Source organism: Phormidesmis priestleyi BC1401, from assembly GCF_001650195.1.
GTDB classification, from domain to species: domain Bacteria; phylum Cyanobacteriota; class Cyanobacteriia; order Leptolyngbyales; family Leptolyngbyaceae; genus Phormidesmis_A; species Phormidesmis_A priestleyi_B.
The window spans coordinates 57,672-111,968 of sequence record NZ_LXYR01000003.1; the positions used below are offsets into that span (position 1 = coordinate 57,672).

General features: G+C 50.2%; 70 protein-coding genes and 1 other RNA gene (2 of these 71 running past the window's edge). 53 read left to right on the forward strand and 18 right to left on the reverse strand.

Going from position 1 to position 54,297, the window contains the following annotated elements:
* The 37 genes from A8707_RS02645 to A8707_RS02820 all read left to right on the forward strand — a co-directional run.
* Positions 1–267, forward strand: the end of a protein-coding gene (locus A8707_RS02645) for a DICT sensory domain-containing protein (RefSeq protein ID WP_068814855.1). Its footprint begins 1,746 nt before the window's first position; the window shows 267 of its 2,013 coding nt (coding positions 1,747–2,013); its start codon lies beyond the left edge, outside the window; its stop codon occupies positions 265–267.
* A 490-nt stretch (positions 268–757) separates the two neighbouring features.
* Complete coding sequence (gene rplC / locus A8707_RS02650; RefSeq protein WP_068814856.1) at positions 758–1,405, forward strand: 50S ribosomal protein L3; 648 nt, start codon at positions 758–760, stop codon at positions 1,403–1,405.
* A gap of 17 nt (positions 1,406–1,422) precedes the next feature.
* Positions 1,423–2,055 (forward strand): 50S ribosomal protein L4, encoded by a 633-nt coding sequence (gene rplD / locus A8707_RS02655; protein WP_068814857.1) that lies wholly within the window; start codon positions 1,423–1,425, stop codon positions 2,053–2,055.
* Positions 2,048–2,350, forward strand: a complete 303-nt coding sequence (locus tag A8707_RS02660; RefSeq protein WP_068814859.1) for a 50S ribosomal protein L23 — start codon at positions 2,048–2,050, stop codon at positions 2,348–2,350. The genes rplD and A8707_RS02660 overlap by 8 nt, the downstream gene beginning before the upstream one ends.
* Before the next feature lie 22 nt (positions 2,351–2,372).
* Entirely contained in the window at positions 2,373–3,236 is an 864-nt protein-coding gene (rplB, locus tag A8707_RS02665) for a 50S ribosomal protein L2 (protein ID WP_068814861.1), read from the forward strand.
* 23 nt (positions 3,237–3,259) lie between these two features.
* Complete coding sequence (gene rpsS, locus A8707_RS02670) at positions 3,260–3,538, forward strand: 30S ribosomal protein S19 (protein ID WP_068814863.1); 279 nt, start codon at positions 3,260–3,262, stop codon at positions 3,536–3,538.
* A 78-nt stretch (positions 3,539–3,616) separates the two neighbouring features.
* The gene (gene rplV, locus A8707_RS02675) at positions 3,617–3,973 is read left to right on the forward strand and encodes a 50S ribosomal protein L22 (RefSeq protein ID WP_068814865.1); all 357 of its coding nucleotides are present in this window, start codon (positions 3,617–3,619) and stop codon (positions 3,971–3,973) included.
* 46 nt (positions 3,974–4,019) lie between these two features.
* Positions 4,020–4,772: a 30S ribosomal protein S3 gene (rpsC, locus tag A8707_RS02680; RefSeq protein ID WP_068814867.1), complete on the forward strand. Its 753-nt coding sequence runs from the start codon at positions 4,020–4,022 to the stop codon at positions 4,770–4,772.
* Between the two features lie 64 nt (positions 4,773–4,836).
* On the forward strand, positions 4,837–5,265 hold the full coding sequence (rplP, locus tag A8707_RS02685; protein WP_068814869.1) for a 50S ribosomal protein L16: 429 nt from the start codon (positions 4,837–4,839) through the stop codon (positions 5,263–5,265).
* 3 nt (positions 5,266–5,268) lie between these two features.
* Positions 5,269–5,481: a 50S ribosomal protein L29 gene (gene rpmC / locus A8707_RS02690; RefSeq protein WP_068814871.1), complete on the forward strand. Its 213-nt coding sequence runs from the start codon at positions 5,269–5,271 to the stop codon at positions 5,479–5,481.
* 70 nt (positions 5,482–5,551) lie between these two features.
* Positions 5,552–5,803, forward strand: coding sequence for a 30S ribosomal protein S17 (gene rpsQ / locus A8707_RS02695; protein ID WP_068814874.1), 252 nt, complete (start codon positions 5,552–5,554; stop codon positions 5,801–5,803).
* A 17-nt stretch (positions 5,804–5,820) separates the two neighbouring features.
* Positions 5,821–6,189 carry a 50S ribosomal protein L14 gene (gene rplN, locus A8707_RS02700; RefSeq protein ID WP_068814878.1) on the forward strand — a complete coding sequence of 123 codons (369 nt, stop codon included), beginning with the start codon at positions 5,821–5,823 and terminating at the stop codon, positions 6,187–6,189.
* Entirely contained in the window at positions 6,189–6,536 is a 348-nt protein-coding gene (gene rplX, locus A8707_RS02705) for a 50S ribosomal protein L24 (protein WP_068814880.1), read from the forward strand. The genes rplN and rplX overlap by 1 nt, the downstream gene beginning before the upstream one ends.
* Before the next feature lie 70 nt (positions 6,537–6,606).
* Complete coding sequence (gene rplE / locus A8707_RS02710; protein WP_068814882.1) at positions 6,607–7,152, forward strand: 50S ribosomal protein L5; 546 nt, start codon at positions 6,607–6,609, stop codon at positions 7,150–7,152.
* Between the two features lie 23 nt (positions 7,153–7,175).
* Positions 7,176–7,577: a 30S ribosomal protein S8 gene (rpsH, locus tag A8707_RS02715; protein WP_068814884.1), complete on the forward strand. Its 402-nt coding sequence runs from the start codon at positions 7,176–7,178 to the stop codon at positions 7,575–7,577.
* A 70-nt stretch (positions 7,578–7,647) separates the two neighbouring features.
* Positions 7,648–8,196 carry a 50S ribosomal protein L6 gene (gene rplF, locus A8707_RS02720; protein ID WP_068814886.1) on the forward strand — a complete coding sequence of 183 codons (549 nt, stop codon included), beginning with the start codon at positions 7,648–7,650 and terminating at the stop codon, positions 8,194–8,196.
* 3 nt (positions 8,197–8,199) lie between these two features.
* A complete protein-coding gene (gene rplR / locus A8707_RS02725; RefSeq protein WP_068814888.1) occupies positions 8,200–8,562 on the forward strand; it encodes a 50S ribosomal protein L18 in 363 nt (120 codons plus the stop codon).
* A gap of 10 nt (positions 8,563–8,572) precedes the next feature.
* Positions 8,573–9,097, forward strand: a complete 525-nt coding sequence (gene rpsE / locus A8707_RS02730; protein ID WP_068814890.1) for a 30S ribosomal protein S5 — start codon at positions 8,573–8,575, stop codon at positions 9,095–9,097.
* A gap of 70 nt (positions 9,098–9,167) precedes the next feature.
* Positions 9,168–9,644, forward strand: coding sequence for a 50S ribosomal protein L15 (gene rplO / locus A8707_RS02735; protein ID WP_068814892.1), 477 nt, complete (start codon positions 9,168–9,170; stop codon positions 9,642–9,644).
* Positions 9,645–9,785: 141 nt separating this feature from the next.
* Positions 9,786–11,090 carry a preprotein translocase subunit SecY gene (secY, locus tag A8707_RS02740; protein ID WP_068814893.1) on the forward strand — a complete coding sequence of 435 codons (1,305 nt, stop codon included), beginning with the start codon at positions 9,786–9,788 and terminating at the stop codon, positions 11,088–11,090.
* The gene (locus A8707_RS02745) at positions 11,090–11,638 is read left to right on the forward strand and encodes an adenylate kinase (protein ID WP_068814895.1); all 549 of its coding nucleotides are present in this window, start codon (positions 11,090–11,092) and stop codon (positions 11,636–11,638) included. Before secY ends, A8707_RS02745 begins: the two co-directional genes overlap by 1 nt.
* Positions 11,639–11,827: 189 nt before the next feature.
* Positions 11,828–12,055 carry a translation initiation factor IF-1 gene (gene infA / locus A8707_RS02750; protein ID WP_068814897.1) on the forward strand — a complete coding sequence of 76 codons (228 nt, stop codon included), beginning with the start codon at positions 11,828–11,830 and terminating at the stop codon, positions 12,053–12,055.
* Positions 12,056–12,160: 105 nt separating this feature from the next.
* On the forward strand, positions 12,161–12,274 hold the full coding sequence (gene rpmJ / locus A8707_RS26675) for a 50S ribosomal protein L36 (protein ID WP_073069333.1): 114 nt from the start codon (positions 12,161–12,163) through the stop codon (positions 12,272–12,274).
* Between the two features lie 96 nt (positions 12,275–12,370).
* On the forward strand, positions 12,371–12,754 hold the full coding sequence (rpsM, locus tag A8707_RS02755; protein WP_068814898.1) for a 30S ribosomal protein S13: 384 nt from the start codon (positions 12,371–12,373) through the stop codon (positions 12,752–12,754).
* A gap of 101 nt (positions 12,755–12,855) precedes the next feature.
* A complete protein-coding gene (rpsK, locus tag A8707_RS02760; protein ID WP_068814900.1) occupies positions 12,856–13,251 on the forward strand; it encodes a 30S ribosomal protein S11 in 396 nt (131 codons plus the stop codon).
* A gap of 126 nt (positions 13,252–13,377) precedes the next feature.
* The gene (locus tag A8707_RS02765; protein WP_197484591.1) at positions 13,378–14,322 is read left to right on the forward strand and encodes a DNA-directed RNA polymerase subunit alpha; all 945 of its coding nucleotides are present in this window, start codon (positions 13,378–13,380) and stop codon (positions 14,320–14,322) included.
* A 114-nt stretch (positions 14,323–14,436) separates the two neighbouring features.
* Entirely contained in the window at positions 14,437–14,787 is a 351-nt protein-coding gene (rplQ, locus tag A8707_RS02770; RefSeq protein WP_068814904.1) for a 50S ribosomal protein L17, read from the forward strand.
* A gap of 11 nt (positions 14,788–14,798) precedes the next feature.
* The gene (truA, locus tag A8707_RS02775; protein WP_068814906.1) at positions 14,799–15,677 is read left to right on the forward strand and encodes a tRNA pseudouridine(38-40) synthase TruA; all 879 of its coding nucleotides are present in this window, start codon (positions 14,799–14,801) and stop codon (positions 15,675–15,677) included.
* Positions 15,678–15,737: 60 nt separating this feature from the next.
* On the forward strand, positions 15,738–16,193 hold the full coding sequence (gene rplM, locus A8707_RS02780) for a 50S ribosomal protein L13 (RefSeq protein ID WP_068814907.1): 456 nt from the start codon (positions 15,738–15,740) through the stop codon (positions 16,191–16,193).
* Complete coding sequence (gene rpsI / locus A8707_RS02785; RefSeq protein WP_068814909.1) at positions 16,193–16,600, forward strand: 30S ribosomal protein S9; 408 nt, start codon at positions 16,193–16,195, stop codon at positions 16,598–16,600. Before rplM ends, rpsI begins: the two co-directional genes overlap by 1 nt.
* A 79-nt stretch (positions 16,601–16,679) precedes the next feature.
* Entirely contained in the window at positions 16,680–16,916 is a 237-nt protein-coding gene (gene rpmE, locus A8707_RS02790; protein ID WP_068814911.1) for a 50S ribosomal protein L31, read from the forward strand.
* A gap of 107 nt (positions 16,917–17,023) precedes the next feature.
* Entirely contained in the window at positions 17,024–18,136 is a 1,113-nt protein-coding gene (gene prfA / locus A8707_RS02795) for a peptide chain release factor 1 (RefSeq protein WP_068814913.1), read from the forward strand.
* Positions 18,137–18,307: 171 nt separating this feature from the next.
* Entirely contained in the window at positions 18,308–18,940 is a 633-nt protein-coding gene (gene yqeK, locus A8707_RS02800; RefSeq protein ID WP_068814915.1) for a bis(5'-nucleosyl)-tetraphosphatase (symmetrical) YqeK, read from the forward strand.
* Positions 18,941–19,041: 101 nt separating this feature from the next.
* Positions 19,042–19,464, forward strand: a complete 423-nt coding sequence (rsfS, locus tag A8707_RS02805) for a ribosome silencing factor (protein ID WP_068814920.1) — start codon at positions 19,042–19,044, stop codon at positions 19,462–19,464.
* 119 nt (positions 19,465–19,583) lie between these two features.
* Positions 19,584–20,078 carry a CGLD27 family protein gene (locus A8707_RS02810; RefSeq protein ID WP_068814922.1) on the forward strand — a complete coding sequence of 165 codons (495 nt, stop codon included), beginning with the start codon at positions 19,584–19,586 and terminating at the stop codon, positions 20,076–20,078.
* 42 nt (positions 20,079–20,120) lie between these two features.
* Positions 20,121–21,077 carry an asparaginase gene (locus tag A8707_RS02815; protein ID WP_068814924.1) on the forward strand — a complete coding sequence of 319 codons (957 nt, stop codon included), beginning with the start codon at positions 20,121–20,123 and terminating at the stop codon, positions 21,075–21,077.
* A gap of 129 nt (positions 21,078–21,206) precedes the next feature.
* Positions 21,207–23,114 carry an ABC transporter ATP-binding protein gene (locus A8707_RS02820; protein WP_068814925.1) on the forward strand — a complete coding sequence of 636 codons (1,908 nt, stop codon included), beginning with the start codon at positions 21,207–21,209 and terminating at the stop codon, positions 23,112–23,114.
* A gap of 29 nt (positions 23,115–23,143) precedes the next feature.
* On the opposite strand, the gene A8707_RS02825 is transcribed toward A8707_RS02820, so the two are convergent.
* On the reverse strand, positions 23,144–23,407 hold the full coding sequence (locus A8707_RS02825) for an AbrB/MazE/SpoVT family DNA-binding domain-containing protein (RefSeq protein ID WP_068814927.1): 264 nt from the start codon (positions 23,405–23,407) through the stop codon (positions 23,144–23,146).
* A gap of 328 nt (positions 23,408–23,735) precedes the next feature.
* On the opposite strand from A8707_RS02825, the gene A8707_RS02830 reads away from it, so the two are divergent.
* Entirely contained in the window at positions 23,736–24,725 is a 990-nt protein-coding gene (locus tag A8707_RS02830) for a hypothetical protein (RefSeq protein WP_068814928.1), read from the forward strand.
* 191 nt (positions 24,726–24,916) lie between these two features.
* Here the strand turns inward: A8707_RS02830 and A8707_RS02835 are convergent, their stop codons facing one another.
* Together A8707_RS02835 and recQ are read right to left on the reverse strand one after the other, a co-directional pair.
* Positions 24,917–27,529 (reverse strand): DUF3352 domain-containing protein, encoded by a 2,613-nt coding sequence (locus tag A8707_RS02835; RefSeq protein WP_068814929.1) that lies wholly within the window; start codon positions 27,527–27,529, stop codon positions 24,917–24,919.
* 124 nt (positions 27,530–27,653) lie between these two features.
* Complete coding sequence (gene recQ, locus A8707_RS02840) at positions 27,654–29,906, reverse strand: DNA helicase RecQ (RefSeq protein ID WP_068814931.1); 2,253 nt, start codon at positions 29,904–29,906, stop codon at positions 27,654–27,656.
* Positions 29,907–30,107: 201 nt separating this feature from the next.
* On the opposite strand from recQ, the gene A8707_RS02845 reads away from it, so the two are divergent.
* The 4 genes from A8707_RS02845 to A8707_RS02860 all read left to right on the forward strand — a co-directional run bounded on the left by A8707_RS02845 (position 30,108) and on the right by A8707_RS02860 (position 32,711).
* Positions 30,108–30,695: a Uma2 family endonuclease gene (locus A8707_RS02845; RefSeq protein WP_068814933.1), complete on the forward strand. Its 588-nt coding sequence runs from the start codon at positions 30,108–30,110 to the stop codon at positions 30,693–30,695.
* Positions 30,696–30,748: 53 nt separating this feature from the next.
* A complete protein-coding gene (locus A8707_RS02850; RefSeq protein ID WP_068814935.1) occupies positions 30,749–30,997 on the forward strand; it encodes a hypothetical protein in 249 nt (82 codons plus the stop codon).
* A complete protein-coding gene (locus A8707_RS02855) occupies positions 30,990–31,325 on the forward strand; it encodes a type II toxin-antitoxin system PemK/MazF family toxin (RefSeq protein WP_068814937.1) in 336 nt (111 codons plus the stop codon). Before A8707_RS02850 ends, A8707_RS02855 begins: the two co-directional genes overlap by 8 nt.
* A 159-nt stretch (positions 31,326–31,484) precedes the next feature.
* Positions 31,485–32,711, forward strand: a complete 1,227-nt coding sequence (locus tag A8707_RS02860; RefSeq protein WP_068814939.1) for a lipid-A-disaccharide synthase-related protein — start codon at positions 31,485–31,487, stop codon at positions 32,709–32,711.
* Here A8707_RS02860 and A8707_RS02865 read toward each other — a convergent pair.
* Positions 32,698–33,435 carry a 2-phosphosulfolactate phosphatase family protein gene (locus A8707_RS02865; RefSeq protein WP_068815096.1) on the reverse strand — a complete coding sequence of 246 codons (738 nt, stop codon included), beginning with the start codon at positions 33,433–33,435 and terminating at the stop codon, positions 32,698–32,700. The two genes, A8707_RS02860 and A8707_RS02865, sit on opposite strands and share 14 nt — an antisense overlap.
* 305 nt (positions 33,436–33,740) lie before the next feature.
* Between A8707_RS02865 and A8707_RS02870 the strand changes: the two genes are divergently transcribed.
* The gene (locus tag A8707_RS02870; protein ID WP_197484592.1) at positions 33,741–34,676 is read left to right on the forward strand and encodes a phosphoribulokinase; all 936 of its coding nucleotides are present in this window, start codon (positions 33,741–33,743) and stop codon (positions 34,674–34,676) included.
* A 203-nt stretch (positions 34,677–34,879) separates the two neighbouring features.
* Here the strand turns inward: A8707_RS02870 and dcd are convergent, their stop codons facing one another.
* The 3 genes from dcd to A8707_RS02885 all read right to left on the reverse strand — a co-directional run bounded on the left by dcd (position 34,880) and on the right by A8707_RS02885 (position 37,065).
* Positions 34,880–35,461, reverse strand: a complete 582-nt coding sequence (gene dcd / locus A8707_RS02875; protein ID WP_068814941.1) for a dCTP deaminase — start codon at positions 35,459–35,461, stop codon at positions 34,880–34,882.
* A 9-nt stretch (positions 35,462–35,470) separates the two neighbouring features.
* Positions 35,471–36,007 carry a P-loop NTPase family protein gene (locus A8707_RS02880; protein ID WP_068814942.1) on the reverse strand — a complete coding sequence of 179 codons (537 nt, stop codon included), beginning with the start codon at positions 36,005–36,007 and terminating at the stop codon, positions 35,471–35,473.
* 257 nt (positions 36,008–36,264) lie between these two features.
* The gene (locus A8707_RS02885; protein ID WP_068814943.1) at positions 36,265–37,065 is read right to left on the reverse strand and encodes an MlaE family lipid ABC transporter permease subunit; all 801 of its coding nucleotides are present in this window, start codon (positions 37,063–37,065) and stop codon (positions 36,265–36,267) included.
* 100 nt (positions 37,066–37,165) lie between these two features.
* Here A8707_RS02885 and corA point away from each other — a divergent pair, with 100 nt between their 5' ends.
* Positions 37,166–38,326 carry a magnesium/cobalt transporter CorA gene (corA, locus tag A8707_RS02890; protein WP_068814945.1) on the forward strand — a complete coding sequence of 387 codons (1,161 nt, stop codon included), beginning with the start codon at positions 37,166–37,168 and terminating at the stop codon, positions 38,324–38,326.
* 161 nt (positions 38,327–38,487) lie between these two features.
* On the opposite strand, the gene A8707_RS02895 is transcribed toward corA, so the two are convergent.
* From A8707_RS02895 to A8707_RS02905, 3 genes are all read right to left on the reverse strand, one after another.
* Entirely contained in the window at positions 38,488–38,859 is a 372-nt protein-coding gene (locus tag A8707_RS02895; protein WP_068814947.1) for a phasin family protein, read from the reverse strand.
* A gap of 86 nt (positions 38,860–38,945) precedes the next feature.
* Positions 38,946–39,042, reverse strand: an RNA gene (ffs, locus tag A8707_RS02900) — signal recognition particle sRNA small type.
* Positions 39,043–39,122: 80 nt separating this feature from the next.
* Entirely contained in the window at positions 39,123–39,422 is a 300-nt protein-coding gene (locus tag A8707_RS02905; RefSeq protein ID WP_331711663.1) for a YciI family protein, read from the reverse strand.
* 97 nt (positions 39,423–39,519) lie between these two features.
* On the opposite strand from A8707_RS02905, the gene A8707_RS02910 reads away from it, so the two are divergent.
* Entirely contained in the window at positions 39,520–40,071 is a 552-nt protein-coding gene (locus A8707_RS02910) for a 2'-5' RNA ligase family protein (RefSeq protein ID WP_068814949.1), read from the forward strand.
* On the opposite strand, the gene A8707_RS02915 is transcribed toward A8707_RS02910, so the two are convergent.
* A complete protein-coding gene (locus tag A8707_RS02915; protein ID WP_068814951.1) occupies positions 40,058–40,828 on the reverse strand; it encodes a hypothetical protein in 771 nt (256 codons plus the stop codon). The two genes, A8707_RS02910 and A8707_RS02915, sit on opposite strands and share 14 nt — an antisense overlap.
* Before the next feature lie 89 nt (positions 40,829–40,917).
* Complete coding sequence (locus A8707_RS02920; RefSeq protein ID WP_068814953.1) at positions 40,918–41,133, reverse strand: hypothetical protein; 216 nt, start codon at positions 41,131–41,133, stop codon at positions 40,918–40,920.
* 177 nt (positions 41,134–41,310) lie between these two features.
* Here A8707_RS02920 and cysE point away from each other — a divergent pair, with 177 nt between their 5' ends.
* Positions 41,311–42,108 (forward strand): serine O-acetyltransferase, encoded by a 798-nt coding sequence (gene cysE / locus A8707_RS02925; protein WP_068815099.1) that lies wholly within the window; start codon positions 41,311–41,313, stop codon positions 42,106–42,108.
* 232 nt (positions 42,109–42,340) lie between these two features.
* Here cysE and A8707_RS02930 read toward each other — a convergent pair whose 3' ends face one another.
* On the reverse strand, positions 42,341–42,916 hold the full coding sequence (locus A8707_RS02930; protein WP_068814955.1) for an Npun_F5749 family FMN-dependent PPOX-type flavoprotein: 576 nt from the start codon (positions 42,914–42,916) through the stop codon (positions 42,341–42,343).
* A gap of 24 nt (positions 42,917–42,940) precedes the next feature.
* On the reverse strand, positions 42,941–43,843 hold the full coding sequence (locus A8707_RS02935; RefSeq protein ID WP_331711664.1) for a Uma2 family endonuclease: 903 nt from the start codon (positions 43,841–43,843) through the stop codon (positions 42,941–42,943).
* 257 nt (positions 43,844–44,100) lie between these two features.
* Here A8707_RS02935 and nrdJ point away from each other — a divergent pair, with 257 nt between their 5' ends.
* Complete coding sequence (nrdJ, locus tag A8707_RS02940) at positions 44,101–46,425, forward strand: ribonucleoside-triphosphate reductase, adenosylcobalamin-dependent (protein ID WP_068814958.1); 2,325 nt, start codon at positions 44,101–44,103, stop codon at positions 46,423–46,425.
* A gap of 119 nt (positions 46,426–46,544) precedes the next feature.
* Entirely contained in the window at positions 46,545–47,471 is a 927-nt protein-coding gene (locus A8707_RS02945; protein ID WP_068814959.1) for a hypothetical protein, read from the forward strand.
* A gap of 27 nt (positions 47,472–47,498) precedes the next feature.
* Here A8707_RS02945 and A8707_RS02950 read toward each other — a convergent pair whose 3' ends face one another.
* Entirely contained in the window at positions 47,499–47,849 is a 351-nt protein-coding gene (locus tag A8707_RS02950; RefSeq protein ID WP_068814960.1) for a DUF5615 family PIN-like protein, read from the reverse strand.
* On the reverse strand, positions 47,846–48,175 hold the full coding sequence (locus A8707_RS02955) for a DUF433 domain-containing protein (RefSeq protein WP_068814962.1): 330 nt from the start codon (positions 48,173–48,175) through the stop codon (positions 47,846–47,848). Before A8707_RS02955 ends, A8707_RS02950 begins: the two co-directional genes overlap by 4 nt.
* A 200-nt stretch (positions 48,176–48,375) precedes the next feature.
* Here A8707_RS02955 and A8707_RS02960 point away from each other — a divergent pair, with 200 nt between their 5' ends.
* The 3 genes from A8707_RS02960 to A8707_RS02970 are packed head-to-tail and all read left to right on the forward strand — an operon-like array spanning position 48,376 to position 49,237.
* Complete coding sequence (locus A8707_RS02960) at positions 48,376–48,630, forward strand: UPF0175 family protein (RefSeq protein ID WP_068814964.1); 255 nt, start codon at positions 48,376–48,378, stop codon at positions 48,628–48,630.
* Positions 48,620–48,901, forward strand: coding sequence for a hypothetical protein (locus tag A8707_RS02965; RefSeq protein ID WP_068814966.1), 282 nt, complete (start codon positions 48,620–48,622; stop codon positions 48,899–48,901). The genes A8707_RS02960 and A8707_RS02965 overlap by 11 nt, the downstream gene beginning before the upstream one ends.
* A gap of 39 nt (positions 48,902–48,940) precedes the next feature.
* Positions 48,941–49,237, forward strand: coding sequence for a PIN domain-containing protein (locus tag A8707_RS02970; RefSeq protein ID WP_231947908.1), 297 nt, complete (start codon positions 48,941–48,943; stop codon positions 49,235–49,237).
* 29 nt (positions 49,238–49,266) lie between these two features.
* Here A8707_RS02970 and A8707_RS02975 read toward each other — a convergent pair whose 3' ends face one another.
* A complete protein-coding gene (locus A8707_RS02975) occupies positions 49,267–50,088 on the reverse strand; it encodes a squalene/phytoene synthase family protein (RefSeq protein ID WP_068814968.1) in 822 nt (273 codons plus the stop codon).
* A gap of 146 nt (positions 50,089–50,234) precedes the next feature.
* On the opposite strand from A8707_RS02975, the gene A8707_RS02980 reads away from it, so the two are divergent.
* Together A8707_RS02980 and typA are read left to right on the forward strand one after the other, a co-directional pair.
* Positions 50,235–50,672 (forward strand): EVE domain-containing protein, encoded by a 438-nt coding sequence (locus tag A8707_RS02980; RefSeq protein WP_231947909.1) that lies wholly within the window; start codon positions 50,235–50,237, stop codon positions 50,670–50,672.
* A 386-nt stretch (positions 50,673–51,058) separates the two neighbouring features.
* Positions 51,059–52,855 carry a translational GTPase TypA gene (gene typA / locus A8707_RS02985; RefSeq protein WP_068814974.1) on the forward strand — a complete coding sequence of 599 codons (1,797 nt, stop codon included), beginning with the start codon at positions 51,059–51,061 and terminating at the stop codon, positions 52,853–52,855.
* 218 nt (positions 52,856–53,073) lie between these two features.
* Here the strand turns inward: typA and A8707_RS02990 are convergent, their stop codons facing one another.
* Positions 53,074–54,297: the 3' portion of a type IV pilus twitching motility protein PilT gene (locus A8707_RS02990; RefSeq protein WP_197484593.1), read on the reverse strand. The gene runs 54 nt beyond the window's last position; 1,224 of the gene's 1,278 nt are visible here — the last part of the coding sequence; its start codon lies off the right edge, out of view — the gene reads right to left on this strand; it ends in the stop codon at positions 53,074–53,076.

Consider the following 54,297-nt stretch of genomic DNA (forward strand, 5'->3'; position numbering starts at 1 on the left):
GACACCGGACGAGGCATCGAATTTAACCGACTCGAAACGGTGTTCGATCGCTTCTATCAAGAGGAAGGAGCCTTGCGACGCACTACGGGCGGCACCGGACTCGGACTCGCCATCTGTCGGCAAATCATTGCGGGTTGGGGTGGGCGCATCTGGGCAGAGTCAGACGGCAAAGATCGCGGCAGTCAGTTTCACTTTACGATTCCGATCGTGCAACCTAGCCCTCAAGAAAAGAAACCCGTCTCCAGTCGGCGGCGCAAAACTAATTAGAAAATAACTAGACGATCGAGACACTCCTGCCTTAGTATGTTTAATTGTCGCTAAATTTCTAATCGTGCAGTTTCCGTGAGCAAGTTATCGGATTTGAGCTATAGTGATATGCTGTAGCGCATCTCAGAAAGCTTCTTCATCTCGTGTGAATGAAATTGTTTCGAGACTTCGGGCGAAGAAGCGAAAGACTTCTTCAGGGTTTGCAAAACCCAGCTTGCGCGTCTAACCCCAGCCATTCACGGATACTGAGCAGTCCCCTGTTCAAGTCCAGGCGGGAGAAGCACAAAAGAGCAGAGCCGATTCGGTTCCTCTCAAGCCGCTTTGCACAATCGACCAAAGTGTCTAAAGAAATGCGGAATCCGCTGCCTCCTAAATTAGAGAGGTAAGATTCATCTGGTCTCAGACCGTGGAATCCGTTCCGATAACGAATCTGCGTCTAAAAATCGCGGCTTCGCTATATCCAAGTGTGTAGAAAAGGAGACCAGTTACCGTGGCTGTCGGCATTCTCGGCACAAAGCTCGGCATGACTCAAGTATTTGACGAAACAGGACTCGCCGTTCCCGTCACCGTCATTCAGGCAGGACCCTGCCCAATCACCCAAATTAAAACCCGCTCAACAGACGGCTATACCGCTGTTCAAATCGGGTTTGGTGAAACACGAGTCAAGTCATTAAGCAAACCTGAATTGGGGCACCTCGCCAAATCCAGTTCTGTTCCTCTGCGCCATCTCACTGAGATGCGCCAATATCTTCCTTCAGAAGACTACAGTGTTTATGAGCTAGGTCAAGAAATCAAAGCAGATATCTTTGAAGCAGGTCAAGTTGTCGATGTGACGGGCACCAGCATTGGTAAGGGCTTTGCGGGGTATCAGAAGCGTCACAACTTCGCACGAGGACCTATGTCTCACGGTTCTAAAAACCACCGCGCTCCCGGTTCGACGGGCGCAGGCACCACCCCTGGGCGCGTCTACCCCGGTAAGCGCATGGCGGGTCGTTTGGGCGGAACGCAAGTCACGATCAAAAAGCTGATCGTGGTGCGAGTGGATGTAGAGCGGAACTTGATTTTGATTAAAGGAGCAGTTCCCGGCAAGCCCGGTGCTCTGGTGCAAATCATGCCCGCTAAGAAAGTTGGGCGCTAGGGCAGAAGGAGGCAGAAATGGTTGATTGTGTAGTAAAAGACTGGCAGGGAGCCGACGCGGGGCAAGCCTCGATCGAGCTTAAAGTCGCCAGAGAAGAAAGTGCGGCTCATGTGGTTCACCGCGCGCTGGTTCGTCAATTGGCGAACCAGCGTCAGGGCAACGCCTCGACCAAAACTCGTGCAGAAGTGCGCGGGGGTGGACGTAAACCCTGGAGACAAAAAGGAACGGGACGCGCCCGTGCTGGGTCGATTCGGTCTCCGCTTTGGCGGGGCGGCGGCGTAATTTTTGGACCTAAACCCAGAGATTACACCATCAAAATGAATCGCAAAGAGCGGCGATTGGCACTGCGGACTGCATTCCAAAGTCGGGTCGCTGATTTGATTGTGGTTGAGGATTTTGCAGCTCAGTTGCCTCGTCCTAAAACCAGAGAAATGGTGCAGGCGCTCAGTCGTTGGGGCATTGAGCCAGATAAGAAAGTGCTGATTATTATGGCAGAGCGCAACGAGATGGTTTATCTCTCGGCTCGCAACATTGAGAAGCTCAGACTGATCTCGGCAAACAATCTCAACGTGTTTGATTTGCTGGCAGCCGACTACATTGTGGCAACCCCTGCTGCTCTTGAAAAGATCCAGGAGGTATACGGTGAGTGATTTTAGCCCCCGCAGCTTAGCGGATTTGATTCGTCGTCCGATCATTACTGAGAAGGCGACTCAGCGATTGGAACTCAACCAATACACCTTTGAGGTTCAGCCCAAGGCGACCAAGCCTGAGATTAAGGCAGCTGTCGAACTGATGTTTGAAGTCAAGGTGACGGGCGTGACGACTCAGCATCCGCCTCGTAAAGCTCGTCGCGTCGGCAAGTTTGCAGGTCACAGACCTCACTACAAGAAAGCGATCGTCACCCTCGCTGATGGGGATTCAATCACCTTGTTCCCTGAAGTTTAGAAACCCCTGAGAGTAGCAAATTATGGGCATCCGAATTTATCGACCCTTGACCCCTGGCAGCCGTCAGCGTAGCGTTTCTGACTTTAGCGAGATCACCAAGACCGAGCCAGAAAAGTCTTTAACCACGACCAAGCACCGGGATAAAGGACGCAACAACCGAGGCGTAATTACCTGTCGTCACCGGGGCGGCGGTCACAAACGTCTCTACCGCATCATCGATTTTCGTCGCGACAAGCTAAACATTCCTGCACGGGTGGCGGCGATCGAGTACGACCCCAACCGCAATGCGCGTTTAGCACTACTGTTCTACGCGGATGGCGAGAAGCGTTATATTCTTCACCCCAACACCCTGAAAGTCGGCACCGTGATTCGCTCAGGTCCCGATGCTCCGATCGAGATTGGCAACGCATTGCCCCTCGAAAAGATTCCCCTCGGTACGATCGTGCACAACGTTGAACTCGTTCCTGGCAAAGGCGGTCAGATCGTCCGGGCAGCAGGTGCAGCAGCTCAAGTTGCCGCAAAAGAAGGCGATTACGTCACGCTGAAACTGCCTTCGACGGAAGTGCGGCTGATTCGTAAAGACTGTTACGCCACGATCGGGCAAGTCGGCAACCTCGAAGCGAGAAACATCAATTTGGGTAAAGCAGGGCGCACCCGTCACAAAGGTCGTCGTCCTCAAGTGCGCGGTAGCGTCATGAACCCAGTGGATCACCCGCACGGTGGTGGAGAGGGACGAGCACCGATCGGGCGCTCTGGTCCGGTCACCCCTTGGGGTAAGCCAACCTTGGGGCGCAAAACCCGCAACAAGAAGAAACTGAGCGGCGCGTTTATTGTGCGTCGTCGTCGTAAGTCCTCGAAACGTGGACGCGGCGGACGGGAATCGTAATTTGACTTAGGGAGAAACCTAACATGGCACGTTCACTCAAAAAAGGTCCCTTTGTTGCTGACCATCTCATGAGCAAAGTCGAAGCGCTCAACGCCAGAGGTGACAAGCAAGTCATCAAAACCTGGTCACGGGCTTCGACGATTTTGCCCCAGATGATTGGACACACGATCGCCGTTCACAACGGTCGTCAGCACGTTCCCGTCTATGTCTCTGAGCAAATGGTCGGTCACAAACTCGGCGAATTTGCCCCGACTCGGACGTTCCGGGGACACGCAGGTAGCGATAAGAAAGCACGTCGATAGGAGAAAGGGCAGCGCGAGGGATGACGGATGAAAGTCTGATGCTCAGTCCCTCGCCCCTCGCCCGTCAAGGAGAAAACTATGGCTACTGATACGACTGAAGTTAAAGCGATCGCACGTTACATCCGCATGTCTCCTCACAAGGTGCGCCGAGTTCTCGACCAAATTCGAGGGCTGTCTTACCGGGAGGCACTGATTATTCTAGAATTCATGCCCTATCGCGCCTGTGAGCCTGTACTCAAAGTGCTGCGATCGGCGGCGGCAAATGCTGAACACAACGGGGGCATGGATCGGTCAGGTTTGGTGGTCAGCCAAGCGTTTGCCGATCAAGGTCCTTCGCTAAAGCGGTTTAGACCACGAGCACAGGGTCGCGCTTACCAAATTCGCAAGCCGACGTGTCACATCACGGTGGCAGTGGCTCCCGGAGTCGAATCCTAGTTCAGTTATTCCTACTTAAACTGCTTTATCTCAGAGGAACGCATTCGTGGGACAGAAAATTAATCCAACTGGGTTTCGGCTAGGGATCATCAAAGATCACCGCTCTCGGTGGTATGCCGACACCAGCCGCTACCCTGAACTGTTGAAAGAAGATTTCAAGATTCGCGAGTTTTTCGCTAAGAATCCCAAAAATCTTGACAACCTCAAAAAGCCCGGAATTTCTGAGATTCGGATTGAGCGTAAAGCTGATCAGATTGATCTCGAAATTCGCACGTCTCGCCCTGGTGTGATTGTCGGTCGCGGCGGTGCCGGGATCGAGACTCTGCGTTTGGGACTTCAAGAGGCATTGGGAAGTAGCGATCGTCAGATTCGCGTCAATGTCGTCGAAGTAGCTCGCGTCGATGCCGATGCTGCACTGATCGGTGAATATATTGCCGAACAGCTAGAGCGTCGGGTTTCATTCCGCCGCGTCGTTCGTCAAGCGATTCAACGCGCTCAACGGGCGGGCGTTGAAGGCATCAAAATTCAGGTCAGCGGTCGTCTAAACGGGGCTGAAATCGCGCGTCCTGAATGGACTCGTGAAGGTCGAGTTCCTCTGCACACGCTGAGAGCCGACATTGATTACGCTTATGTCACCGCTCAAACGATCTACGGGATTTTGGGTATCAAAATTTGGGTCTTCAAGGGTGAAATTATTCCCGGTCAAGAACTCATTGATGCCGCTCCACCTTCTAACCAACCGCGTCGTCGTCAACAGCGTCGTCGTCAACAATTTGAAGACCGATCGAACGAAGGATAAAGGATGCAGGATTAATCCTCCTGACTCCTGACTCCTGACTCCTGAATTTAATTGGTATCGAGTCATGTTAAGCCCAAGAAGAACTAAATTCCGCAAACAGCAGCGCGGTCGCATGAGAGGAATGGCTTCTCGCGGCAGCGATCTCAACTTTGGAGATTTCGGTCTACAGGCTCTAGAGCCGTCCTGGATTACCTCTCGTCAAATCGAAGCCAGTCGTCGTGCAATGACTCGCTACATTCGTCGGGGTGGCAAAATCTGGATTCGCGTCTTTCCTGACAAGCCTGTCACAATGCGCCCCGCCGAAACCCGAATGGGTTCAGGTAAAGGTGCGCCTGAGTTTTGGGTCGCAGTCGTCAAGCCAGGTCGCATCATGTTTGAGATTGCAGGCGTGACCGAAGAAATTGCTCGTGAAGCCATGCGTCTCGCGGCATTCAAACTGCCTATCAAGACGAAGTTTATTGCCCGTCAAGCCCAAACCACGGAGGAGTCTTAACCTATGCCTCTTCCTAAGATCGAAGAAGCCAGAAATCTAGGCGACCAAGAATTGGCAGATCAAATTGTTGCCGTCAAAAAGCAGCTTTTTACACTGAGAATGCAAAAAGGCACTCGCCAATTAGAAAAGCCTCACCTGTTCAAGCACACACGCCATCAGTTGTCTCAACTGCTGACTGTTGAGCGAGAGCGGCAGTTGAAAAAGACTGAAGACTAAAGGGCTGAACTCAAGATCTGGTTCTAAATTCACCTTTTTGTTTCATCCTTTTTTACCGGAGTAAATCGCAATGGCAGTCAAAGAAAGAGTTGGTGTAGTGGTCAGCGACAAGATGGACAAAACCATTGTCGTGGCGATCGAGAACCGATCCGCCCACCCTAAATACGGCAAAATTGTCGTCAACACCCAGCGCTATAAAGCGCACGATGAAGAAAACAAGTGCAAAACGGGCGATCGTGTCCGTATTCAGGAAACCCGACCTCTCAGCCGCACCAAGCGTTGGGTCGTGTCCGAAATCCTGGGTACTGCCTCTAAAGGTTAAATGCGAGGGACTTAGACGTGATTCAACAAGAAAGTTATTTGAATGTGGCGGATAACAGCGGCGCTCGAAAGCTGATGTGTATCCGAGTCATCGGCGGCGGCAATCGTCGCTATGGCGGAGTCGGTGACGTGATCATTGCCGTGGTGAAGGATGCCCTTCCCAACATGGCGGTCAAAAAATCCGATGTAGTGCGTGCGGTAATTGTGCGAACTCGACACACCATGCGGCGTGATAGTGGCATGAGCATTCGGTTTGACGACAACGCAGCCGTGCTCATAAACCAGGACGGCAACCCCAGAGGTACGCGGGTATTTGGTCCCGTTGCTCGTGAATTGCGCGACAAAAACTTTACCAAAATCGTTTCCCTCGCTCCGGAGGTTCTGTAATGGCAAGGGTTCAAAAAGAAGTCGTGCGTCACAAGATGCACGTCAAGAAAGGCGACACCGTGAAGATTATCGCGGGCAGTGACAAAGGCAAGATTGGCGAAATCCTGCAAACCCTTCCTAAGTTGAGCAAAGTCGTGGTCAAGGGCGTAAATGTTCGCACCAAACACGTCAAACCTCAGCAAGAAGGCGAATCGGGTCAAATTGTCACCCAAGAAGCCCCGATTCATAGCTCAAACGTCATGGTTTACTCCGAAAAGCAGAAAGTGGCAAGCCGCATCTGCTACACCGTTAACACCGACGGTAAGAAAGTTCGGATGCTAAAAAAGACGGGCGAGATCATTGACTAAGAGACGCACTACTCTGCGTTTCAACAATCCACTAGCCCCTGACCAAGCCCAGGGAAGAGGAACCCAAACTATGGCTCAACGATTAAAAGGCATCTATCAAGAAACGATCGTTCCGAAGCTGACGGAGCAGTTCAGTTACACGAACCTTCATCAGGTTCCGAAAGTGGCAAAAATCACGATCAACCGAGGACTCGGTGAAGCCTCACAAAATGCGAAAGCGCTGGAAGCTTCGATCAACGAGATTGCGACGATCACCGGGCAGAAACCTGTTGTGACCCGCGCCAAGAAGGCGATCGCGGGCTTCAAAATCCGCGAAGGAATGCCCGTTGGCGTGATGGTAACTCTGCGCGGCGATCGCATGTTTACCTTTCTCGATCGGTTGATCAATCTTTCGCTGCCTCGCATTCGTGACTTTAGAGGCATCAGCCCCAAGAGCTTCGACGGACGAGGCAACTACACGCTAGGTCTGAGAGAGCAGTTGATCTTCCCGGAGATCGAATATGACAGCATCGATCAGATTCGCGGGATGGACATTTCAATCATTACCACTGCAAACTCCGACGAAGAAGGTCGCGCCCTGCTTAAAGAACTGGGCATGCCATTCCGGGACAACTGATGCAGTTTCATTAAGAGGGAACTATGGCGGTTAACGACACAATTTCAGATATGCTGACTCGCATCCGAAATGCAAGCCTAGCAAGACACCAAACGACCAAAGTGCCATCGACCAAGATGACGCGCAGCATTGCCAATGTTCTTAAAGCAGAAGGCTTTATTGCTGACCATGAAGAAGCGGGAGAAGGCGTTGAGCGTCATCTCGTGCTGAGTCTCAAATATCGGGGCAAAAGTCGCAAGCCGATTATCACTGCCCTCAAGCGAGTCAGCAAACCTGGACTGCGAGTTTACGCAAACCGCAAAGAACTGCCTCGTGTATTAGGCGGCATCGGCATTGCGATCGTCTCGACATCCAGCGGCATCATGACCGATCGCGAAGCTCGGCGCACCGGAGTCGGCGGCGAAGTCCTTTGTTATGTCTGGTGAGTCTGGATATTAGTCGTTGCTGTTGACTGGCTCACAGCGAACAGCTTCTATTCAAAAAAGGTGATCAGTTATGTCTCGGATTGGTAAGCGCATTATTGATGTTCCCGCAACGGTGACGGTCACCCTTGATGGGCAACACGTTTCAGTCAAAGGTCCTAAGGGCGAACTCTCTAGAGTTTTGCCGCCCGAAGTGATCGTCGAGCAAGATGGAACGACGATCGAGGTCAAGCAGCGAGATGATTCTCGCGCAGCTCGTCAACGTCATGGTTTATGCCGCACCCTCGTTGCCAACATGGTTGAAGGGGTCTCTACCGGATTCCAGCGAAAGCTCGAAATTCAGGGTGTCGGTTATCGTGCCCAAGTTCAAGGGCGAAACCTAATTCTCAATGTGGGCTACAGCAAACCTGTAGATATTGCCCCACCCGAAGGAATTCAGGTCGCGGTTGAAGGCAACACTAACGTGACTGTCAGCGGCATCGATAAAGAAATTGTTGGAAACACTGCCGCCAAAATTCGGGCGGTACGTCCTCCTGAACCCTACAAAGGTAAGGGCATTCGATATGCTGGCGAAGTCGTCAGACGCAAGGTTGGCAAGACTGGTGGTAAAGGGAAGAAATAGATCATGAAAATGACTCGTCGAGAATCAACCCGTCGTCGTCACGCACGGGTTCGTCGCACCGTTACCGGAACCTCAGAGCGTCCTCGTCTCGCGGTGTTTCGCTCTAACCAACACATTTATGTCCAGGTGATTGACGATACCAGTCAACACACCTTAGTTTCTGCTTCGACCACTGAGCCAGAAATCAAAGGGCGGGTTGAGTCAGGTTCTAACTGCGAGGCTTCGACCGAAGTCGGCAAGTTGGTGGCTCAACGGGCGATCGCTAAGGGCATTCAAAAAGTGGTCTTCGATCGCGGGGGCAACCTCTATCACGGACGGGTAAAATCGCTAGCCGAAGCTGCCCGCGAAGCTGGTCTAGACTTCTAGGAGAAACAACATGGCAAAAGGTCGTAAGAGTAACAAGCCTCGCGAAGAGAAATCAGACTGGCAAGAGCGGGTCGTGCAAATCCGTCGGGTGACCAAGGTGGTTAAGGGCGGTAAAAAACTCAGCTTCCGCGCGATCGTCGTCGTCGGGAACGAAAAGGGTCAAGTCGGCGTGGGTGTCGGCAAAGCCAGTGATGTGATCGGCGCGGTCAAGAAAGGCGTGGCAGATGGCAAAAAGCACCTCGTTGAAGTGCCTCTAACCAAATCGAATTCCATTCCTCACCCGGCTCAAGGTGCAGGCGGTGGTGCAAAAGTAATGATGCGCCCCGCCGCTCCGGGTACCGGAGTCATCGCTGGGGGAGCGGTTCGCACCGTTCTCGAACTGGCGGGTGTCAAGAATATCTTGGCGAAGCAGCTCGGTTCTGGCAACCCGCTCAACAATGCGCGGGCTGCGGTCAGCGCGTTAGATAACCTCCGCACCTTTGCTGATGTGGCAGAAGAGCGGGGCGTTCCGATCGAAAATCTCTACGCAACTTGAGCAATGGGTGAATCGCGAGTCTTTACGGTTCACCTACTTCTTGAGTAGTCCTTACTAAGAGCAACGAATTATGAGATTAGAAGATGCTGTGCCTCAAGAAGGCTCAACCAAGCGCAAGCGCCGAATTGGTCGAGGTATTGCGGCAGGACAAGGCGCAAGCGGCGGCTTCGGGATGCGGGGTCAGAAGTCTCGATCGGGTCGTCCGACTCGCCCCGGTTTTGAGGGGGGTCAAACGCCTCTCTATCGCCGATTGCCTAAATTAAGCTATTTCACCGTCATCAATCGGAAGCATTTCACGATTTTGAACGTCGGTGATTTGGCATCTCTTCCCGCCAATACTGAAGCGAATTTGTCTTCACTGATGGACGCTGGAATTGTCACAACTGATGATGGTCCGCTCAAGATTTTGGGCGATGGCGATCTGTCGGTGAAATTGACCGTTCAAGCAACCGTGTTTACAAAAGGTGCCCGCGCTAAAATTGAGGCGGCAGGTGGAACGTGTGAAGTGCTGGCTGGAAAACCGACTTGGCATCGCGCTAAAGCGTAGATTTAGGGTCTGTGATGAGCCATCTGAACGGATATGTGAACGTCGTCCTTCGCTGTGAGAGAAGGTGATTTGCAGTCTGTGGCACCTGTCGATGGGTGATTGTGAAAAACCACTTCAAGTGTATGTAAGAGGTATCCCTTTATGGTCGTTAGTCGAGATAAAGCTCCAACCGCGCAGGAAACCTTTGTTCAGATGGCTCAAGCCGCCGGACTGCGAGGGCGTTTGCTGTTGACCATCGGCTTACTGGTTCTGGTTCGTCTGGGCATCTATATTCCACTTCCAGGCATCGATCGCGCCGCGTTTGCCGCCAATATTCAAGGCAACTCAGCCTTGAGTTTTGTTGACTTATTCGCTGGGGGCGGTTTAGGAACGTTGGGGATTTTTGCGTTAGGCATTCTTCCCTTTATTAACGCCTCGATTATTTTGCAACTGCTAACCGCCGCGATTCCAGCGCTAGAAGATTTGCAGAAGAATGAGGGCGAAGCTGGACGGCGCAAAATTTCCCAAATCACAAGATACGTGGCAGGGGGATGGGCAGTGGTTCAGAGTTTGATGCTAACGATCGGGTTACTCCGTCCGTTTGCTTCAGATCCAGGTCCGCTTTTCATTACTGAAACGGTGCTTGCCTTAACCGCAGGCTCAATGTTTGTGATGTGGGTGGGCGAGCTAATCACCGAGCGAGGGATCGGCAACGGAGCTTCTCTGCTGATTTTTCTCAACATCGTCTCGACGCTGCCTAAGTCATTGGGTAAGACCTTTGAGCTGGCGCAGAGCGGCGATCGCAACGTGGTCGGTGGAGTCGTAATTCTGCTAATTGTCTTTCTAGCAATGGTCGTTGGTATTGTCTTCGTACAAGAAGGGAGTCGCCGAATTCCGATTATTTCTGCTCGTCGTCAAGTGGGTCGTCGGACTTATTTGGAAAAAAGCAGCTATCTGCCGCTGCGTCTTAATCAAGGCGGTGTGATGCCAATTATTTTCGCCTCCACTGTTCTGACGCTTCCTGCTCTAGTCGCTCAAGCATTCCAGAATGCCTCGATCAGTCAGTTCATCAGCACCTATCTGGGTCCTACCTCCTGGCAGCACAGTGTTTTTTATCTTGTCCTGATTCTTTTCTTCAGCTACTTTTATGCGTCTTTGGTGGTTCAACCCGATGAGATGTCAAAGAACCTGAAGAAGATGGGAGCGAGTATTCCAGGCATCCGTCCCGGAAAGGCAACGACTGAGTACATTGAACGCGTCTTGAATCGGTTGACGTTTTTGGGTGCGATTTTCTTGGGCATTGTGGCGATCGTGCCGACATTTGTCGAAACTGCAACGCGAGTTCCGACCTTTCAAGGCTTTGGAGCTACGTCGCTGCTGATTTTGGTGGGTGTTGCGATCGACACCGCAAAACAGATTCAGACCTACGTGATCTCGCAACGCTATGAAGGAATGGTGAAACAATAGTGACGCGATTAATCTTTCTAGGACCACCAGGGGCAGGCAAAGGAACTCAAGCGAAAGTGTTAGCTGACTCGCATCATATTCCTCACATTTCAACGGGGGACATTCTGCGGGCAGCCGTTTCCGAGCAGACGGCTCTGGGCATCAAAGCCAAAGGCTATATGGATCGGGGTGAACTGGTTCCAGATCAACTCGTGATCGATTTGATTCGAGAGCGATTAGGACAACCTGATGCCAAACCTGGTTGGATTCTAGATGGATATCCGCGCACCGTTGTTCAAGCAGACTCGCTTGATGGACTGCTCACAGAACTCAATCAGAGTTGTGATCGAGTCGTCAATTTCGATGTTCCCGACGAGGCACTGGTTGAGCGAATGTTTAGTCGAGGTCGCAAAGATGACCACGAAGATGTAATTCGTCGCCGCCTAGAAGTTTATCGGGAGCAAACCGTACCCCTGATTGATTACTATCAGACGCGTGAGAAGCTGACCTCGATCGACGGCAACCAATCAATGGAAGATGTAGCCACATACCTCAGTCAGGTCATTTAGCCAATGATTCTGTCAGACTCTTTGAGCAGACAATTATTTGTGATACACCCTTACCACAGATTGAGATTAGCAAACTGTGTTTAGGAGGTTAAAAACAAATTTAATGATCTAAACTCAAAGAAGCGGACAAAAACCCGCTTAGGTTCTGTTGACTTCTGAAATTATTCACAGTATTGGAGGCGCTCAAGTTTGTCTAAGCAAGATCTGATCGAAATGGAAGGAACCGTCATTGATTCCTTGCCGAATGCGATGTTTCGCGTTGACCTTGATAACGGATTCAACGTTTTGGCACACATTTCAGGGAAGATTCGTCGGAACTACATCAAGATTCTTCCAGGCGATCGAGTCAAAGTTGAACTCACTCCTTATGACCTGACAAAGGGTAGAATTACCTATCGTCTGAGAAATAAGAAGTAGGGTTCACAAAAGCCGTTTAAACCCAGTCATAGAATGATATCTTTGACAACTCCTATAAAAAATTGTTAGGATACTGTGTTTGTTGTAGTGTTGCCAGGTTAGGGCATGAAAGTTCGAGCATCCGTTAAGAAGATTTGTGAAAAGTGCCGCGTCATCCGCCGTCGGGGTCGCGTCATGGTGATTTGTGAAAACCCTAAGCATAAACAGCGCCAGGGCTAGATCAAGTAGTTGGTCAGAGAGGAAGAGGGCTTCTTTGGCTGAGATTCTGTGTAATTATAAACATCCTCAAGCAGTTCAAGTTAGGGAGAGAGAAGCGTGGCACGGATTGCCGGAGTAGACCTTCCCCGCGATAAGCGCGTCGAGATTGGTCTAACTTACATTTACGGAATTGGATTGACCCGGGCAAAAGAGGTGATCGCCAAAACGGGCGTAAACCCTGATACCCGCGTCAAAGATTTGAGCGAGGCAGATGTTTCGACTCTCAGAGAAGCCGTTGAGAGTGGCTATCAGGTTGAAGGCGACTTGAGACGTGTAGAAAACATGAACATCAAGCGATTGATGGACATTGGCACCTATCGAGGTCGTCGTCATCGTTTAGGCTTGCCCGTGCGCGGACAGCGAACTCGCACCAACGCTCGGACTCGTCGCGGAGGTCGTCGTACCGTTGCAGGTAAGAAGAAGGCACCCGGTAAGAAGTAGTTAATCCCTGGCAACTGTGTAGTTGCGCTTGAGACTCGTGTTCAGGCAGGTTGCCAGCTTAGTCACACATTGATTTAGAACCTTAGATCTAGAGTTTAGACATGGCGAGACAACCAACCAGAAAGACCGGACCCCGTAAGCAAAAGAAAAATATACCGAGCGGGGTAGCATACATTTCATCTACGTTTAACAACACGATCGTCACCATCTCTGACACAGGTGGTGAGGTTGTGTCTTGGGCATCGGCTGGCTCCAGTGGATTCAAGGGCGCAAAAAAAGGAACTCCTTTCGCAGCTCAAACGGCGGCTGAGAGTGCAGCCCGTCGTGCGATGGATCAAGGGATGCGCCAATGTGAGGTCATGGTCAGCGGACCCGGAGCAGGACGTGAAACGGCAATTCGGGCGCTGCAAGGCTCTGGATTGGAAATCACCCTGATTCGTGACGTGACTCCTATTCCTCACAATGGTTGTCGCCCACCCAAGCGCCGTCGGGTATAGCTGCGCGAATTTCTGTAGTGAGTGATGAGCGCTGCAAGATGTCTTTTAGCATCAAGCAGCAAGATGTGATTTCAGAGTCAAATGAGGGTAAGTCGCCCTCAGCGAGAAGGAGAAGGAGGTCACTCCGTGGCACAGTTTCAGGTTGAATGTGTAGAGTCCACTACGGACAAAGACCAGAGCCAATACAGTAAATTTGTTCTGGAACCCCTCGTGCGTGGTCAAGGAACCACTGTCGGGAATGCTCTGCGGCGCGTGTTGCTCTCTAATCTAGAAGGAGCAGCCGTGACAGCAGTGCGGATTGCGGGTGTCAGCCATGAGTTCGCTACGATTCCAGGGGTGAGAGAAGACGTACTCGACATCATGCTGAACATGAAGAAGCTGGTTTTTAGGAGCCATTCTTCTCAGCCTCAGATTGGACGGTTGCTCGTGCAAGGTCCAGCGACCGTGACCGCAGAGCAGTTCGATTTGCCCACTGATGTCGAGCTAGTTGATCCCGATCAATACATCGCGACGTTAGCTCCTAACTCAACGTTGGAGATGGAGTTCAGAATCGAGAAAGGCAAAGGCTATCGGACGGTTGACAAAGCTCGTGAAGACGCGGCGGCGCTCGATTTTCTCCAAATTGACTCTGTTTTCATGCCTGTCCGCAAGGTGAACTACAGTGTTGAATCCAGAGCAGGTGGTTTTTTAGAGAAAGACCGTCTGATTATGGAGATTTCGACGAACGGCAGTTTGACTCCTCAGGAGGCGTTGAGTCAAGCGGCAACGATGCTTGTAGACATGTTTAACCCACTCAAAGACATCCCCTCTGAGCCAGTGGATGATGACTTTACGGGTGACGAGGGTCCTGAGAGCCAGATTCCGATCGAGGAACTTCAACTCTCGGTTCGTGCCTATAACTGTCTCAAGCGGGCGCAAATCAATTCTGTCGCTGACCTGCTCGACTATACTCAGGAAGACCTGCTCGAAATAAAGAATTTCGGTCAGAAATCTGCCGAAGAAGTGGTTGAAGCCCTTCAGCAACGCTTAGGAATTACCCTACCGATGGAGAAGTCTTCTAAGCCCAGTTAGTTCACGATTTGTGAGTAGGGACGTTCAATGTGAGCATCCCTATCTACACGATGGCGACTTTCCTCGCGGACACTGATGTCCCAACTCTTGTAACTGACCCCCTCCCTTAAAGCTATGCGGCACCGTTGTAAAGTTCCAATGCTAGGCAAACCTGCGGATCAGCGTCGAGCGCTCTTGAGAGCCTTGACCACTGAGCTGATTCGCAACGGTCGGATTAAAACGACCAAGGTTCGCGCTCAGGCTCTCCGATCGGAAGCTGAGAAAATGATTACTCTCGCCAAAGATGGCTCTCTGTCTGCTCGTCGTCAAGCGATGGGATACATTTTCGACAAGCAACTCGTTCATGCGTTGTTTGAGCAAGCGCCTCAGCGATACGCCGATCGTCAAGGTGGCTATACTCGTATTCTTCGCACTGTTCCTCGTCGCGGCGATAACGCTGCGATGGCAATCATTGAGTTAACCTGATTTCTTCTACCATGCTGGCTGCTGAATCACAATCCACTCAACGGGTTGCCCTGGTTATTCAATACCTGGGCACTCATTTTCATGGGTGGCAACGGCAGCCAAATCAACGCACGGTGCAGGAAGAGATCGAGACAGCGCTGCGATCGGTGCTTAACCGCCCTGTGGTAATCCACGCGGCAGGAAGAACCGATGCTGGAGTTCACGCAGCCGCTCAAGTGGCTCATTTTGATGCAGAAACCTTGATTCCGGCACATCGCTGGGCAGACGTTTTGAACTCGCGGTTGCCAAACGATATCTTAATTCGGGCTTCTGCGTTGGTCGATTCAACCTGGCACGCTCGATTTTCTGCCGCATGGCGACGTTACCGTTACACCTTATTTACGGAAGCGCGTCCCAACTTGTTTGTCTGCCCCTTTGCGTGGCATTACTATCACGCACCCTTGGACGAAACGCTGATTCAGGCGGCACTCGACCCAATGATGGGGCGGCATCACATGGCAGCGTTTCACCGGGCAGGTTCGACTCGTCCGCACTCTTGGGTAGACATTCAGGCGGCAGAGTGTCAGCGTCAAGGATCACTCCTGACGATCGAAGTGCAGTCCAGCGGGTTTCTCTATGGAATGATGCGGCTCTTAGTTGGCTTGCTGGTGCAGGTTGGACGAGGAGAGCGATCGCCCGATGACTTCACTCAACTCTGGACGGCACAGCGACGAGACGAAGTGAAATATGCAGCACCTCCTCAAGGCTTGTGTCTGCTGCGCGTGGGCTATCCTGAATCGCCCTTTCCGCCCGAACTTTGGTATGACACTCAACCCAAGTTTGTCTTACCCACTGCGATAACCCCAGAGAAACATTCCTCTGAGACGGCTCCTGAATATTGCTTGAGTTAGTTAAGCGATCGCCCAGTCAGGTTCTTCTAGAACCGCCTAACCCTTTACCGAAACACTGTCATGGAAAAAACCTATCTCCCCCCTCAAGCGACTCTAGAGCGTAATTGGTACGTTGTAGATGCGACCGATCAGCGACTCGGACGGCTCGCGACTGAAGTTGCGATGATTCTGCGCGGCAAGCGAAAGCCGACCTACACTCCTTCAATGGATACGGGCGATTTTGTGATCATCATCAATGCCGAAAAGATTGAAGTGACGGGCAAAAAGCGCAGTCAGAAACTCTACCGTCGTAACTCTGGTCGCCCCGGTGGTATGAAGACCGAGACTTTTGAGAAACTGCAAGCGCGCATCCCTGAGCGCATTATCGAACAAGCCGTCAAAGGAATGTTGCCGAAGAATTCGTTGGGTCGCCAACTGTTCACTAAGATGAACGTCTATGCAGGTCCCAATCATCCTCACGCGGCTCAAAAGCCTCAAGTTCTCGAAATCAACACCATCCCGAAAGGAGCTAACTAATGCAAGCCACTGAAGGTCGCGTCGTCTATCTAGGCACAGGTCGCCGTAAATCTGCGGTAGCACGGGTTCGCCTCGTTCCCGGTGAAGGTCAAATCACTGTCAACGGCAAGCCTGGGGATCTGTATCTCCAATTCAATCCAGAATATTTGTCGGCAGCCAAAGCTCCTCTCGAAACGTTGGGACTGGAAGGCGAGTATGACATTCTCGTCAACGCTCACGGAGGCGGTTTGACCGGACAAGCGGATGCCATTCGTCTGGGTGTGGCGCGTGCGCTTTGCCAACTCGACCCTGAAAATCGTAAGCCTCTCAAAACCGAAGGCTATCTGACTCGTGACCCTCGTGCTAAAGAGCGGAAGAAATACGGTCTGCGGAAAGCTCGTAAAGCTCCTCAGTTCTCGAAGCGCTAGTGGTGTTATCCACTGGGAGTTGATCGCTGATGACTCCCTGACCAAAGTGTTAAAATTAATATAGCAACGGAGACTCTCAATGCCTAAACCTGATATTCATCCCAAGTGGTATCCCGAAGCCAAAGTCTACTGCAACGGTGAAGTTGTCATGACGATCGGGTCTACAAAGCCTCAACTCACCGTGGATGTGTGGTCTGGAAATCACCCATTTTTTACGGGTACCCAGAAGATCATTGACACCGAAGGTCGTGTGGAACGCTTTATGCGGAAGTATGGCATGGTAGACGAAACCCAGACAACCGACGACAAGAAATAGGGCAGCTAGGTGATTTTGGATTCAGTTCCAAAATTAATGTCTTCCAATCTTGGCGCTCGTGCAACGGATTGGAACCTAGCTGCAAACCCTATTTTTTGTGTTGTCTTATGGCTGAAGCATATCTGTTAGCAAAGTTAAATTCGGTCGAACAAACCTTTAACGAGTTAACGCGACGACTTGGCGATCCAGACATCGCCAGAGATCCGCCTGAGTTTCAACGGGTGGCAAAAATGCGTTCTTCACTGGAAGAAGTCGTTGACACCTATGCAAACTGGCGGAAAACTCAACAGGATCTAGCAGGTGCCCGCCAAATTCTAAGAGAGGCGGGCAACGATCCTGAACTACAAGAAATGGCATCGCTTGAGGCTAGCGAACTTCAGGACAAGTCGAATACGTTAGAATCACGACTCAAAGTTCTGCTGCTTCCGAGCGATCCCAACGATGAACGAAACATCATGTTGGAGATTCGGGCGGGCACAGGTGGTGATGAAGCCAGCATCTGGGCAGGAGATCTGCTGCGGCTTTATTCTCGATATGCCGAGCGTCAAGGCTGGCGAGTCAAGCTGGTCAGCGAATCTCTAGCGGACATGGGCGGCTTTAAAGAAGTTGTGCTAGAAATTCAGGGCGATCGGGTCTACAGCAAACTCAAATTCGAGGCGGGGGTGCATCGAGTTCAACGGGTTCCTCTGACTGAAGCATCGGGGCGGGTTCACACCTCGACAGCGACCGTGGCAATCATGCCCGAAGTCGATGAAGTAGAAGTCCACATTGACCCTAAAGATATTGAATTGACCACGGCTCGATCGGGCGGTGCAGGCGGTCAGAACGTCAACAAAGTCGAGACTGCCGTTGACTTAATGCACAAGCCAACCGGGATTCGGATTTTTTGCACCGAAGAGCGATCACAGCTTCAAAACCGCGAACGAGCGATGCAAATTCTGCGGGCAAAACTCTACGAAATCAAACTGCGAGAACAGCATGAAGCCGTCACATCAATGCGGCGATCGCAGGTTGGAACGGGGTCACGATCGGAAAAGATTCGCACCTACAACTACAAAGACAATCGCATCACCGACCATCGTTTAGGTCAGAACTTCCCATTAGCATCGCTTTTAGAAGGCGATGTAGAGACGCTGATTCAAAGCTGCATTTCTCAAGACCAGCAGGAGCGACTGGAAGCGCTGGCAGCCGAGAGCGGTGAGCAAGCGTCAGTTGCCTAAGTTCAAGACTAAAGAAATGCTGTGGATCAGGCAATACAAGAAGTCAAAGCAAAGAACGGTGGCTGAGGTTTCTATCGAGCAGAATAATTAGAGATGTAATGCTCACTGAAGCGATCGAGTCTAGTACGCTAAAATGAGAACAGCAAATCCAGGAGTTTTCTGACTTCTACTGTGTCTCAATCTTTAAACCCATTAACGCCACCCAAACATCGCGATCGACGCGAGGTCATTCTGAGGTGGCTAAAAGCAAATGTCCCCGAAGCTAGGGTGCGACATATTTTGCGCGTGGAAGAGATGGCGATCGACCTGGCAAACTGCCATGAGTTAGATACAGAAAAAGCTGCCCAAGCTGGATTGATGCACGATTTAGCAAAATTTTTTAAGCCGCTGAGACTGCTGCAGATGGCAGAAAAGGAAGGGTTAACGCTTGACTCGGTAGACATCACAAACCCGCATTTGCTGCACGCCCAAGTGGGCGCGATCATGGCAAGAGATGAGTTTGGCGTTCACGACCCAGAAGTCTTGCAGGCAATTCGAGATCACACGTTGGGCAGTCCGGGGATGAGTCCTTTAAGCTGTGTCGTTTATCTGGCAGACGGGTTAGAACCCGGACGTGGCAATAGCCCTGAGTTAGAAGAATTACGGCAGCTCAGTCGGCGAGATTTAGATCAAGCCGTTTGGCGATCGGCTGATTGCTCATTGAGACATTTATTAGAGTCTCGTCATCCCATTCATCCGCGCACTGTTTTGACGCGCAACTGGTTTTTACAAAGAGTTCTCAAACGCAGTCCTAGAAAATATTAACGGTTTGGACTTTACGCCAATGCCGCCGCCCCTATAGCGATGAGTTTACGCGCTCGCAGCTCTTTCTCAACCACAATCACCCATCAGGAACTTAACGATTCATGACAGATTTCACCCAAGAGCAAATGCTTTCTGCCTTTTCTAACACTACTCAAACTGCATCCGACGATCGTAGCTACCAGCTAGCAATGCTGGCTGCTGAAGCTGCCGACGATCGTAAAGGAGAAGAAATCACTCTGATGAAAGTCGGCGAAGTGACGGTTTTGGCAGATTATTTTGTGGTGATCACGGGCTTTTCTAAAGTGCAGGTTCGGGCGATCGCGACTTCGATCGAAGACAAAATTCTTGAGAAAATGAATCGCAGACCCTTGCGTTCAGAAGGCGTGTCAGAAGGAACGTGGGTGCTCGAAGACTATGGCGATGTCATCATCCATGTTTTGATGCCCCAAGAGCGAGAGCGCTATGACCTGGAAGCCTTTTGGGGACACGCACCCCGCATGACTTATGCAGAGATAGCCCGTTAGAGAAGCGTTGAGTTTTAAGCAAACCGTCGTCACACCCCGTCTCAAGTGACCCAAAACGTAACCCTCAAAGCTCAAAACTCTTTTATACTGACGGATAGATTCAACTTCTCGGCTTGGCTATGAACTCATCCGTCGTTTGCCCAGTCCCTTTAGAACAGAGACCGATTAACGAATATCAAGACCTCAAAGAGTCCTGGTTTTTCCGGTGGGCGACCCTTAGTCTGTTTGCTTATGTCAAACCGATCGTCGTGCTCTGGGGTTTGAGCTGGTTGATTGCAGGTCCGGTTGCGGCGGTGAGTTTTTCGCCCGCTAAACACCTGACTCAATTTGCGTTATTAGCAGCAGCCGGAGCCAGCGTCATTCCTGCGCTAGCGCTGCTGCGCCTCTATTTAGGGTGGCGCTATGTCAAGACTCGTCTGCTCAACACCACCGTTTTTTATGAAGAATCGGGCTGGTATGACGGGCAAACGTGGGAAAAGCCCGCAGAGGTCTTGACTCAAGATAGACTGATTGTGAGCTATCAAGTCGAACCTATTTTGCAACGCCTTAGCCGCACGTTTCAAATGGTAGGTCTGGCGTTCTGCGTCGGCAGTGTAGCTTGGTGGTCTTTATAAATTTTTTCTACCTGGTCTCCCTCTAATGATAAAGTTCTACACATGACAAGGGGAAGAAGAACTCACGCATCAGCAGAGCTTGAAGTCAGGCTCTTGCGCGAAGGAATTGTAGAGTCTGTGCATCATGCTCAGGCGGCGATTTGTGACGATCGCGGTCGCATTCTATTAATGGCGGGGGATGCGGAAACGGCAACGTTTGCCCGTTCTGCGCTGAAACCATTTCAGGCATTGGCAGTTACGACGACTGGAACCTTGGAGCGCTATGGGTTGACCGATCGAGATCTGGCGATTATCTGTAGTTCTCACAAAGGATCGATTCATCAAGTCAGACAAGTGTTTAACATTCTTTGGAGAGCAGACATCGACCCGGGTGCGGTGCAGTGTCCTACTCCAATCGGTAAACAGAGTCCGCTGCAAGATAACTGCTCTGGCAAACACGCCGGAATGTTAGCCGTCTGTCAGCAGCGTGGGCTGCCGCTCAACACATATCTTCAAGCCAATCACCCGATTCAGCAGTTGATTTTGGCGAAGATTGCCGAGCTATTGAAGATTCCGGGCGCAGAATTTATTGTGGCAAAAGACGACTGCGGCGCGCCGACCTATTTTATGCAGCTACGGCAGATGGCTTGGCTCTATGCCCAACTTGCATCGGGCAACAGCCTAGACATGGAGCGCATTTCACGAGCAATGACGCACCACCCGATCATGGTGTCAGGCGATGGCGAATTTGACACGGAACTGATGCGCTTGACGGAAGGCGAGATTGTCAGCAAATCGGGTGCTGAAGGAATCCAATGTGTGGGACGAGTGGGCGAAGGTTTGGGGTTAGCGATCAAGGTAGCAGATGGAGCGAAGCGGGCGAAATATGCGATCGCCATTCACGTTCTCAAACAAATGGGCTGGATTACGCCCTCGGTTGCCGAAGCGCTGTCAGAAACATACCTCACGATCGGGCGCTACAAACGTCTGGATGTCGTAGGCGAACTGTCGATGCTTTAGAGCGTCATTGGTCAGGAACAAATGACAAACAAGTGATGACAGGTGACTTAGGCGCGATCGTGATCTCGCAACCCTTGTTAAGATCCACGTAATTCAGATTACAACCCGCTAACTGCGCTCTTGCCACCTATGAGTGAGATTATCCTAGACGTTCGTGACCTTCATGTGCAGTTTAAAACCGATACCCGAACGGTGAAGGCGGTTGACGGCATCTCTTTTCAGGTGAAGCGGGGGCAAACGCTGGGAATTGTCGGAGAATCGGGTTCAGGAAAATCGGTCACGTCGCTAGCAGTGATGGGGTTAGTGCCCAATCCCCCAGGTCGAGTGACAGGGGGCGAAATCTGGTTTAGAGATGCTGAGACGATCGGAGAACCTGTTGATCTGCTGCGGGTTCCGACCAAGCAGTTGCAAAACTATCGCGGCGATCGGCTGTCGATGATCTTTCAGGAGCCGATGAGTTCGCTCAACCCGGTCTATACGTGCGGGTTTCAACTGACGGAGGCAATTCGTCTACACCAAAAGATTTCTGAATCTGAGGCACAGCGCAGAGCCGTTTCACTCTTACAAGAAGTGCAACTGCTGCCATCAGACGAGGAGCTTAAACGCCGTTTTCTAGAAGAGTTTTATCCAAACGGAACGCAGCCTAGCGGAGTCGTGATCGATCGTCAGATTAATCGACAGAAATTGGCGATGCTCGATCGCTATCCTCACGAGCTTTCGGGCGGACAGATTCAGCGTGTGATGATCGCGATGGCGATTTCCTGCAACCCCACACTGCTGATTGCGGATGAGCCGACCACCGCGCTCGATGTCACCGTGCAGGCTACCATCTTGGATTTGCTGCGAGAACTGCGCGATCGACGCGGCATGGGCATGATGTTTATCACGCACGATTTGAGCTTGATTGCGGAGATTGCGGATCAGGTTGCCGTAATGTATGAAGGCAAAATCGTCGAATGTGGCTCGGTTTTAGACATCTTCTCTAATCCCCAACATCCTTACACAAAAGGATTGTTGACCTGTCGCCCTCAGCCCGATCGTCGCCTTCGCTATCTGCCCACCGTCTCAGACTTCATGGAAGTGTTTAGACTGCCAACGGGCGAAACCTTGATCGAAGCCAAACAGCAGGACGTGAATGCAGCGCTGCGAAGTGCCGAGGAAATCAGCGAGGTCGAATTTAATTTTCGCTTGCAGGAGCTTCAAAAAAAGCCGCCGATCGTCTCGGTTCAAAATCTTCAGGTTGCCTTTCCGGTGCGGGGAATCTTTGGGCAAACCAAGCGCTATGTGATGGCGGTCAACGATGTCTCGTTTGACGTGTATCCCGGTGAGACGTTGGGATTGGTGGGTGAGTCGGGCTGTGGAAAAACAACGCTGGCACGAACTCTGCTGCGGCTGATTGAAGCGAAGCAAGGAAGAGTTTTATTTGAAGGAAAAGACATTCTATCGCTGCCGTCAAAGCAGATTCGACAGTTGCGACGAGAAGCACAAATCATCTTTCAAAATCCCTATAGCTCTCTTGATCCGCGCCTCAACATTGGCGAAGCGGTAATGGAGCCGCTGCAAATTTTCGGTCGCAGTAAGGGCAAACAACATCAAGAACGAGCGGTGTATCTGTTGCAGCGAGTGGGACTCGATCCTGATTTGATGAAGCGCTATCCTCACGAGTTTTCGGGCGGTCAGAGACAGCGAGTTTGCATTGCCCGATCGCTGGCTCTCAACCCCAAATTTATCATCTGCGACGAGTCGGTTTCTGCCCTGGATGTTTCGGTTCAGGCACAAGTTCTCAATCTGCTCAAAGAACTGCAATCTGAGTTTGGACTGACCTATATCTTCATTTCTCACGATTTGAGTGTGGTGAAGTTTATGAGCGATCGCATCGTTGTGATGAATCGCGGCAAAATCGAGGAAGTCGGCACGGCTGAGAATATTTATCGCCATCCGCAGCAAGCCTACACGCGTCAATTAATTTCTGCTATTCCGGTTGGGACGCTCGATCGGATTCGCGAACGCCAACAACAACGCGAAATTTCTGCGTAGTGTTAATCAGAAAAACATCAAATCGCTTGCTACCACTCCCACTCTGCCTGATCCCAATCGGTTGTACTTGCTTCATCAAGAAGGATGTCGTCGCGTTGGGTTGCCATTGAGGAAAATGCAATGTCCCAGCCATTTCGTAACTGTAGGGCTGCGGCACGAATAATAAGCTGATCGCCTTGCACTTCGATCTCAACGTCTGAAAAAATCCCGCTTTGCTCTAGGAGGGTTTTGGGAATACAAATTCCTTGAGAGTTGCCAATTCTAACGATTCGAGTTCTAATGCTTGCGCTCATGGTGAGATCATCGCAAAAACAAATGTAATTACATTGTTGCTACAAATGAGGCGATCGACCAGCGAAGCCAGGAATTAGGCTCACGTCAATTGAGTGCAGTCATCAAAGCATGGGGAATGACGGGGCGATCGCCGACAGCCATACTAAATCTGAAAATATGCAGAAAGATTCCGTCTATCTACCTGATTTGGGATGATATGCATAAACTTTCTCTCTAAAAACAAGTTAGACGGCTCAGCTTTCGACTATACGATAGCTCAACATAAACTGTGTTGGCGTTAAGATAATTTCTAGAGCGCTCCCTGAACGGGTATACGAGTTAATTGGCATGGATAAACCGCAGCGCAATCGAATAACTGCGATCATCAAAAATCGAAATCAGCACTATTTGGATTCTGTAGCAAGCGCAGACTACTACTCAAAATTTCAGCAGAAGTTTACTAATTTAACCCGTAAAACTCGTTCACTAACACGCAAAGAGTATGGTTCTGAAAACTCCATCGCAGAAGCCTCACGACTAGGTAGGCTCATAGCAGGATTTATAGAAGATATGAGACAGAAAAAGGCACCTGTCTTTGACTTCCTTGAATACAAGGCTGTACTTAATGAGTATCTAATCAATTATTTAGAGGCAAAACGAAAGAGTAATTATGATGGAGGATGTGCGTCCTATGGAGAAACTTTATTTGTTTTGTATCTAGATCTCTTCATTACTGCAACTATCAATGAGATAGATAGAGAACTGCAAGCAAATCCTCCATTCCTCATTAATCCTAAGACTTCAGCGGTTCTAGAGATAGACGTATTTTTTGAAAATTTCAAACTAGGCTTTGAATTTCAAGGAGAACATCACTATACTGATCTAAAGACTCAAGAAAAAGATTTATTTAAGATAAATGAATGCCGAAATAAGGAAATTGTTCTAATCCCTGTTAATATTTCTCAGTTAAACGGTAAAATAATTCAGGCTCTCGTTATAAACTCAATTAAAGTTTTTCTGGGAATTCATGATCTTTTTACTTTGAAGAGAGACACATTCAAGCCACCGACTACTATTAAGTCAAAACAATTACTAAACTTCTGCAAAATTACTGAAAGGTTATATACATCAACAGCTATTTTTGATACGTCTACTGCATGGCTTGATGGTGAGGCTGCAAAGTATATAAGTAATGTTCAGTTCCGAAGTCCAATCTCAAGTAATATCCCTGCTCCTAGACAAACGCCAGCGACAGGGGATTTTGATATTGTTACTTTGTATAGAGGATTGAAGCGTATTGCAGTTTTTCGTAAAGTGTTTCGCAAATCTACAAAGTAGTCTGTATACAAAGTAGTCTTGAGTACATGCCACCTCCTAACAATTCAACCCAAGCGGCTTTGGTCAAGCCGCTTGGGTTGAATTCAAATACCCTAGAAACTGCTGACCCGAACCGTTAGCGATCGCAAGATTCTTCTCTGCGTGATGCAGAGGTGTTTAATGATGAAACGATCGGACTCCTAAAACATGCGTTAGCCCAACTTCGCAATCTCCTTCTCAACGCGCTGCTGACTCACTGTGTCTCCTATCTGCTCAAAGATCTCAGCCGCCTTTTGTAAGTCTGCTAACGCCGCTTTTTTGTTGTCTAATGCAGCGTGGGCAAGTCCTCGATTTTCGTAAACATCTGAGGATTCGGGGTCAAGTTCTAAGGCTCGATCGCAGTCTTCGATCGCTTTTTTATCATCCACATTCGCTCGACTATGACAGACATTGTTGATCACAGTGTCAACCGCAGCCGTCAACTTAGTGGAGATTTGAATCGCTTTATCACAATCGGCGAGTGCTGCTTTAAAGTCACTGATACGAACGTGAGAATAACACCGGGCAGCGTAACCTTTGGCGCTCTCAGGCTCAATTCGAATTGATTGCGTGGCATCGGCGATCGCGCCTTTATAGTCTTCCTGCACTGTGCGAATCTTTGAGCGTCTCACATAAAAATCGGAGTTGTCTGACTCTAATTGGATGGCTTGATCAAGGTCTTGACGCGCTCCGTCATAATCAAAGCGTTGTTCTTTAATGATCGATCGCCCCGAATAAGCATTGATGTTCTTAGAATCAATTCGCAGTGCTTGCGTGTAGTCGTCAAATGCGCCCGCAGCAGCATCATCGAGGCGCGCGTCTGCTCTTTTAGAGTAAGCGTCAGCGTTATTGGGGTCTAGTCTAATTGCGCGAGTAAAGTTAGCGATCGCTCCATCCACTTTTTCCTCATCTAGTTTCTGTTGCCCTAATTCAATCAGTTCGCTTGCTGTTAGAGGAGCGGTGCGAGTCGTCGCCAATGCCATAAAGCCTTCAGACTGGATTTTTTCAGGAGTCACTGAACTGGCTCCGCTAATGCTGCGAATGCTGCTCAAAGGCGTGCTGATGGAATCGGGGAGTCTTGTACGTGCAAAGAAGGGGACGATCGAGGTGTTAATCAACGACATCATCGCTCCGCCATTTACATACGAATAGCCCAAGTTGGCATTTGAGAAAGGCGCGATCGCGGCTTTAAAGTTGGCAGATTGAGGCAGCGATCGAGACGGTTTAGGACTGAATTCTGTAATCGCTCCGCCACCACCCAAGATCAAAACCGTATCGTCATCAATCCAGCCATGAGATAGAAAGCTCAGAGGTTTACGGTTAGCAGTGGCATCCCAGGTCGTCACGGTTTGCCCCTGGATTTTGCGAGTGTTGACCACATCTTTGCCAATGCGAGTACGAGCGAATTGATCGAGTTTGCTGAGAGCAGCTTCGGCAGCAGGACGATCGCGCGTTTGAATCATCAAGCCAAACCCTAAATCGAGATTAGGAAGCGCGGCTGGAAGGAAGCCTTGACGAGTCGGATACATAAACGTTGCAATCTCACCGTTCATCCAGGGGAAGAGGTCTCGATCGTCGATGCCCACCAGCGTTTGGCTAAATTGACGAAACTGATCTAATCCTTTTTTAGTCGCGGGGTCGGCGGCTAATCCAGTGGTTAAGGCTTGCCAAAACATGGCTAAGTTTTGACCATTAGACGCAACATAACTCACTTCTGGAAGCCGTTCTAAAAGCTGATTTCGAGTCACCATTGAAGTCAGCAATGCTGGAGGCAACGGTTTTTTAAAGTGAACTCCGCTTTGGATATGAAGTCCGTCAGGCTGCGCCCAGACAGAGCCATCCACCACGTCATAATAGCGACTCAAAACATCTAGCTTTTTAGGGTCAAATTTGGGAGGAGCGGGAAACCCAGGAGGCAGCGCATTGATTTGAGCTTGATTAAACGCAGTCGCGGCGGTCAGAATTTGAACGTAATCTCCATATCCGGTGATCAAGATTTGCTTTGCAGTTCCTTCAGACGATTGCCGAATCGTGCGCTGAAACAAGGGATTCGCGGCGAGTTTGCCCTCTGCTTGAGCATCAATCAATTGTTGGATCGGCTGAATTGTAAAGGCTGTGACGACATAGCCCGGAAGAATCGCGATCGCCAAGCCTTTGGGCGCAAATGGTGAGCTTTTCTCGTCTGGAGAAGGCAAGTTAGGAAGGGGAATTGCCAATAGATCAGGGCTTGCAGGCGTTGAGAAAGAGTTGCTGACATCCGGCAATCGAACTCGTGCTTCAGGACAAGGTTTTTCCTCAGCACCTTCACCGCAGGGTTTGGCTTTGGGCTTTGGGGGCAACCATTCCAAAATCGTGATGCCTTTATATTGATGCTCGATCGCCCCATCTTTACGGGCTGCTTTCAGTCGCTCTAAGAACTTTGGGATCAGTGTCGTGTCTTTAACAGATGCAATGGTGAGCGCCCGATCGGGACTCGATTTGAGAGGGAGAAACGCGATCGCGACCTCATTTCCAAGCCAGGGCTGAATGTCGGTGTGAAAGTTAATCCCTGCCTGAATCGGGTAGAAACTGCCAGGAAAGGAAAAGTCTTCAGGAAATAACCCAAAGCGGCTGAGTCCTTGCCAAGTTTTCTCGTCGGTATTGATCAGGATCACTCCAGCGGTGTCAGTGGGCAGCAAATCTGCGACAGACGAGGATGTTGGAGCCGTTTGAGCGATCGCAGCAGGAGCAATGAGCAGAGCAGACAGAGCAGGCAGAGCAGGCAGCAAAAATCGACGGTGCAGCATGACTATAGAAATGAATGGGAACCGTGAAAGAGTCTCCGTATCGATAAGCATCAAATGCAACCTGTGCGGAGACTATGATCAGAGTGCCACCCTTTTTAGAAAGAACGCCGAGTCTTAACCTTTCTCAAACAGTTTCTTGTCGTCGCCACCAGGCTCGAACCAGTCGAATCTCGTCATAGCCATACACATCTCCGAGAAAATCACGGATTTGAGTTAGAGAATTGTCTCCTACTGCTTCCATCGCTTCGATGATTTTGGCTTTGCGATCGCCCATCACTAACTGATCGAGTTCTACGTCATAGCCCATCTCTAACAACTCAGCTAAATGACTGGTGACAGTGCTCAAGCGGATGTTTCGCTGCTCGGCAATATCCGCAGGTTTTAAGCCTTGTTTCAATAGCTCTAGGGTGTGAAGCTGCGTGTAGGTTGCCTCGCTCAATTCTGGCTTGGTCGGGGGCGCAATAGGCGTAACGGGCGCGAGAAACGAATCGATTTCAACAGGCAATCCCTTTTCTTCTCGAAAGTCGCGAATCTCATCTAAAAATGCGTCCCCGTATTGAGAAAGTTTGCGATCGCCCACCCCCGAAATTTCTCGAAACTGAGCGCGAGTCTGAGGCTGCTGTTGCGCCATTAATCGCAAACTCGAATTTGAGAAAATCACGTAAGGCGGCACCGCTTGTTTGTCTGCCAACTGCTTCCGCAATTTTTGCAGCAGATCGTAGAGTTCTTCCGTCTCCGGCGTGTTGAGATCTGGCGTTTTGGTAACGCTAAGTTTTTGCTTGAGTTGCACGACAGCAATGTTGACGGTTCGCTGTTTTCGCAAGACTTCCCAACTCAGATCGTTCAGCTTTAGAACCGAATAACCATCGGTCGCTTCTTCGACTAATCGTTGATGAAGCAGCGATCGTCCCAGCATTCGCCATTCTTCAACACTGCGGTCTTTGCCGATGCCATAGGTTGACAGTTTGTCGTGTCCATTTTTGACAATCCGCTCTGCTTTTGAGCCGCGCAGCACGTCGATCGTGTGTCCCATTCCAAAACTCTGCCCACGCTGGGAAAAGCGGGCGATGCAGGAGAGAAATTTCTGCGCGTCGATCGTCCAATCTTCGATCGGTTTGGGATAGCGACAGTTATCACAGTTGCCACAGTTGCCCGGAAAGTCTTCACCAAAGTAAGCAAGCTGGATCGTCCGACGACATTCGGTCGCTTCGGCGTAGTTGATCACACGGCGTAACTGCTGCGTTGCAATTCGCTGTTCATCCACTAATGGCTCACCCGATATCGGATCGACTTTTTGACCAATCAGAAACTCAATTGTCTTAATGTCACCCACACCAAAGTAAAGCGTGCAGTGCGACGGTTCACTATCCCGTCCGGCTCGACCTGATTCTTGGTAGTAGCCTTCGATGTTGCGAGGCAAATCATAGTGAACTACAAACCGTACATCTGGTTTGTTAATTCCCATTCCAAACGCGACCGTTGCCACCATCACCCGCACATCATCTCGAATGAACCGAGTTTGATTTTCGCTGCGTGTTTTGTTGTCTAATCCCGCGTGATAAGGCAGTGCAGCGATGCCATCTTGTTTGAGTTTTCCTGCGATTTCTTCGACTCGTTTGCGACTGAGACAATAGACAATGCCTGACCCTTGACTTTGGCGAATCTGCTGCACTAACTCTCGATAAGAGTTACTCGTCTTTTGACGAACTTCATAATATAGATTAGGACGATTAAAACTCGCAACGTGAACGCTAGGAACACGCAATTGCAATTGCTGAATGATATCGTGACGAACACGCTCTGTTGCGGTCGCGGTTAACGCAATCACAGGCACATCTGGATAGTGCTCACGTAAATAATTTAACTGCCGATATTCGGGACGAAAATCATGTCCCCACTCAGAGACACAGTGAGCTTCGTCGATCGCAAACGCCGAAATGCCCACGCGATCGCGAATGTGCGGCAATACAGAATTCAAATAATCTTCGCTCAACAGCCGTTCAGGAGCGACATACAGCAGCTTAATCCGACCTTCCATCACGGCTCTGCCCCGCGATCGTAGCTCGTCAGCCCCTAGACTACTGTTCATAAACGTTGCCGAGATGCCATTGTCTTGCAGCAGCGTCACCTGATCTTGCATCAGGGCAATCAGCGGCGACACGACAATCATCAACCCCGGTTTCAGCAGTGCCGGAAGCTGAAAGCACAGCGACTTACCGCCCCCCGTCGGCATGACGACAAGCTGATCGCGATTCTCGATCGTCTGCTCAATAATCTGACGTTGACCGGGACGAAAGCTGTCATAGCCAAAGTAGTGCTTGAGCGCTTGCTCTAGTGAAATAAAATCGGTGGTGGCGGTCGGAGGGCTGGCTGACATTAAACTCACTGGTGATGCGCTACCGTCATGGTTCCCGTCAAAGTTACCCAATTCTCTCAAACGGGGCAGATATTGAAGCAATTTGCATCGTATCAGGTTCTACGATTCTCTATCTGACATCGTAATACTTTTGATCTGGTTTAATGGATTTTTTGCCGCGATCGCAGACACTAAAATAAAGGTTTGTACAGTGGAGGCAGCATGAATCTACTACAAACGGTTCAAGAGGTCAAAGAGCAGCGCTTTCTTCTGTCTGGAGTGACGTGGGAACAGTATGAAACGCTGCGATCGACTCTGGATGAAAGTCATCGTGGCTTACGGATGTTTTATCTAGAAGGGACGCTTGAACTATTTATGCCATCTGAAGAACACGAGGGACTGTCTACACTCATCGGTCGAATCTTAGAGCTATATGCGTTGGAGGCAAATATTCGACTGTATGGCTATGGTTCGACCACATATCGGAAAAAGGCTAAACAGCGTGGGTTAGAGCCAAACGAATGTTATTACGTAGGCACCAAGAGAGAAATTCCTGACATCGCGATCGAGGTGATCATCACCAGCGGTTTGCTTGACAAACTAGAAATCTATCGCGGGTTGGGCGTGGGTGAAGTCTGGGTGTGGCAAGACGGACAGCTTCTAATTTATCGCTTGCGAGAAGACCAATATGAGCAGATTCCTCGCAGTGAATTTTTACCCGAATTAGATTTAGCGTTGCTGATCCGATGTGCCGCGATTCCCGATCAACACGATGCGGTGACTGCCTTTCGCGATGCGTTGCGGAGTTAGCAAACGAAGCGCGATCGCAATTGTGGATAATGAAATTAGTTTAAAAGCCTTCTATGGAAACTGCGGATATTCTCAAGGCATTACCAAACCTGTCAGTTAACGATCGACTCGCGATCGCTGAAAAAGCGTTGCAACTAAGTCACGAAGAAGCACGATCGCTCACCCAAACTCAACGCAGACACCTACCCGCGATAGCTGCTGCGTCTGCAATCTCAGACTACACGCCTGGTAGCGAACTTCTTGCTTTTGCCGACCTCGACGGAGAAGACTTTTACGAGGAACCCAACGAAGCACATGCTTAGCAAAGTCTGGCTCGTCAACCTAACCGTCGGCACAGAAATCAGCAAAACTCGCCCCTGTGTGATTGTTAACGATAACGCGATCGGGATTTTGCCACTAAAAGTCATCGTTCCGATTACTGACTGGAAAGGTCGGTACGCTGCAAGATCTTGGATGGTAAGCCTTGACATCACTTCTAAAAATGGCTTGACTAAACTTTCTGCGGTTGATACATTCCAAATTCGCTCAGTCTCAGAGACTCGATTGATCAGAAAGTTAGGACACCTACCAGACTCAGACATACCGCTAGTTTCTCAAGCATTGGCAACTGTCTTGAGCCTGCGAGAATAACGTTCAATGAAACGATCGCCCTCGAAATCTTGAAGCATCAATGCGACATCAGCGATCGCCAAGCCGACGAACTTGCAGCCTTTTTTCACGTGTCACCTCAATTGCTGCGTTCAGTCAAACCGTAGATTATCCTAGCTAAGTCCCCCATTCTCAGACGTTATGCGATTACTCTGCCTCAGCAACGGTCATGGAGAAGACACGATCGCCGTTCGCGTTTTGCACGCCCTTCAGCAAGAAGGCTTTTCGCAGATTGATGCTCTCCCGATCGTCGGAGAAGGACACGCCTACACTAAGCTTAATATCCCCGTGATTGGAGCGGTCAAAGCCATGCCATCTGGTGGCTTTATCTACATGGATAGTCGGCAGTTGGCGCGAGATATTCAGGGCGGTTTGGTGCAGCTAACGTGGGCACAAATCAAAGCAGTCCAGGCTTGGGCGAGACAAGGAGACGGGTTTATTCTTGCAGTCGGAGATATCGTGCCGCTGCTGTTTGCGTGGCTGAGTGGCGCACCCTTCGCCTTCGTCGCAACTGCAAAATCAGAATATTATCTGCGCGATGAGACAGGGTGGCTGCCGCGCAAATCATGGTGGGACGATCGCTTAGAACGTTCGACAAACTGCATCTTTCAACCGTGGGAACGCTGGCTGATGCGTCGCCCTCAATGTAGAGCAGTCTTTCCTCGCGATCGCATCACCGCCGATATTCTCAAACGCTTCGACGTTCCAGCGTTTGATCTGGGCAACCCAATGATGGACGGGCTTGAGTGGCATCCTGAAGGCGAAATCAATCAATCCTCGCTGACGATCGCGCTCATTCCCGGTTCTCGTCCGCCCGAAGCCTATCACAACTGGGAAATCATGTTGCAATCACTCGATCGATTACGAGAACAACTAGAAAAACCATTACAATTCTTAGCATCGATTGCAGCCGGATTAGATTCAGAAAGATTACATCAGCTACTCGTCTCTTATCGCTGGCAGAAGTCTGGAGAGAATACCTATACGATTGGGTTTAGTGAAAAACAAGTAACGCTAGAGTTATCGCCTAGATTTGCAGAATGCTTGCATCGATCGCAGGTCGCGATCGCAATGGCAGGCACCGCCACCGAACAATTTATCGGACTCGGCAAACCTGCCATCATCATTCCAGGAAACGGTCCTCAATTCACTCCTGCCTTTGCAGAAGCTCAAACTCGCTTATTGGGAGCTTCTGTGACGCTCGTTGAGCAGCCGACTCAAGTTGCCAAGGCAATGCAGTCATTGCTAAATGATCCCGATCGACTCCAGACGATCGCCGAAAATGGTCACCGTCGCATGGGAGATCCCGGAGCCGCTCACCGCATTGCAACCTGTCTTCTCAAAGAGATGAACCTCAGCCGTTCTTGACCAACACGCCAATTTCTCGCTGAATCGGCAAGACATCTAGCACATCGGTTTGAGCGCAATATTTGAGGTCGTCTTGGCAATCGAGACGCAGTAATCGCTTCCCGTGGCTCGCATGATGCAGGAGTCCTAACAGGTCATCCTTCCATTGGTCATAGAGGGCGACGGCTCCTGTCAATTCATCATTTCCGGCGATGTCTTCCAACGTGCAGTTTAAGTCTGCGATCAGACTGTGAGCGATCGCGCCCGCACAGACCGTATCTTCAAGCGCAAACGATCCTTCCCAGCCTGCGCCGACAATCCAAACCGTTTCGGGGCGATGGCTCACCACATAATCCACCACAGCGCGGCGATTAATCAGCGCTGCCGCCAACACACTTGGAGATGCCTGAATGATTTCTAAGGCGCGGGTGCCGTTGGTCGTCGTCATAAACAAGCGACGATCGTGCATCAATTCTGACGTGCAGTCTAAAGGCGAGTTGCCCAAATCACACCCTGCAACCTTCGCGCCGCCTCGCTCTCCGGCTCTGAGCCGCTTTTCGGGTGCCCACGATTCACTCTCCTGCATCAGCTTATCGAGATCACTAAATACCTGAACCGCTTCTGCACCCACCGATAGCGCCGTGACAATCGTGCTCGTTGCCCTCAGCACATCAATCGCGATCGCGCAGTCTGCGACATTTTGAACAGGCGTTAGCTCAGGCGTGTGATAGAAGAAAATTTTCATAGGGGGAGAGAGTAACTCGCGAGCGACTGAGTTCATAGCGGGAGGCAATTCTGAGCCGGGATGCGTAGGGTGCAAGTCCGCCGTTGGAGAATCGCTAAGACACTAGAATAGCGGATGCTCAGGCTGAGAAGATCATAATTTTTTTAAGGATCACCATAGAGTTCGAGCGATGTAAAACGCCGATCGTCGCGCTTCGCAATGATTCTTGAGCTAATTAGCATTGCCTCACTCCGCATTCCTCCCTAAGATTAGACCTAAAGTAAGTTGTCGCTGAAACGATTTAGACATCTGTACAGGAGGACTTCATGATGCAACGCCCCATCATCCTTGGCATTGTTGGCGATAGCGCAGCAGGCAAGACCACGCTAACAAAAGGAATTGCCCAGGTTTTGGGAGAAGAAAACGTCACGACGATCTGCACCGATGACTATCACCGCTACGATCGCACCCAGCGCGCTAAATTGGGCATCACTGCCCTGCATCCAGACTGCAATTATCTCGATATCATGCAGCAGCATTTGTCTCTGCTGAGAGATGGACAGCCGATTCTCAAACCTGTCTATAATCACAAAACAGGCACCCTTGAAGCACCCGAATATATCAAGCCGAGTAAGTTTTTGATCGTTGAGGGGCTGTTGGGCTATTCGACTCGCGGAGTGCTCGATTGCTATGATATCAAGGTCTACCTGGCACCTCCTGAGACATTGCGAACTCAGTGGAAGGTGAAACGCGACACGCAAAAGCGAGGCTATACCCCAGAGCAGGTTCTCGCAGAGTTGCAAAAGCGCGAATCAGACTCAGATCAATATATTCGACCTCAGCGATCGTGGGCTGACATGGTGGTTAGCTTTTATCCACCCGCTGATCAGCTACAAGAAATGAACGGACGTTTGAATGTGCGCCTCGTGTTGCGTCCGACGGTGCCTCAGCCTGATCTGAGTCAGGTCATCACGTCTTCTGATGGAAATGCAAAACCTGCGATTCGGATAGGACTCGATCGAGACATGGGTAAACCCGTCGATGTGCTAGAAATTGATGGAAACGCTACGAGTGACCAAGTGCATGAATTAGAAAAGTTTATCTGTAGTGAGGCTCCGCACTTATTAAACGTCTGCAATCGAGAAATGAATCCAGAGATCGGCAGAGTGGCAGGCACAACGGGAGAAATCATTCAAAGCTACCCGCTTGCGCTGACGCAGCTATTGGTGGTCTACCACATGCTCAAAGCGACCACGCGCTAGTCCTCCTGCCTAAGTCTGGGAAGCCCCCCAATTTTGGAGGACTTTGAACTCTCAGACTTGGGGATTAGGCAGTGTTTAAAAACTCTGGTCTTCGTTGCTATCCCGCCCTGAACTGAAGTTCGGGGCGAGGCAGAATCGCAGCGAGAAAGCTTTAAAACACTTAAATCCCTGACCTTCTGCGAGAAAGCTAGGGATTTCACTATCTACACTCGCGCCAAAGTCACCCGCTCCGACTGATCCTGATACTTGCCACGTCGAGTTTCATAGCTCACTGAACAGGGTGCCCCTTCTAAAAAGAGCAACTGCACGATTCCTTCGTTGGCATAGATCCGACAGTCAGCACTCGAAGAATTAGAAAATTCCAGCGTCAAATGTCCCCGCCATCCCGCTTCAGCAGGAGTCAGGTTTGCAATCAGCCCGATCCGTGCATAAGTTGATTTACCGATGCAAATCACCGTCACATTGTCGGGCACTTCTAGCCGCTCTAGGGCGACCCCCAGCCCATAGGTGTGAGCAGGCAAGATGAAATAGCTGCCGTTCTCATCTTCGTGCAGTGCCGCAGGTTCTAAATTGGCAGGGTTGAAGTGCTTCGGGTCAACGACTGTGCCAGGAATGTGACGAAAAATCCGAAACTCAGAGGGTGACAGCCGCAAGTCATAGCCAAAGCTGCTCAACCCATAGGAGATCACAGGCGCACTCTCGACCCGTCTGATCAGTTGCGGCACAAAAGGACTGATCATACCCTTCTGCGCCATTTGCGAAATCCAATTATCGTTTTTAATCATGGTGATTTTCTAGGGTTGGTGGCTGCGACGAAGTTCAGTAATTTGATCCGCTACATCTAGAATCGCTTGAGGCATCTCAGGACCTGTCAAAATCACATCTACTTGACGGGGACGCTGCTTTAAAAATGCCAACACCTCCGCTTGAGGAATCAACCCAAAGTTGATCGCCAGACTCAACTCATCCAACACGACTAGATCGTATTTGCCTTGATGCACCACCGCTTGAGTATATTGCCACAGCTCAAGCAGAGACGCGAGTTCGGCATCATCTAGCTCTGGCGTGTCAATGCAACGAGGAATGTCACACCGAATCCAATCCAGGTTTTGGCTAAGCTGCACCGGACGATCGTGCCCCTGTCCAATCCCCCCCTTGAGAAACTGCACTACCAGAACCGAAGTGCCCTGCCCCGCGATTCGCAGCGCTTGCGCCATCACGCTCGTAAAAAAGTTGCGGTGAAAAGACGTAAACACCTGCACCAAGCCCTCAACACTGAGATTGAGGACACGATCGGAGTCAAAAACCGGAGTTTCTACTTGTGAAACCATAAGGGGCTATCTAAGCGATGAAGGGTGATCGGGAATGACTATAGATATAGCGTACTTCAAAAAATCGTTTCCCTATGAAACACTACATACATGAAAACGTCAAGCTGGAATGTTCGCGATCGTCTCTAAATCGACGATTCGCAGAATTCAAAAGATTGTTTCTTTAATCGTGCTTGACGATCGGTTGGCATTCACCCTTAGAAAATAGAATACAAAAAAAATCGAGAGAAGTACAGACGTTCTTGAAAAGGAATGCCTCAAAGTCCTCGGTTCACCGCGCTTCCGGTGCCTTGAAACATCAGCCACGAAAGGAAGAAATTAGAAATAAAGATTGCCAGCAGCGAAGTCACCACGGCAGTTGTGGTGGATTGCCCGACTCCCTTTGCGCCCCCGGTCGTGGTCAAACCCCAACTAGAGCCAATGATCGAGATCAGCGCCCCAAAGAAAAAGCCTTTGATCGGCGCACTGCACAGATCCCAAACGCTCAGGAAGTTGCGAGCCGAGTTGAGAAACACCGTATTGGGAATGCTATAGAGAGACTCTGCGACCAACATTCCTCCAGCAATGCCGACGATTAGAGCCAAAACCGTGAGAATCGGCAGCATCAAACAACACGCGATCACACGGGGGATCACGAGATAATCGATCGGGTCAGTTCTCAGCATATAGAGCGCGTCAATCTGCTCAGTCACTTTCATCGTGCCGATTTCTGCTGCAAACGCCGACCCAACTCGACCCGCCAACACCACAGCAGTCAGCACCGGAGCCAACTCTCGCGACAGGGAAATCGTCAGCACTCCCCCTACTGCGGTGCCTGCCCCTAGATTGATAAACTCTCGTGCCACCTGAATGGTAAACACTGCCCCAACAAACCCTGCTGTAATTAAAGTAATCAGCAGCGACTCAGGACCGACCGCTGCCATCTGGTCGATCGTGTTGCGTCGATTGATCTTGCCCTTAAGCAGATGCACTAAGACCTGTCCACCGAGCAGCACCGCAGAAAGGAGGCGATGGCTCCAAAGTTCTAAAGATGAAGAAGGGGAGGGCGTTTCAGTCAACGGAATGATCTCTCAGAGCCTACGTTAGCAGGATATCAGGTAAGTCAAATAGTGGGATTGCAGATTACAGTATTGACATCAGAACGCGAGGTAACTTGGCATGGTGGGAAAGCGGCTTCAGGCTTCAAGATTCGTTGCGCCACCTGACGATGACGACTCTACGATCGATTACTTCTATGATGTCCCCGGTAGTATGCCAGGGACGTTGAGCATTGAGCCAGACGCGCCCCACCCCGTCATTGTGCTGATTGACTACAACGAGCACACCGCCACTCGTCTGCAAGTCGAAACGCCCGAAGAGTGCGCGCCTCATCTCGACACTGAATCGGTGTCTTGGGTGGATGTTAAAGGCTTGGGCAGTGAAGATATCTTAAAGCGATTGGGAGCAGTCTTTACGCTGCATCCTCTAGTGCTAGAAGACATTGTGAACGTGCCTCAACGTCCCAAAGTTGAGGAGTATGAAGGGCAGCTCTTGATTATTGCTCAGATGGTGATGTTGCGGCGATCGGGCAAAAGTTTTCTCACCGAGCAAGTTAGCCTGATCTTAGGAAAACACTACCTACTCACGGTGCAAGAGGAGCCAGAACACGATTGTTTTGCGTCTGTACGAGAACGAATTCGCCTCAACAAGGGCACGATTCGCAAGCACAATGCTGACTATCTCGCTTACACGCTTTTAGACTCGATCATCGATGGCTTTTTTCCCATTCTTGAGCGATATGGAGAGGAAATCGAAGACTTAGAAAGCGAAGTCGTCGCCGACCCGACGCGCCAAACGTTGGAGAAGATTCACAAGATCAAGCGAGATTTGCTGACGCTGCGGCGATCGATTTGGCCTCAGCGCGATGCCATCAATTCTCTAATTCGCGATGGCAGCGACTTAATTAGTGATGAAGTTCGGGTCTATTTACGCGATTGCTATGATCACGCCGTTCAGGTGCTAGATATGGTGGAGACCTACCGAGAACTCGCCTCTAGCTTAATGGATGTCTATCTGTCGTCCGTCAGCAACCGCATGAATGAAGTGATGAAGTTTTTGACGATCGTCTCCACCATCTTCATTCCTCTCACCTTCATCGCCGGAGTTTACGGCATGAATTTCAACACTGAAAAGTCTCCGTTTAATCTACCCGAACTCAATTGGTATTGGGGATATCCGTTGTGCTGGACGGTGATGGTGACGATCGCGGCTATCTTAGTCGTCTTCTTTAAGCGCAAAGGCTGGTTTGAGAATTTCTCGACAACTAGCAATCGAGATTGATTAAACTTTTTGCGATTGTCCAAAGATACCCTCATCCCCCAGCCCTTCTCCCCAAGGAGAAAGGAGTCAGAACTCTTGTCCCCTCTCCTTTTGGGAGAGGGCTAGGGTGAGGGTAAAATTTGCGCTTGATCGGTTCAACAACGCCCGTCCCTACAGTCTAATTAATCGCGCTTTAGTCGTCGCAGTTCTTCTTGCAGATCCATCACTTGCTGGCGCATCGCGTCAACACCGCTAGGAGGCGTAGAGGGTGACTTTGGATCTTCGTCATCATCTAGAATTTCAATTTTGCGAGGCTCGGCAGGTTTTTTGTCGGTCGATTCAACCGTAGGCATTTGTTGAGCGCGGCTCACCATCTCATCGACAAAGCGACGACCTTCTTCAGCCGTCATCTCACCTCGATCGACCATCTCATCTGCCAGCTTTTGCACCTGCACTCGCAGTTCGCCAAGCTTTTCACCCGCTTTCTCACCTGCGTAAGAGGCAACGCCGATGCCTAAATAAACGGCTTTCTGAACGAGATCTCCCAAACCCATATGCTTCAAGCTCCTGTATGATCAGTTTCTTCCAGGATACGAAGAAAACGAGAGAGCTGACACGGGGGTTTACCGTCCCCAAAAAAAGTGACCCGGAGACTACGCCTACCGTGAGCATCCCGTATTGCTGCTACCTTCCGGTCCTGACAAGATTTGGGTGTCGCGATCGCATAGATCCGAGTCATTTACTAGAATAGCACCAGAAGAGAGGCAGGTGTTAAATCTTGAATTCTGAACTCAATTTTCTGACTTGGAATTCCAATCTACTCAACGACGATGCACCACTCGTAAAGCTGGTAATGGACACAGCCATTTTGGACGAGGGGATCTTGAGCCACGATCGCTTTTGCCTGATCCATTGAAGTCGCTTTGAACAGAAGCATTCCGCCCCCATAGTGAGACCAGTAGCCAGTGCGGGCTTCGTGACCTTTGGCGATTAGCTCTTTAACAAACGCTTTGTGAGCAGACACATGGCGATCAAAGCTGACTTTATCGACAGTTCCTTCTTCGATCTTGACAAACCAGGGCATCGTAGTTTTCTTCCTTCGATCGGTCTTTGGCACAATGGTTTCCATCCAGTAAGTAGCTTACCGCCCTGGTTTGTTAACGGAGTAATTTTTAACTCCAGTTTAGAAATATGTACATTTGTGAGAGTGAGCCATGAGCCACGCGCAACGCTTCTTCATCGCTCTGCTGCCGCCCCAAGCGATTCGAGACTATGTGGATGACATCAAACACCATTTTGCGGTTCACTACGGGAGTTATCAGGCTCAAAAATCGCCGCCCCACATCACTTTACAGCCGCCGTTTGAGTGGGCATCTGATCAACCTCATCTAGAGCAAGGCTTGCGAGAGTTTGCACAGGTTGCCCCGGTGCCAGTTACCCTAGAAGGCTTTTCTGCCTTTCCTCCACGAGTCATTTACATTGATGTTGTGAAAACTCCCGAACTGCTGACCCTGCAAAAGCAGTTGATGGACTATTCAGAAGCCAGGTTTGGGATCGTCGATCGTGCCTCAAAAAACCGTCCGTTTGCGCCCCACATGACGGTTGCCTTTCGCGATTTGACAGAGCAAAATTTCAGCGCGGCATGGCAAGAATTTCGAGACAGGTCACTTCACTTTGAGTTTATGGCGAATGAGTTGACATTACTGGTTCACAACGGTCAACGCTGGACGATCGCGGCTGAGTTTCCCTTGATCAAGCCGTTTTGAAGAACCGAATCATCTCACGCACATGGTCGAGAAACTGTCCGTCGGTCGTGAGTTGAGCGATCGCCTGCTTTGCCTCACGAGAAAGCTGAGTGTGTTCGGCTTGATTGGTCGATCGTAAGTCTTCTTGACTCGCCGCCACATTAGTTAAGTCGTGACGAATCGCCTCCGATTGACGCTGCTGTATCGACACCCAAGAACTCGGCTCGTCGGGATCAAGCTGGGAGGCTAACCGCTCGACCGTTGCTTCTAATTGCTGAAATCGGCTCCGCAGCTCAATCACATCTTCACGAGGATATCGAAACTGCTCTCGCAGCGTGGCGATTCGAGTCGCAAAATATCGATAGGTTCGCACTGCCGGACGCAACCCCGTCAACAGCGACGCCGCTCCAGAACTGAGATAGCCCACTTGACTGATCCCCTTAGCTGCTAGTCCATATAAGCCGATCGCTGAAAAAATGTGCAGAGCGATTACGACCCATTTCGATCGCTGGGCAACCACTCGGATGTAGTCAACTTGATTTTGATCAACAGGAATGCCCTTCTCATCCGAAAGGGCGGCTTCTGCAAGCGCTTCTTTTGCGTCAAAGTAAATATTCCACGGGATGGTGACGATCGCCAGCAGCCAGCCAAAACACGCCACCGCGATCGCCCAATCCACAAAGCTGCCTGTCGGAATCTGCAACCAGTGCAGCCCCCCAAACAGCAGCAGCAATAGGGTTACAAGTCCAAAACTCAAGCCAAGGTAGCTAGAATACATCTCAACCTAATTCTCCCAACGGTCGTCGTCTCGATCATGATCAGGAAAACTGGAATAGTTAGAGATTTTGTGCCACTTTCAAGAGTTTCCTAATCGATTGAAATCGACTGAGGACCGTTGCCATTTCCGCTGTGACCGCCACTGCTAGATGAGTAGGAAGTCGTGCCCGTCTGCTGGTCTAACCAGGTTTTGACCGGATCATCAGAGAGACTCAAGCGCAGTAGCCCAGAGACCAGCCCACCAAAAAAGGCAACAGGCTGTTGAGCAATTTCTTTCACGATGGGCGAGAGTTCATCAAAGAACATGAGTCGATTCCTTATTTTGTTGAACTTAAGATTCTTTTTGGATGGTAGCGCGTCTGCACTGTGAGTAGACGATAAATCAAGTGGCTGTCTGATCAAACATTCCATGAAAGCACTGGGCGAATAAACCAAGCGAGATAAGATAGAAGCTGGTCTATCGTGCCACAAGGGGTGTCACCTGTGCTGAAAGCGCTGATTGCTGACTTTAAAATCATTTTCGATCGCGACCCTGCTGCCCGAAACTGGCTAGAAGTCGTGTTTTGCTATCCGGGTCTGCAAGCGTTGGTTCTTCACCGCTTCGCTCATTGGCTCTACTCGCTGGGGTTGCCCTTCTTGCCTCGGTTTATTTCTCATCTCGCTAGATTTTTGACTGGAATTGAGATTCACCCCGGAGCCACGATCGGAAAAGGAGTTTTCATCGATCACGGCATGGGCGTTGTGGTCGGCGAAACGGCGATCGTCGGTGACTATGCCTTGATTTATCAAGGCGTGACCCTCGGTGGAACGGGGAAGCAAAGCGGCAAACGGCACCCAACCTTGGGCGAAAACGTGGTCGTGGGTGCGGGCGCTAAAGTGCTGGGCAACCTCCAAATCGGCAACAACGTGCGGATCGGCGCAGGCTCGGTGGTGCTGCGGGATGTGCCGTCTGATTGCACAGTAGTGGGCGTTCCGGGTCGGATTGTCTTTCGATCGGGTGAACGCGTTGAGCCGCTAGAACACGGGCGACTCCCCGATTCTGAGGCGCAAGTGATTCGAGCACTGGTCGATCGCATTGAGTCGCTAGAGCAGTCACTTCAGCTTGTACAAACTCGCCAATCGCTGGCAGCTTGCTATGCAATGGCTGCGGTGATTCCTCAAGAAGGCGCTCAAAATTTCATCCCTTCAGAGCCGCCAACTGAGGGAACGGATGCCCCTTCCCCCAAGTGTCGATTGAGCGATCGAGCGATCGACGAATTTCTAGACGGTGCCGGAATCTAGCCGCAACAGATTTAGTGATAAGAGTGGGCAGATGGCTAGTTTCTACTAACCAGCGATCTGCTCATTAGACTTCTTGCAAAAGTCTGAAGATGCCCTCATCCCCCAACCCCTTCTCCCAAGTTTGGGAGAAAGGGAGCCAGATCTCAAAGTCCCTCTCCCAGGTTTGGGACAGGGATTTAGGGTGAGGGCAGGGACTTTTGCAAGAGGTCTATTCTTTTTAAAGGCAAATCACTTAGGGATTGACTTCCTGCTTGTTCCAGCTTTGGTCAGCTTCTTGATGATAGAGATAACGATTTTGCGGCTCTCCTCTCAGTTCTAAATGGTCAACCTGACTAGGTTCTAATAGCAGCAGACAAAAGTGCGGCAACGGTTCGGTCGGGCTAGGCGGCGGAGGCGAAGAACCCTCAGTTTTTGGTTTGCCAGGATGCGCCCAATCAAATTGAACTCGCGCACTGTCAGAGAGATTTTGCCACATCGATCGCCGAGCCTGCTGTAAGTCCTCTTCAAGATAATCCTGCTTCACGATCGTCAACGTCCCTAATAAGCGAAACTGTTCGCGGGTGTTGGGGAAATACCAGCAGACTTCTGCCCAGGCGGAATGCTCGACCTGCTCAATTTTCTCACTGCGATCGTCGGCGATAAACATCAATTGATTGGTGTCGTCTCGAAACCCTCGAAACACCACCGTGCGGTTGGCGGGTCTGCCGTCTGGGCGAACTGTTGCGAGTTGAAGATAGCGGGCATAAACGAGAGAGCGATTGCGGTGAAGGGCACGGGCGATCGGAGATCTCCAGGGAGCAAGAACCATTTAAACCAGATGTAGGAGGACAAATTAGAGCGCGTCGGGGTCGATTCCTCTAGCTCTTAACTTAGCAATCAACTCTTCTCGCAGTTGACGTTCTTGTTCTGCGCGTTGACGTTCTTGACCGACTTGTTCTAATGCCAGTTCTGTCTCCTGTCGCGCCTGCTCGGTGTCTGTCAGCACCCAGTTGCCCTGGGTGTCAACCCATCTCAGCCACGGGCGATCGACTCCCTCAAAGGTGCCCTCCCAGATTCCTAGCCCTAGCTCTAATTCAGAGATCCAAATGCGAGGATTTTCTGAGTCGAGGGGCTGCTCTTGATAGTGTCCTCCCACCAGTTGAAAGAAGTGCAGCCGATGGGTGTAGCGACTAAACACGACATAGTAAGGAACGCGCAAGATCTGCTCATAAACCTCCCATTTGCGAGGCGGAATCTCTTTAGGCGGCTCACTTTGACCGTTACTCAATGCAGGTGTCGCACCTTCTAACTCAGAACTGACTTCAGACTGCAACTCTGACTCAGCATAGATTCCGAGGTCTTCTTTCTCGGTGCCAGGAGACAAAAGCTCGACGACGACAAACGGATTCACCCCTTCTTGCCAGATCACATAGCTAGAGCGTAGGTCTTTGCCTTCATAGAGACGCGACACGCCGACTACGCCAAACCAGTCGGGGCGTTTATACCATTGAGGGTGGCGAGAATCGTAGTAGAGATTGAGGTCTGAGCCTGTGAAAATCTTGTCGCCTGGAAATCGCGGACTGCGGAAGGCGCGAGTCAGAAGTTGAGGCTGTAGGGCGTGATATTCGTCAGGCAAACCAGGTTCCTCTGGGTCTTCGCTGGGCAGATCATACATTGTGGGCAGCGTTACCCTCGGAGACAGAGGCGGATCGGGAAAGAAACGTGCGATCGGGGGCATAGATATCGATCGTGGCAAGGTTACTTTTATTGTGCCTGATGGATAGAAGAAGTTGCGCGCTCTGTTTAGCATGAGAGATGATTTTATGGGTCTCGATCGAACTCCCAAATTGCGTCTATGCTCGATCGACCTGTGGATAGTTCGCCTGAACTATAAAAATACTGGTTGTCAAAATCAAATACTAGATGTAGAGTGTATAAACTTATTTTTATATGATCGCGCCCTATATAGCGTTAATTCATTTCAGCGATTACCCCTAACACACGGAGTCACTCATGGTTCGAGACATTATCAGACCCAAAGATATTTCTGACTCAAGCGGTCAGCCTGTTCATCAGTTTGAAGGGCAATTTCCCGCTTCTGCCCCGGCTGCAAACCCAGTTTTTTATCGCACTTATAGCCGCAAGCTGAGTGACGATCGCCGCGAGTCATGGCAACAAGTCAGTCAACGCACCATTCAAGGCATGACGGATTTGGGACAGTTTACGCCAGAAGAGCGGGCACTCGTCGAAAAAATGCAGCAAACCATGCGCTGTTTACCATCAGGGCGTTGGCTTTGGGTCGGCGGCACGGGTTGGATCGAGAAACCCGAAAACTTCTCTGGTGCCTATAACTGCACAAGCACCAACGTCATTGACTGGAAAGCCTTTGGGCTGATGATGGACTTGGCGATGATGGGCTGCGGCACCGGAGCCGTTCTGGAATCTAAATACACAAATCAGCTTCCTGCTGTCCGCAATCACTTAGTCGTAAAGCACGTCAGCGACATTGGCACCGCTTCTGTAGAAAAGCGCCAAGAGAAAACGCAGACCACCGTTGACGGAAATCAAGTCACCATCTGCGTAGGGGATAGTCGTCAGGGTTGGGTCGCGTCTTACCAAGGGTTACTAGAACTCTGCACCGACGATCGCTTCACCAGTGATGTAGAAGTCATGATCGACCTCAGCCACGTTCGTCCCGCCGGAGAGCGCCTCAAAGGATTTGGCGGCATGGCAAATCCTGTCCGTCTACCGGGGTTATATGAGCGGTGCGCCAAAATTCTGAATCGCGCGATTGGTCGTCAATTGACCTCGATCGAGTGTTGCTTGCTGATTGATGAAGCCGCCGCTTGCGTAGTTGCCGGAAACATCCGAAGATCAGCGGGGATGCGTCAAGGCGGCAGCGAAGACACTGAGTTTGCGGGAGCCAAAGAAAATCTGTGGCAGCAAGACGCTGAAGGCAATTGGAGAATTGACCCCGATCGCGATGCGCTGAGAATGGCAAACCACACTCGCGTCTATCACCATCAGCCCACCGCCCAGGAATGTAACGATGCGGTTCGCAAGCAGTTTTATTCAGGTGAGGGTGCGATTCAATATGCGCCAGAGGCGATCGCCCGATCGAACGCCGACATTCTCACCACGGCTGAGTTAAAAACCGAATTTTTGCAGGCTTATCAGTCGGGTCATGGCAGTCAGTGGATTCAAGCAAACTGTCCACAGATGACCGAGCGAGAATTAGAGCATCGGTTAGGACGCTATGGTCTCAATCCTTGTGGTGAAATTTTGGGTGAAGATTTCCACTGCAACTTGGCTGAAGTTCACCTCAATCAGCTTGATCCGTTTGATCACAAAGAACAGGAAGAGGCGTTTACAGCCGGAGCGTTATCGGTAGCGGCACTGCTGAACCATCAGTTTCAAGAGCCGCGCTATCAATATTCTCGTGAGCTTGACCCGATCGTCGGAGTCTCCTTCACCGGGTTATTCGACTTTTTCGTAAATGCGTTTGGCGTAGAGTGGCTGCGCTGGTGGGAAGCAGGCAGACCCGATACGGTCAATGGCTTGGAGTTTAGACAAAAAGAGCAAGATTATCTGACTCGCTGGCGCAGCACCGTGCATCAAGTGGTGTGGGAGTATTGCGATCGCCACAACATCAAGCGTCCAAACCGCTGCACGACCGTTCAACCTGCGGGCACCAAGTCGCTGCTGACGGGTGCGAGTCCTGGGTGGCATCCGCCCAAAGCCCAACGCTTCATTCGGCGGATTACGTTCCGCAAGAACGATCCCGTTGCGATGGCGTGTTTAGACTACGGGTATAGCATTGTGCCGTCGCAGTCTGACAAAGACGACACGGGAAACTTGCTCAACGATCCGTTTGATCCTCGCTGTACTGAATGGCTGGTTGAGATTCCGGTTGAGGTGCCTTGGGCAGTGTTGCCAGGAGCCGATCGGGTGGAGATCGAGAAGTTCTCTGCGGTGGCTCAGATGGATTTCTATATGCAGGTGCAGCGGTTCTACACGACGCATAATACGAGTGCGACGATCGAGCTTCGTGAAGACGAGATCGATGGGTTGGCAGCGCGGATTTATAGCGCGATCGAGCACAACGAAGGCTATATCAGTGCGGCGTTGCTGGCTCGATTTGATGCACCTTTTCCACGGTTGCCGTTTGAGAAGATCGATCGCGAAACCTATGAGCGGCTTCAGCAGGAAGTCAAAGTCCGTCAAAAGACCTCAGACTTTTATGCGGCGCTGACTCGCTACGATTCGGGTGAGGTGGCGGCTGAAGGTCCCGCAGGGTGCGACAGCGACAAGTGCATGATGCCTGAGAAAAAAGGCTAAGTTGACGCAATGAAGTACCCCATCTAAAACAGCGGGGTACTTCGTTTAGTAAAATCAAGCGGCAGATAGCCTTGAACGCAACACAAACAGACTTTCGATATATTCATTTAAATTGAATAATGCACGAATCTAATGTACTGACGCACGGATCTAACGCACTTCGGAGACTGGAAGAACTGCTTACCGAAGCAGTTACTAATGGAGATGGGAATGAACTATCGGGACTTATTTTGTTGAGAGCAATGAAGCTTAGTGAGCAGCCACAAAATATTGTGGACTTTTACGAGCTTTTGAGTAAGGCTGAGGAAGAAGCAAAAAGTATAAGAAATAAAACAAAGATCGATAGGTACATTCAGACACTAGAAGAACTGCATAAAGTTTTTGTTGTTAGCCATATATGGAGCACACAATGGGCTATTTTTGCTGGTCAAATTAACAACAATATTCTTAATACATTGGATTCCCTAGCGGATCTTTTTGATAAGCAAAATCCTGCAATATTTCTAGACCAAGAATTTCTAGAGAAACTCAAAGATGAATTTAGTGATCTTTTGACTAAAATCCTCGAATCTGATTTGTCTAGAGACTTAAAGATATTTTTGAGAGAGCGAATTGAAGATATTCTGAGAGCAATACGTAGATACCCCATAGACGGAACTGAAGGATTGGAAAAGGCTACTAAATCATTCGTGAGTGATTTAGCCATGACAGAGCATAGTCTTCAGGAGAAGGACAAGGATGCTCCCATCTACAGGAGAGTTAAAGCATTTGTGCTCAGCTCGATTATGTATACCGCTCCTATCATTGGAGCTATTCCTGATATTGATGGTTATTGGAGACCTAAGTTTGAGGAGTTAGTTGCAGGTCATGAAAAGGTCGAGAAGATCCTTTGTGAATCACCAAATATTCAAGAAGCTTTTGAAAAGTCTTCCAAGATATTTGATAGGCAACCACAGAAGATCATCACAGGTAATAGAGAGCCGAAAGCCCTTCCTGCTTCCAAGCAAGAGCTAGAAACTAATACAAACAATAAAAGTAATCCATAACCTTTAATTGTGTTGTCAGGCAGTGCCTCAAAGGGGGAGCTTTGCAATGCGATCGACCCACTCTTCTGCACTAGAAGCCGCCCAAATCAGCAATAGTTCGTCGATAATCACTTCGATCGTTACCTTCCTAGAGACAATGATCACGCCTGAGCTTTGATTGCTGGTGATGAAGTCAGCAAACTCTAATGGCATTGTTTTCTGATCGTGACTCACAAGAATGCGCGCTTGTTGTGCTGCGATCGCCAAAACTTCTGCATCTTTAACACCATCTAACCCAGCAGCAAAGGCAGTTTGAAATTCTATTTTAGGTTCTCGTCGTAAAACCCCTGTGACGATCGCTTGATTCAAATCAGCATCAGCTTGATAGCGAACATTCACGACTTCACCTGCTGTTTCCTAGCTTTAGCAGCGATGAGTTTGTTGTATAAAGCAGGATCAGTTGATTGCAACGGCTGAGGCGTAGCATTAAATTCGGCTTCCTCAGCTTCCAGGTAAGCATCGATTTCGGCACGATTGGCTAGATAGAACGCGATCGCTCCATAAACTTGTTCTAGGGTCAGCAACGGAAAAGACTGAACGATAGTTTCAGGGGATGATCCATCTCGAAACGCATACACAATAGAGTCAAGAGAAATCCGAGTTCCTTCAACCCAATAAGCCTCGTTGCGATGCTCTACATAAGATTTAGCTGAAACAACTGTCATACATTTGTTTTGGCTCTACACACCTTTAATCGTAAACGGATATCGAATCTGTGCCCGATCGCTCACAACTCCTTCGAGATCACTTCGCTATAGAATTCTGCGGTTCTAGCGCTTGGAGGAAGGGTAAATTCTAAGAAAAGAGCTAATCTAAGGTCAGATTTCCCACCTGACAAACCTTTTCTATCCTAAAAGGCAAAACTATGCAGACGGTTCAAATCCAGCTTCCTGACACGGTTTTCTCTGCGCTTCGCAAGGCTCCCGATGAATTTGTTCAGGAAATGCGAATCGCGGCGGCTGTCAAATGGTACGAATTAGGTGAAGTCTCTCAGGGCAAAGCTGCCGAGGTCGCTGGCTTATCTCGCTCAGACTTTATCTCCGCCCTCACTCGCTACAAAGTCTCTGTCCTGCAATACACCGATGAAGAACTCGCTCAGGAGTTATTGAATGCCGATTGATCGAGTTGTCATTAACGCTTCTCCATTAATTGTGTTGTTCAAAAGTAGTCAAGCTGACCTATTGCCGCAACTATTTAACGAAATCTTGGTTCCTCAATCCGTTTGGGAAGAAGTGACCCTTTCCCAAAGCGATATTGCCTCTCAACAATTACCCAACGCTCCTTGGGCAAGGCAGATGGAGGTTGCTATTCATCCCTCGATCCAATACTCCGGACATTTTTTGAGGCAGAGGCTGAAACCCGCATTCCACCGTTGGTATTTGCCTCAGTGATGATGCTGAAACCCGCATTCCACCATTGGCGATTTAAAATTGTCCGGACTGTTGTCGATCGCGACCTGGGATTTAGGTGCAGGTGAATCCACCGCTTTGAGCTTTGCCCTGAAAAATCCAAGCTATCGTGCAATGGTGGATGACACCGCCGCAAGACGCTGTGCCCAGACTTTGGGGATCTCAACATTGGGCACCGGGGGCGCGATCGTACTCGCAAAACAACGCGGCTTAATCGAATCGGTGGGCAATCGCTTACAACTCCTTCGAGATTCAGGATTATGGCTTTCGGAAGAAGTTTTTAACTTACTGAAGCAGAAAGCAGACGAAGGAGCGTAAGCACAGCAGGCTGGCAGAAATCGAGAGATTTAACTCGCGCTCGTTACCTGCTGAACCAAATCCATCACTTGACTACGACTGAGCTTTTCAGAGCCGTGCAGCATCGCATCTAGCGTGGCATGACCCAACATTAAAATAATCTGACAAAAATCAGACGCAGGACTGCCCACTGGCAGCGACGCAGTGTAAGCATCCGCTAACTGAATGTTGCGACGAGCGTAGGTTTGCACATCATCATTCGTCCAACCGTGGGGATAAAACGTGACCCCACGAGTCAAGTCCTCGCCGTGATTGCGGAGAATGTTGACCGCTTGCAGCCCCCGACCAAAGCCGATCGCTTCCGTCCGATCAGTCTGAGTGCCGTCATACCAACCCCACAGATCTGAGAGCAGCAGACCCACCGATCCGGCAACGCTGAAGGTATAGCGATCGAGATCTGTCTCGGTCTGAATCGTCCAATTGCAGTCCGCCCAGTGTGCCATGCGATCTGACATTGCAGCCGTCGATTCCCAAATGCGAGGCGCGATATCAGTCGGAGCCAGGGTTGCCCATTCGCCAATTCTCAGCGAGACTTCGGGGAGTTGCTCGGCATATTCGCCAAACGCTGGAGCAAAATCGCCGTCTTTAAACCCAGTCACACCGGACTGTAGAATCAAGCTGATTTCCCTTAAAATCTTGGCTTTAACGGCGTTTTCTAGCTGGGGATCATCTTCGATTTCGTCGATCGCTCTCATGCACAGATAAGCAGACGAAACCGCTTCCTGCAAACCCGATGGCAGCCGACTAATGGGAATATAGAAGGTTCGACTCGTTTCTTTAAGAATCTCTAATGCGTCTTTACGTAGGTTCATGCTTGTGTTCACTCCTCTCCGAAACCTTTATACCAGGTTGTGATTTAAAAAGGCGATTTCCTCTGACAAAGCGTGTTTTCTAGGCACATCATCCAGTAAGCTTCTAAATCGCCTTGCCGAGAGTTTTTATCATGAATTATTGGCTGATGAAATCTGAACCAGATGTTTATGGAATCAGGGATCTGAAGCGCGATCGACAGACGATTTGGGATGGAGTGCGAAATTATCAGGCGCGAAATTTCTTGCGCTCAATGCAGCCAGGGGATCTCGTCTTTTTTTATCACTCAAATGTCGTTCCTCCCGGCATTGCGGGTTTGATGAAAGTGGTCGAATCAAACATTGCTGACCCAACCCAATTTGATTTCGCTAGCCGCTATTACGATGTTAAGTCTACAAAAGAGTCGCCCCGATGGCAGACAGTCTGTGTTGAATTTGTCGAAGAACTGTCCACTTTAGTTTCCCTGGATACGTTACGATCGCAGTTCTCGCCCGATGACCTGCTCGTCGTTAGACCGGGCAATCGCCTTTCGGTGATGCCAATTAACCCCGAAGTGGCGCAAAAAATTCTAGTCTTAGCCAGATGATGCATTAACTTAGATCTTGCACCAGTCTATTCGCTGCGGTTCTGTCCCGCCCGTGAATGGAATTCCGGGCTAGCCTTGCGAAGTCCGTTGAAACGGACTGAATACCTCAAACCCTCTTGCAGTCCCTTCAGTGGACTTCGCACCGTTAGACCGTGATTTTCAATCACGGGCGGGTCTGAGCCAAAAACGACCCGATCGAACGGGGCTGATTGAGTGGGTGCAAGATCTCAGTTAAAGTCACATCTCTGACCCATCCCCTATTTAAGGAACCGCTAAGATAGAATCATTAAAGCTTCTTTACTATTTCCGACGCAGGTGCTAAACCGTGATAGCGATCGAAGCCTCCTAACCCCACAGTCCTAATCCTTTTCACTGGAACCTTTTCTATGACTATCCCGATTCGCAACGTTGCTATCATTGCTCACGTTGACCACGGCAAAACGACGCTCGTGGATGCGCTGCTCAAACAATCTGGGACGTTCCGAGAAGGGGAAACGGTTCCAGATTGCGTCATGGACTCGAACGAACTTGAACGCGAACGTGGCATCACAATTCTGTCTAAAAATACGGCAGTTCACTACAAAGAGACGCTGATCAATATTGTCGATACGCCGGGGCACGCAGACTTTGGCGGTGAAGTCGAGCGCGTGTTGGGCATGGTCGATGGCTGTCTGCTGATTGTCGATGCCAACGAAGGTCCGATGCCTCAAACGCGCTTTGTGCTGAAGAAAGCACTAGAGAAAGGACTGCGCCCGATCGTCTTCATCAACAAGATCGATCGTGTTCGCGCCAACCCTCACGTTGCTGTTGACAAAGTATTAGATCTCTTTTTAGAACTCGGTGCTGACGATGCTCAGTGCGAGTTCCCTTATTTGTTTGGGTCGGGTATGGCAGGATATGCCAAAGAAACCCTGGAAGAAGAGACCTCTGATATGCAGGCGCTCTTTAATGCGATTCTGCGCCACGTTCCGCCTCCCATTGGTGACGCAACCAAGCCGCTACAGCTACAAGTCACGACGATAGATTACTCTGATTATCTGGGTCGCATCGTCATCGGCAAAATTCATAACGGCACGATTCGCGTCGGTCAACAAGCGGCGATCGTCACCGACACAGGCGCGATCGTCAAATCTAAAATCTCGAAGCTGATGGGCTTTGAAGGTCTAAAGCGCATCGACATCGAAGAAGCTACGGCTGGAAACCTGGTCGCGGTTGCCGGATTTGCGAACGCCAACATTGGCGAAACGATCACCGATCCCAACGATCCCCAAGCGTTGCCGTTGATCAAAGTAGACGAACCCACGTTGCAGATGACCTTCTCAGTCAACGATTCGCCGTTTGCGGGTCAAGAAGGTGATTTTGTCACATCGAGACAGTTGCGCGATCGTTTGTTCCGTGAGCTAGAAACCAACGTTGCTCTCCGCATCGAAGAAACCGAGTCTCCCGACAAACTGGCGGTTTCGGGTCGGGGTGAACTGCACCTTGGCATCTTGATCGAAACTATGCGTCGAGAAGGCTATGAGTTTCAAGTTTCCCAGCCTCAAGTCATCTATCGCGAAGTCAGCGGTCAGCCCTGCGAACCGTTTGAAACGCTCGTGCTAGACGTGCCTGAAGAAGCGGTCGGCGGCTGTATTGAGCGGTTGGGTCAGCGCAAGGGCGAGATGCAGGATATGCAGGTCGGCACCACCTCACGCACTCAGCTAGAATTTGTGATTCCAGCGCGGGGTTTGATTGGCTTCCGAGGCGAGTTTATGCGAATGACTCGCGGTGCGGGGATCATGAACCACAGCTTCCTCGATTACCGTCCAATTAGCGGCGAAATCGAGACGCGACGCAACGGTGTGCTGATTTCCTTTGAGGAAGGCGTTGCCACATTCTACGCGATGCAAAACGCAGAGGATCGCGGAGTCTTCTTCATCAGACCTGGCGTTAAAGTCTATCGGGGCATGGTTCTCGGTGAGCATAACCGTCAACAAGACTTAGAGTTAAACGTCTGCAAAGCGAAACAGTTGACCAACCACCGGGCTTCTGGCGGTGAAGAACTGGTGCAGTTAAAAGAACCGATCGACATGAGCCTCGAAAGAGCGCTGGAGTATATCGGCTCGGACGAACTTCTCGAAGTCACACCCAAGTCGATCCGGTTACGGAAGGTGGCGAAGGCGAAGAAACTCGCGAAGAAATAAGAATAGGGATTACATAAATCCCTATTCAAAAGGGGCGTACTCGATACGCCCCTTTTGATTGACTAAACTTCTTGCAGAAGTCCGAAGATGCCCTCATCCCCAACCCTTCTCCGTGGGGAGAAGGGAGCCAGACTTCAAAATCCCTCTCCCAGATGTGGGAGAGGGATTTAGGGTGAAGCAGAGACTTTTGCAAGAGGTCTACTGAATGTTTCGCGGATCTAAACTGGGTTATACTCCCGTGCGGTTGGATCAAACTCGCGGTTAGAAGACCGTCCGGGATCATAGCCTTCGTTGCGAACTCGGCGACGCAAATCTCCCACATCAGGAGAGGCTTTCACCGCATCGTCTGGGCTAATTCTCCCCAGCAGAATCAGTTCGCAAAGCGCCTGGTTCATCACCTGCATTCCTTCACTGGTGTCAGTCTCCATTAACTGAAAGGCATCGGTTTCTTGACCTTTGAGCAAATAGTCTTGCATCGCGGCGGTGTTGAGCAAAACCTCGTGAACGGCGGTGCGTCTGCCGTCGGTGGTTGGCAACAACTGCTGCGAGACGATCGAAACCAGAGACTCTAGAATTTGAGTCCGCATTGCCTGCTGTTCATCAGGGTTATATATGTTAAGCAATCGATTGACGGTGCCGATCGCGCTTTTGGTGTGCAGAGTCCCCAAAACCAAGTGACCCGTCTGAGCCGCTTTTAGAGCCGTATCGACCGTGACGCGATCGCGCATTTCTCCGATCAAAATCACATCGGGGTCTTCGCGCAGCACTGCCCGCAGCGCTTCATGAAATTCGTGGGTGTGCAATCCCACTTCTCGCTGGCTGATCAGACACTTAGCAGACGCGTGGACATATTCAATCGGGTCTTCGATCGTCACAATATGACGACTATCTGAATGATTCAATTCGCGAATCATCGCAGCGATCGACGTTGACTTCCCTGATCCCGTCGGACCGGTCACCAAAATCAAGCCCTGCGGATACGTCACCAAATGCTTGAGAACAGGAGGCAGCCCCAACCCATCGATCGAGGGAACATCAAGAGGAATCAGACGCAGCACGATCGCGCCGCCCGTCAGCGTCTCAAAGCAGTTGACCCGACAGCGCAGAAATCCTGGATAGTAAATAGCGGTATCTAGCTCTTTTTTCTCGATAAACAGTTTTTTCTGCTGCTCAGTGAGCATTTCAGTCAAATAGTTCTCAAACAGATCGGGTGATACAGCAATGTGATCCGACAACCGGACGATTTGACCTCGAATTCTCAAACGGGGCGGCTCACCCACTCGGATGTGAATGTCTGACGCTTGACGCGCATGGGCATCTTTGACCATTTGCTCGATCGTCAGCATCGTTCCGCTGAGTTTTGCACGGGGGGCGGCGAGTTGAGCAGGGGGGGGCGGCGGTGGAGTGGAAGGATCAGCCTGGGAGCGGAAGGAAGGAGTGCC

Excerpts from the sequence above, each read along its gene's own strand:
- rplD (WP_068814857.1), top strand. The coding sequence starts at position 1,423 with ATGGTTGATTGTGTAGTAAAAGACTGGCAGGGAGCCGACGCGGGGCAA.
- rplB (WP_068814861.1), top strand. The coding sequence starts at position 2,373 with ATGGGCATCCGAATTTATCGACCCTTGACCCCTGGCAGCCGTCAGCGT.
- rpsS (WP_068814863.1), top strand. The coding sequence starts at position 3,260 with ATGGCACGTTCACTCAAAAAAGGTCCCTTTGTTGCTGACCATCTCATG.
- rplV (WP_068814865.1), top strand. The coding sequence starts at position 3,617 with ATGGCTACTGATACGACTGAAGTTAAAGCGATCGCACGTTACATCCGC.
- rplP (WP_068814869.1), top strand. The coding sequence starts at position 4,837 with ATGTTAAGCCCAAGAAGAACTAAATTCCGCAAACAGCAGCGCGGTCGC.
- rpmC (WP_068814871.1), top strand. The coding sequence starts at position 5,269 with ATGCCTCTTCCTAAGATCGAAGAAGCCAGAAATCTAGGCGACCAAGAA.
- rpsQ (WP_068814874.1), top strand. The coding sequence starts at position 5,552 with ATGGCAGTCAAAGAAAGAGTTGGTGTAGTGGTCAGCGACAAGATGGAC.
- rplX (WP_068814880.1), top strand. The coding sequence starts at position 6,189 with ATGGCAAGGGTTCAAAAAGAAGTCGTGCGTCACAAGATGCACGTCAAG.
- rplE (WP_068814882.1), top strand. The coding sequence starts at position 6,607 with ATGGCTCAACGATTAAAAGGCATCTATCAAGAAACGATCGTTCCGAAG.
- rpsH (WP_068814884.1), top strand. The coding sequence starts at position 7,176 with ATGGCGGTTAACGACACAATTTCAGATATGCTGACTCGCATCCGAAAT.
- rplF (WP_068814886.1), top strand. The coding sequence starts at position 7,648 with ATGTCTCGGATTGGTAAGCGCATTATTGATGTTCCCGCAACGGTGACG.
- rplR (WP_068814888.1), top strand. The coding sequence starts at position 8,200 with ATGAAAATGACTCGTCGAGAATCAACCCGTCGTCGTCACGCACGGGTT.
- rpsE (WP_068814890.1), top strand. The coding sequence starts at position 8,573 with ATGGCAAAAGGTCGTAAGAGTAACAAGCCTCGCGAAGAGAAATCAGAC.
- rplO (WP_068814892.1), top strand. The coding sequence starts at position 9,168 with ATGAGATTAGAAGATGCTGTGCCTCAAGAAGGCTCAACCAAGCGCAAG.
- secY (WP_068814893.1), top strand. The coding sequence starts at position 9,786 with ATGGTCGTTAGTCGAGATAAAGCTCCAACCGCGCAGGAAACCTTTGTT.
- rpmJ (WP_073069333.1), top strand. The coding sequence starts at position 12,161 with ATGAAAGTTCGAGCATCCGTTAAGAAGATTTGTGAAAAGTGCCGCGTC.
- rpsK (WP_068814900.1), top strand. The coding sequence starts at position 12,856 with ATGGCGAGACAACCAACCAGAAAGACCGGACCCCGTAAGCAAAAGAAA.
- rplQ (WP_068814904.1), top strand. The coding sequence starts at position 14,437 with ATGCGGCACCGTTGTAAAGTTCCAATGCTAGGCAAACCTGCGGATCAG.
- truA (WP_068814906.1), top strand. The coding sequence starts at position 14,799 with ATGCTGGCTGCTGAATCACAATCCACTCAACGGGTTGCCCTGGTTATT.
- rplM (WP_068814907.1), top strand. The coding sequence starts at position 15,738 with ATGGAAAAAACCTATCTCCCCCCTCAAGCGACTCTAGAGCGTAATTGG.
- rpsI (WP_068814909.1), top strand. The coding sequence starts at position 16,193 with ATGCAAGCCACTGAAGGTCGCGTCGTCTATCTAGGCACAGGTCGCCGT.
- rpmE (WP_068814911.1), top strand. The coding sequence starts at position 16,680 with ATGCCTAAACCTGATATTCATCCCAAGTGGTATCCCGAAGCCAAAGTC.
- prfA (WP_068814913.1), top strand. The coding sequence starts at position 17,024 with ATGGCTGAAGCATATCTGTTAGCAAAGTTAAATTCGGTCGAACAAACC.
- rsfS (WP_068814920.1), top strand. The coding sequence starts at position 19,042 with ATGACAGATTTCACCCAAGAGCAAATGCTTTCTGCCTTTTCTAACACT.
- A8707_RS02810 (WP_068814922.1), top strand. The coding sequence starts at position 19,584 with ATGAACTCATCCGTCGTTTGCCCAGTCCCTTTAGAACAGAGACCGATT.
- A8707_RS02815 (WP_068814924.1), top strand. The coding sequence starts at position 20,121 with ATGACAAGGGGAAGAAGAACTCACGCATCAGCAGAGCTTGAAGTCAGG.
- A8707_RS02820 (WP_068814925.1), top strand. The coding sequence starts at position 21,207 with ATGAGTGAGATTATCCTAGACGTTCGTGACCTTCATGTGCAGTTTAAA.
- A8707_RS02825 (WP_068814927.1), bottom strand. The coding sequence starts at position 23,407 with ATGAGCGCAAGCATTAGAACTCGAATCGTTAGAATTGGCAACTCTCAA.
- A8707_RS02830 (WP_068814928.1), top strand. The coding sequence starts at position 23,736 with ATGGATAAACCGCAGCGCAATCGAATAACTGCGATCATCAAAAATCGA.
- A8707_RS02835 (WP_068814929.1), bottom strand. The coding sequence starts at position 27,529 with ATGCTGCACCGTCGATTTTTGCTGCCTGCTCTGCCTGCTCTGTCTGCT.
- recQ (WP_068814931.1), bottom strand. The coding sequence starts at position 29,906 with ATGTCAGCCAGCCCTCCGACCGCCACCACCGATTTTATTTCACTAGAG.
- A8707_RS02845 (WP_068814933.1), top strand. The coding sequence starts at position 30,108 with ATGAATCTACTACAAACGGTTCAAGAGGTCAAAGAGCAGCGCTTTCTT.
- A8707_RS02850 (WP_068814935.1), top strand. The coding sequence starts at position 30,749 with ATGGAAACTGCGGATATTCTCAAGGCATTACCAAACCTGTCAGTTAAC.
- A8707_RS02855 (WP_068814937.1), top strand. The coding sequence starts at position 30,990 with ATGCTTAGCAAAGTCTGGCTCGTCAACCTAACCGTCGGCACAGAAATC.
- A8707_RS02860 (WP_068814939.1), top strand. The coding sequence starts at position 31,485 with ATGCGATTACTCTGCCTCAGCAACGGTCATGGAGAAGACACGATCGCC.
- A8707_RS02865 (WP_068815096.1), bottom strand. The coding sequence starts at position 33,435 with ATGAAAATTTTCTTCTATCACACGCCTGAGCTAACGCCTGTTCAAAAT.
- A8707_RS02870 (WP_197484592.1), top strand. The coding sequence starts at position 33,741 with ATGATGCAACGCCCCATCATCCTTGGCATTGTTGGCGATAGCGCAGCA.
- dcd (WP_068814941.1), bottom strand. The coding sequence starts at position 35,461 with ATGATTAAAAACGATAATTGGATTTCGCAAATGGCGCAGAAGGGTATG.
- A8707_RS02880 (WP_068814942.1), bottom strand. The coding sequence starts at position 36,007 with ATGGTTTCACAAGTAGAAACTCCGGTTTTTGACTCCGATCGTGTCCTC.
- corA (WP_068814945.1), top strand. The coding sequence starts at position 37,166 with ATGGTGGGAAAGCGGCTTCAGGCTTCAAGATTCGTTGCGCCACCTGAC.
- A8707_RS02895 (WP_068814947.1), bottom strand. The coding sequence starts at position 38,859 with ATGGGTTTGGGAGATCTCGTTCAGAAAGCCGTTTATTTAGGCATCGGC.
- A8707_RS02910 (WP_068814949.1), top strand. The coding sequence starts at position 39,520 with ATGAGCCACGCGCAACGCTTCTTCATCGCTCTGCTGCCGCCCCAAGCG.
- A8707_RS02915 (WP_068814951.1), bottom strand. The coding sequence starts at position 40,828 with ATGTATTCTAGCTACCTTGGCTTGAGTTTTGGACTTGTAACCCTATTG.
- A8707_RS02920 (WP_068814953.1), bottom strand. The coding sequence starts at position 41,133 with ATGTTCTTTGATGAACTCTCGCCCATCGTGAAAGAAATTGCTCAACAG.
- A8707_RS02930 (WP_068814955.1), bottom strand. The coding sequence starts at position 42,916 with ATGGTTCTTGCTCCCTGGAGATCTCCGATCGCCCGTGCCCTTCACCGC.
- nrdJ (WP_068814958.1), top strand. The coding sequence starts at position 44,101 with ATGGTTCGAGACATTATCAGACCCAAAGATATTTCTGACTCAAGCGGT.
- A8707_RS02945 (WP_068814959.1), top strand. The coding sequence starts at position 46,545 with ATGCACGAATCTAATGTACTGACGCACGGATCTAACGCACTTCGGAGA.
- A8707_RS02955 (WP_068814962.1), bottom strand. The coding sequence starts at position 48,175 with ATGACAGTTGTTTCAGCTAAATCTTATGTAGAGCATCGCAACGAGGCT.
- A8707_RS02960 (WP_068814964.1), top strand. The coding sequence starts at position 48,376 with ATGCAGACGGTTCAAATCCAGCTTCCTGACACGGTTTTCTCTGCGCTT.
- A8707_RS02965 (WP_068814966.1), top strand. The coding sequence starts at position 48,620 with ATGCCGATTGATCGAGTTGTCATTAACGCTTCTCCATTAATTGTGTTG.
- A8707_RS02975 (WP_068814968.1), bottom strand. The coding sequence starts at position 50,088 with ATGAACCTACGTAAAGACGCATTAGAGATTCTTAAAGAAACGAGTCGA.
- A8707_RS02980 (WP_231947909.1), top strand. The coding sequence starts at position 50,235 with ATGAAATCTGAACCAGATGTTTATGGAATCAGGGATCTGAAGCGCGAT.
- typA (WP_068814974.1), top strand. The coding sequence starts at position 51,059 with ATGACTATCCCGATTCGCAACGTTGCTATCATTGCTCACGTTGACCAC.